This is a genomic window from Streptomyces sp. NPDC003635, from assembly GCF_053587635.1.
Genome location: NZ_JBSFOK010000031.1, coordinates 1 through 56,255, shown reverse-complemented (window position 1 = coordinate 56,255; position 56,255 = coordinate 1). Strand labels below are relative to the sequence as shown.

The 56,255-nt window shown below is 70.6% G+C and carries 54 protein-coding genes and 1 rRNA gene (1 of these 55 running past the window's edge); 17 read left to right on the top strand and 38 right to left on the bottom strand.

Annotated features, from left to right (window positions below; genetic code table 11):
* The 5 genes from ACWDRW_RS26205 to hemL all read right to left on the bottom strand — a co-directional run.
* Positions 1-11, bottom strand: partial view of a cytochrome c biogenesis CcdA family protein gene (locus ACWDRW_RS26205; RefSeq protein ID WP_451726498.1) — the start only. Its footprint begins 760 nt before the window's first position; the window shows 11 of its 771 coding nt (coding positions 1-11); its start codon is at positions 9-11; its stop codon lies beyond the left edge, outside the window.
* Position 12: 1 nt separating this feature from the next.
* Positions 13-603: a TlpA family protein disulfide reductase gene (locus ACWDRW_RS26200; RefSeq protein WP_451726497.1), complete on the bottom strand. Its 591-nt coding sequence runs from the start codon at positions 601-603 to the stop codon at positions 13-15.
* A gap of 78 nt (positions 604-681) precedes the next feature.
* Positions 682-1,932, bottom strand: coding sequence for a hypothetical protein (locus ACWDRW_RS26195; protein WP_451726496.1), 1,251 nt, complete (start codon positions 1,930-1,932; stop codon positions 682-684).
* 109 nt (positions 1,933-2,041) lie between these two features.
* Entirely contained in the window at positions 2,042-2,758 is a 717-nt protein-coding gene (locus tag ACWDRW_RS26190) for a histidine phosphatase family protein (RefSeq protein ID WP_451726495.1), read from the bottom strand.
* The gene (gene hemL / locus ACWDRW_RS26185) at positions 2,755-4,071 is read right to left on the bottom strand and encodes a glutamate-1-semialdehyde 2,1-aminomutase (protein ID WP_451726494.1); all 1,317 of its coding nucleotides are present in this window, start codon (positions 4,069-4,071) and stop codon (positions 2,755-2,757) included. The genes ACWDRW_RS26190 and hemL overlap by 4 nt, the downstream gene beginning before the upstream one ends.
* Before the next feature lie 282 nt (positions 4,072-4,353).
* On the opposite strand from hemL, the gene ACWDRW_RS26180 reads away from it, so the two are divergent.
* Positions 4,354-4,980: a hypothetical protein gene (locus tag ACWDRW_RS26180; protein WP_451726493.1), complete on the top strand. Its 627-nt coding sequence runs from the start codon at positions 4,354-4,356 to the stop codon at positions 4,978-4,980.
* Between the two features lie 97 nt (positions 4,981-5,077).
* Here ACWDRW_RS26180 and ACWDRW_RS26175 read toward each other — a convergent pair whose 3' ends face one another.
* From ACWDRW_RS26175 to ACWDRW_RS26160, 4 genes are all read right to left on the bottom strand, one after another.
* Positions 5,078-6,601: a flotillin family protein gene (locus tag ACWDRW_RS26175; RefSeq protein ID WP_451726492.1), complete on the bottom strand. Its 1,524-nt coding sequence runs from the start codon at positions 6,599-6,601 to the stop codon at positions 5,078-5,080.
* Between the two features lie 51 nt (positions 6,602-6,652).
* Entirely contained in the window at positions 6,653-7,138 is a 486-nt protein-coding gene (locus ACWDRW_RS26170; protein WP_451726491.1) for a hypothetical protein, read from the bottom strand.
* 205 nt (positions 7,139-7,343) lie between these two features.
* Entirely contained in the window at positions 7,344-7,925 is a 582-nt protein-coding gene (locus ACWDRW_RS26165; protein ID WP_451726490.1) for a sigma-70 family RNA polymerase sigma factor, read from the bottom strand.
* Positions 7,926-8,067: 142 nt separating this feature from the next.
* The gene (locus tag ACWDRW_RS26160) at positions 8,068-8,736 is read right to left on the bottom strand and encodes a hypothetical protein (RefSeq protein ID WP_451726489.1); all 669 of its coding nucleotides are present in this window, start codon (positions 8,734-8,736) and stop codon (positions 8,068-8,070) included.
* Positions 8,737-8,920: 184 nt separating this feature from the next.
* Between ACWDRW_RS26160 and ACWDRW_RS26155 the strand changes: the two genes are divergently transcribed.
* Positions 8,921-10,492 (top strand): carbohydrate-binding protein, encoded by a 1,572-nt coding sequence (locus ACWDRW_RS26155; RefSeq protein WP_451726488.1) that lies wholly within the window; start codon positions 8,921-8,923, stop codon positions 10,490-10,492.
* 42 nt (positions 10,493-10,534) lie between these two features.
* Here ACWDRW_RS26155 and ACWDRW_RS26150 read toward each other — a convergent pair whose 3' ends face one another.
* The 6 genes from ACWDRW_RS26150 to ACWDRW_RS26125 form a co-directional block, all read right to left on the bottom strand.
* Positions 10,535-11,797 carry an ArgE/DapE family deacylase gene (locus ACWDRW_RS26150; protein ID WP_451726487.1) on the bottom strand — a complete coding sequence of 421 codons (1,263 nt, stop codon included), beginning with the start codon at positions 11,795-11,797 and terminating at the stop codon, positions 10,535-10,537.
* An 11-nt stretch (positions 11,798-11,808) separates the two neighbouring features.
* On the bottom strand, positions 11,809-13,236 hold the full coding sequence (locus ACWDRW_RS26145) for an ATP-binding protein (protein WP_451726486.1): 1,428 nt from the start codon (positions 13,234-13,236) through the stop codon (positions 11,809-11,811).
* Positions 13,237-13,965 carry a response regulator transcription factor gene (locus ACWDRW_RS26140; protein ID WP_451726485.1) on the bottom strand — a complete coding sequence of 243 codons (729 nt, stop codon included), beginning with the start codon at positions 13,963-13,965 and terminating at the stop codon, positions 13,237-13,239.
* Positions 13,966-14,130: 165 nt separating this feature from the next.
* Positions 14,131-14,709, bottom strand: a complete 579-nt coding sequence (locus ACWDRW_RS26135) for an FMN reductase (protein WP_451726484.1) — start codon at positions 14,707-14,709, stop codon at positions 14,131-14,133.
* Positions 14,709-15,809 (bottom strand): LLM class flavin-dependent oxidoreductase, encoded by a 1,101-nt coding sequence (locus ACWDRW_RS26130; RefSeq protein WP_451726483.1) that lies wholly within the window; start codon positions 15,807-15,809, stop codon positions 14,709-14,711. Before ACWDRW_RS26130 ends, ACWDRW_RS26135 begins: the two co-directional genes overlap by 1 nt.
* 63 nt (positions 15,810-15,872) lie before the next feature.
* Positions 15,873-16,475, bottom strand: a complete 603-nt coding sequence (locus ACWDRW_RS26125; RefSeq protein WP_451726482.1) for a TIGR03086 family metal-binding protein — start codon at positions 16,473-16,475, stop codon at positions 15,873-15,875.
* A 62-nt stretch (positions 16,476-16,537) separates the two neighbouring features.
* Between ACWDRW_RS26125 and ACWDRW_RS26120 the strand changes: the two genes are divergently transcribed.
* Positions 16,538-17,347, top strand: a complete 810-nt coding sequence (locus tag ACWDRW_RS26120) for a DUF6597 domain-containing transcriptional factor (RefSeq protein ID WP_451726481.1) — start codon at positions 16,538-16,540, stop codon at positions 17,345-17,347.
* Between the two features lie 106 nt (positions 17,348-17,453).
* Here ACWDRW_RS26120 and ACWDRW_RS26115 read toward each other — a convergent pair whose 3' ends face one another.
* On the bottom strand, positions 17,454-18,341 hold the full coding sequence (locus ACWDRW_RS26115; RefSeq protein WP_451726480.1) for an NADP-dependent oxidoreductase: 888 nt from the start codon (positions 18,339-18,341) through the stop codon (positions 17,454-17,456).
* A gap of 127 nt (positions 18,342-18,468) precedes the next feature.
* Between ACWDRW_RS26115 and ACWDRW_RS26110 the strand changes: the two genes are divergently transcribed.
* A complete protein-coding gene (locus ACWDRW_RS26110; protein ID WP_451726479.1) occupies positions 18,469-18,906 on the top strand; it encodes a winged helix-turn-helix transcriptional regulator in 438 nt (145 codons plus the stop codon).
* 3 nt (positions 18,907-18,909) lie between these two features.
* On the opposite strand, the gene ACWDRW_RS26105 is transcribed toward ACWDRW_RS26110, so the two are convergent.
* Positions 18,910-19,380 (bottom strand): hypothetical protein, encoded by a 471-nt coding sequence (locus ACWDRW_RS26105; protein ID WP_451726478.1) that lies wholly within the window; start codon positions 19,378-19,380, stop codon positions 18,910-18,912.
* 171 nt (positions 19,381-19,551) lie between these two features.
* Between ACWDRW_RS26105 and ACWDRW_RS26100 the strand changes: the two genes are divergently transcribed.
* Complete coding sequence (locus ACWDRW_RS26100) at positions 19,552-19,887, top strand: YnfA family protein (RefSeq protein WP_451726477.1); 336 nt, start codon at positions 19,552-19,554, stop codon at positions 19,885-19,887.
* Between the two features lie 26 nt (positions 19,888-19,913).
* Here ACWDRW_RS26100 and ACWDRW_RS26095 read toward each other — a convergent pair whose 3' ends face one another.
* Positions 19,914-20,342, bottom strand: a complete 429-nt coding sequence (locus tag ACWDRW_RS26095) for an ester cyclase (protein ID WP_451726476.1) — start codon at positions 20,340-20,342, stop codon at positions 19,914-19,916.
* A gap of 324 nt (positions 20,343-20,666) precedes the next feature.
* Here ACWDRW_RS26095 and ACWDRW_RS26090 point away from each other — a divergent pair, with 324 nt between their 5' ends.
* From ACWDRW_RS26090 to ACWDRW_RS26080, 3 genes are all read left to right on the top strand, one after another.
* A complete protein-coding gene (locus tag ACWDRW_RS26090) occupies positions 20,667-21,443 on the top strand; it encodes an SDR family NAD(P)-dependent oxidoreductase (RefSeq protein WP_451726475.1) in 777 nt (258 codons plus the stop codon).
* Positions 21,444-21,527: 84 nt separating this feature from the next.
* Positions 21,528-22,793, top strand: coding sequence for a GNAT family N-acetyltransferase (locus ACWDRW_RS26085; protein ID WP_451726474.1), 1,266 nt, complete (start codon positions 21,528-21,530; stop codon positions 22,791-22,793).
* 131 nt (positions 22,794-22,924) lie between these two features.
* The gene (locus tag ACWDRW_RS26080) at positions 22,925-23,767 is read left to right on the top strand and encodes a hypothetical protein (protein WP_451726473.1); all 843 of its coding nucleotides are present in this window, start codon (positions 22,925-22,927) and stop codon (positions 23,765-23,767) included.
* 42 nt (positions 23,768-23,809) lie between these two features.
* Here the strand turns inward: ACWDRW_RS26080 and ACWDRW_RS26075 are convergent, their stop codons facing one another.
* Positions 23,810-25,003, bottom strand: a complete 1,194-nt coding sequence (locus ACWDRW_RS26075) for an RtcB family protein (protein ID WP_451726547.1) — start codon at positions 25,001-25,003, stop codon at positions 23,810-23,812.
* Positions 25,004-25,173: 170 nt separating this feature from the next.
* Here ACWDRW_RS26075 and ACWDRW_RS26070 point away from each other — a divergent pair, with 170 nt between their 5' ends.
* The 3 genes from ACWDRW_RS26070 to ACWDRW_RS26060 all read left to right on the top strand — a co-directional run bounded on the left by ACWDRW_RS26070 (position 25,174) and on the right by ACWDRW_RS26060 (position 28,355).
* Entirely contained in the window at positions 25,174-26,016 is an 843-nt protein-coding gene (locus ACWDRW_RS26070) for a DUF3558 domain-containing protein (protein ID WP_451726472.1), read from the top strand.
* A 124-nt stretch (positions 26,017-26,140) separates the two neighbouring features.
* A complete protein-coding gene (locus ACWDRW_RS26065; RefSeq protein ID WP_451726471.1) occupies positions 26,141-26,983 on the top strand; it encodes a DUF3558 family protein in 843 nt (280 codons plus the stop codon).
* A gap of 76 nt (positions 26,984-27,059) precedes the next feature.
* Complete coding sequence (locus tag ACWDRW_RS26060) at positions 27,060-28,355, top strand: DUF2637 domain-containing protein (RefSeq protein ID WP_451726470.1); 1,296 nt, start codon at positions 27,060-27,062, stop codon at positions 28,353-28,355.
* Between the two features lie 65 nt (positions 28,356-28,420).
* Here the strand turns inward: ACWDRW_RS26060 and lysS are convergent, their stop codons facing one another.
* Entirely contained in the window at positions 28,421-30,166 is a 1,746-nt protein-coding gene (gene lysS, locus ACWDRW_RS26055; RefSeq protein WP_451726469.1) for a lysine--tRNA ligase, read from the bottom strand.
* A gap of 228 nt (positions 30,167-30,394) precedes the next feature.
* Between lysS and argS the strand changes: the two genes are divergently transcribed.
* On the top strand, positions 30,395-32,152 hold the full coding sequence (gene argS, locus ACWDRW_RS26050) for an arginine--tRNA ligase (RefSeq protein ID WP_451726468.1): 1,758 nt from the start codon (positions 30,395-30,397) through the stop codon (positions 32,150-32,152).
* A gap of 70 nt (positions 32,153-32,222) precedes the next feature.
* On the opposite strand, the gene ACWDRW_RS26045 is transcribed toward argS, so the two are convergent.
* The 3 genes from ACWDRW_RS26045 to ACWDRW_RS26035 all read right to left on the bottom strand — a co-directional run bounded on the left by ACWDRW_RS26045 (position 32,223) and on the right by ACWDRW_RS26035 (position 35,848).
* On the bottom strand, positions 32,223-33,020 hold the full coding sequence (locus ACWDRW_RS26045; RefSeq protein WP_451726467.1) for an arylamine N-acetyltransferase family protein: 798 nt from the start codon (positions 33,018-33,020) through the stop codon (positions 32,223-32,225).
* A 70-nt stretch (positions 33,021-33,090) separates the two neighbouring features.
* A complete protein-coding gene (locus ACWDRW_RS26040; protein WP_451726466.1) occupies positions 33,091-34,311 on the bottom strand; it encodes an aminotransferase-like domain-containing protein in 1,221 nt (406 codons plus the stop codon).
* Positions 34,312-34,501: 190 nt separating this feature from the next.
* Complete coding sequence (locus tag ACWDRW_RS26035) at positions 34,502-35,848, bottom strand: helix-turn-helix domain-containing protein (RefSeq protein WP_451726465.1); 1,347 nt, start codon at positions 35,846-35,848, stop codon at positions 34,502-34,504.
* A gap of 182 nt (positions 35,849-36,030) precedes the next feature.
* Between ACWDRW_RS26035 and ACWDRW_RS26030 the strand changes: the two genes are divergently transcribed.
* Complete coding sequence (locus tag ACWDRW_RS26030; protein ID WP_451726464.1) at positions 36,031-36,714, top strand: DUF4232 domain-containing protein; 684 nt, start codon at positions 36,031-36,033, stop codon at positions 36,712-36,714.
* A 21-nt stretch (positions 36,715-36,735) separates the two neighbouring features.
* Here the strand turns inward: ACWDRW_RS26030 and hemB are convergent, their stop codons facing one another.
* A complete protein-coding gene (hemB, locus tag ACWDRW_RS26025) occupies positions 36,736-37,728 on the bottom strand; it encodes a porphobilinogen synthase (RefSeq protein WP_451726463.1) in 993 nt (330 codons plus the stop codon).
* 303 nt (positions 37,729-38,031) lie between these two features.
* Here hemB and ACWDRW_RS26020 point away from each other — a divergent pair, with 303 nt between their 5' ends.
* Complete coding sequence (locus tag ACWDRW_RS26020) at positions 38,032-39,417, top strand: FAD-binding oxidoreductase (RefSeq protein ID WP_451726462.1); 1,386 nt, start codon at positions 38,032-38,034, stop codon at positions 39,415-39,417.
* Between the two features lie 51 nt (positions 39,418-39,468).
* Here ACWDRW_RS26020 and ACWDRW_RS26015 read toward each other — a convergent pair whose 3' ends face one another.
* From ACWDRW_RS26015 to ACWDRW_RS25995, 5 genes are all read right to left on the bottom strand, one after another.
* Positions 39,469-41,175, bottom strand: coding sequence for a uroporphyrinogen-III synthase (locus tag ACWDRW_RS26015; protein ID WP_451726461.1), 1,707 nt, complete (start codon positions 41,173-41,175; stop codon positions 39,469-39,471).
* Positions 41,172-42,131 (bottom strand): hydroxymethylbilane synthase, encoded by a 960-nt coding sequence (gene hemC / locus ACWDRW_RS26010; RefSeq protein ID WP_451726460.1) that lies wholly within the window; start codon positions 42,129-42,131, stop codon positions 41,172-41,174. Before hemC ends, ACWDRW_RS26015 begins: the two co-directional genes overlap by 4 nt.
* Positions 42,128-43,852 (bottom strand): glutamyl-tRNA reductase, encoded by a 1,725-nt coding sequence (locus ACWDRW_RS26005; protein WP_451726459.1) that lies wholly within the window; start codon positions 43,850-43,852, stop codon positions 42,128-42,130. The genes hemC and ACWDRW_RS26005 overlap by 4 nt, the downstream gene beginning before the upstream one ends.
* Entirely contained in the window at positions 43,849-44,613 is a 765-nt protein-coding gene (locus ACWDRW_RS26000) for a redox-sensing transcriptional repressor Rex (RefSeq protein ID WP_451726458.1), read from the bottom strand. Before ACWDRW_RS26000 ends, ACWDRW_RS26005 begins: the two co-directional genes overlap by 4 nt.
* A gap of 252 nt (positions 44,614-44,865) precedes the next feature.
* Complete coding sequence (locus ACWDRW_RS25995; protein ID WP_451726457.1) at positions 44,866-45,159, bottom strand: glutaredoxin family protein; 294 nt, start codon at positions 45,157-45,159, stop codon at positions 44,866-44,868.
* 106 nt (positions 45,160-45,265) lie between these two features.
* Between ACWDRW_RS25995 and ACWDRW_RS25990 the strand changes: the two genes are divergently transcribed.
* From ACWDRW_RS25990 to ACWDRW_RS25980, 3 genes are all read left to right on the top strand, one after another.
* On the top strand, positions 45,266-46,180 hold the full coding sequence (locus ACWDRW_RS25990) for an HAD family hydrolase (RefSeq protein ID WP_451726456.1): 915 nt from the start codon (positions 45,266-45,268) through the stop codon (positions 46,178-46,180).
* A gap of 441 nt (positions 46,181-46,621) precedes the next feature.
* Positions 46,622-47,395 (top strand): ECF subfamily RNA polymerase sigma factor, BldN family, encoded by a 774-nt coding sequence (locus tag ACWDRW_RS25985; protein WP_451726455.1) that lies wholly within the window; start codon positions 46,622-46,624, stop codon positions 47,393-47,395.
* A gap of 233 nt (positions 47,396-47,628) precedes the next feature.
* Positions 47,629-48,864 (top strand): DUF5667 domain-containing protein, encoded by a 1,236-nt coding sequence (locus tag ACWDRW_RS25980; RefSeq protein ID WP_451726454.1) that lies wholly within the window; start codon positions 47,629-47,631, stop codon positions 48,862-48,864.
* A gap of 95 nt (positions 48,865-48,959) precedes the next feature.
* On the opposite strand, the gene ACWDRW_RS25975 is transcribed toward ACWDRW_RS25980, so the two are convergent.
* The 9 genes from ACWDRW_RS25975 to rrf all read right to left on the bottom strand — a co-directional run.
* Positions 48,960-50,003 (bottom strand): lysophospholipid acyltransferase family protein, encoded by a 1,044-nt coding sequence (locus tag ACWDRW_RS25975; protein WP_451726453.1) that lies wholly within the window; start codon positions 50,001-50,003, stop codon positions 48,960-48,962.
* 13 nt (positions 50,004-50,016) lie between these two features.
* Positions 50,017-51,078 carry an NAD-dependent epimerase/dehydratase family protein gene (locus tag ACWDRW_RS25970; RefSeq protein ID WP_451726452.1) on the bottom strand — a complete coding sequence of 354 codons (1,062 nt, stop codon included), beginning with the start codon at positions 51,076-51,078 and terminating at the stop codon, positions 50,017-50,019.
* Positions 51,079-51,373: 295 nt separating this feature from the next.
* On the bottom strand, positions 51,374-51,472 hold the full coding sequence (locus ACWDRW_RS25965) for a 30S ribosomal protein bS22 (protein ID WP_003948845.1): 99 nt from the start codon (positions 51,470-51,472) through the stop codon (positions 51,374-51,376).
* A 157-nt stretch (positions 51,473-51,629) separates the two neighbouring features.
* The gene (locus tag ACWDRW_RS25960; RefSeq protein ID WP_004984898.1) at positions 51,630-51,842 is read right to left on the bottom strand and encodes a helix-turn-helix domain-containing protein; all 213 of its coding nucleotides are present in this window, start codon (positions 51,840-51,842) and stop codon (positions 51,630-51,632) included.
* Positions 51,843-51,971: 129 nt separating this feature from the next.
* Positions 51,972-52,787, bottom strand: a complete 816-nt coding sequence (locus tag ACWDRW_RS25955) for a phosphatase (RefSeq protein WP_451726451.1) — start codon at positions 52,785-52,787, stop codon at positions 51,972-51,974.
* A gap of 253 nt (positions 52,788-53,040) precedes the next feature.
* Complete coding sequence (locus tag ACWDRW_RS25950) at positions 53,041-54,216, bottom strand: acetoin utilization protein AcuC (RefSeq protein ID WP_451726450.1); 1,176 nt, start codon at positions 54,214-54,216, stop codon at positions 53,041-53,043.
* Positions 54,167-55,384 carry an MFS transporter gene (locus tag ACWDRW_RS25945; protein ID WP_451726449.1) on the bottom strand — a complete coding sequence of 406 codons (1,218 nt, stop codon included), beginning with the start codon at positions 55,382-55,384 and terminating at the stop codon, positions 54,167-54,169. The genes ACWDRW_RS25950 and ACWDRW_RS25945 overlap by 50 nt, the downstream gene beginning before the upstream one ends.
* Positions 55,385-55,454: 70 nt before the next feature.
* Positions 55,455-56,099, bottom strand: coding sequence for an HAD family hydrolase (locus ACWDRW_RS25940; protein ID WP_451726448.1), 645 nt, complete (start codon positions 56,097-56,099; stop codon positions 55,455-55,457).
* Positions 56,100-56,162: 63 nt separating this feature from the next.
* Positions 56,163-56,255 (bottom strand): 5S ribosomal RNA (rrf, locus tag ACWDRW_RS25935); the annotation flags it as partial.

The window sequence follows — 56,255 nt, the reverse complement described above, 5'->3', positions numbered from 1 at the left end:
AGCGCGCTCACGTCACTTCTCCGCGAGGACCGGGGCGATCATGGAGCGCAGTTTCTCCTCGCTGAGCGCGGCAAGCGAGCGGGCCGCGATCTTCCCGTCCCGGTCAAGGACGAGCGTGGAGGGGATCGCCTGCGGGTTGAGGGTGCCCTTCTCGAAGCGGAGCATCAGCTTGCTGCTCGGGTCGTACAGGCTGGGGTAGGTGACGCCGTACTGTTCCTCGAAGGCGCGGGCGCTCCTGGCCTGGGGGTCGGCGACGTTGATGCCGACGAACTGCACGCCCTGCGGCTTGAGGTCCTTGTAGACCTTCTCGAAGTTGGGGGCCTCGGCGCGGCACGGGGCGCACCAGGAGCCCCAGACGTTCAGGACGACGACCTTGCCCTTGAAGGAGGAGACCGCGAGCTGCTTGTCGTCGATGGTCTTCCCGGACAGGTCGGGGGCCGCGTGGCGCTTGCCCTGCTCGACGGTGGAGATGCCGTCCTTGCCCATGATGAAGTTCGTGTCGCCGCCCCCGCCGGAAGTGCCTCCGGAGCCGCAGGCGGACAGCAGCAGCGTTGCGGCGACGGCACCGGCGAGGGTCAGGGGGGCGCGACTGGCGGCACTCATGTGAAAAGTTTCGCATGTCCGTTCCGGGGATCTTGCGCACCCCCCTCGCAGGCGAAAACCCGCATTTCAGGCCGCCTTTCAGAGGCTCTTCCAGCCTCCGGCGGGCGACTGTCCCACATCGAGCGTGCGCAGCTTGTCGAGCACCTCCGGAGTCTGCACGTCCAGCCAGTCCGTGAACTGCCGGAAGGAGACAAGGCGTACGTCCTCGCCCTTCTCCTTCTCCCGCGCGATGTGCTTCAGCGCCTCCTCGACGGCGTCCATGTAGATGCCGCCGTTCCACTGCTCGAAGTGGTTGCCGACGAAGAAGGGAGCGCGATTTGTCTCGTACGCCCGCTTGAAGCCTGATATGTACGCCTGGGCCGACTGCTCGCGCCAGCCCGGGTAGTTGTGGGCGGGGGCGTTCGTGGAGTTGACGGACTGGTTGGCGAGCATGTTGTAGTCCATCGACAGGACCTCGAAGCTGCGGCCGGGGAAAGGTATCTGCTGAAGCGGCAGGTCCCATATGCCCTGTTTCTTCCTGGGCCAGACCTGGCGCCCGCCGGGCGAGGAGGCGTCATAGCGCCAGCCGAGCTCACGGGCGGTGGGCAGGAGGTTGTCCTGACCGAGCAGACACGGGGTGCGGCCGCCGACGAGTTCCTTGTCGTAGTCGAAGGGCAGCGAGGGCAGATCGGTCCAGCCGGTGTGGGTGCGCCACTCCTTCACGAAGGACTTCGCCTGGTCGATCTCGCTGCGCCACTGCTGCGGGGTCCAGTTGCCGACCGAGCCCGAACCGGCGCAGAAGTGGCCGTTGAAGTGGGTGCCGATCTCATGGCCGTCGAGCCAGGCGCGGCGGACGCTCTTCAGGGTGTCCTTGATGTGCGCGTCGGTGAGGTAGCCGATGTCGGAGGCGCCGCGCAGGTTGTTCGGGGGGTCGTAGAGCCGCTTCTTGCTCTCCGGCAGCAGGTAGAGCCCGGAGAGGAAGAAGGTCATGTGCGCGCCGTGTTCCTCGGCGAGGTCGAGGAAGCGGGGGAAGAGGCCGTTGCCGACCTCGCCGGCACCGTCCCAGGAGAAGACGACGAACTGGGGCGGGGTCTGGCCCGGTTCCAGCGGGACGGGCTTCTCGGGCTGCTTCGGCTGCTTGCCGGTGTACGACGTGGAGCCGTCGCCGATGAGGCGGGCCCGCGGCTTGGCCTTGCCGGCCGCGCGGTGATCCGCGGCACCTCCGTCCGCGGAACCCCCGGAGGGGTCCGACCCGTCTGACGTCTTGAGAGCCCCGCAGCCGGCCAGCCCGACCGCGGCGGCCCCGCCGACGCCGAGCCCGAGTGCTCCCCTTCGGGTGAGAGTGCGCATGGCATCCCCGTTCGTCACGTTCTCTGGTGGTCACCCAGTCAGAGGACGGGACGAACAGGGAGGTTCCTGTGAATCACATAGGTTTCGCAACAAAAGTCACGAACTTCTGTTACGCACCAAACGCCTTGTCCTTGCCCTTCACGGGCTTGGCACCGGCCCGGAGATGCGCCGGGACCAGGTCGATCGCGGGCTCGCTGTAGCCGACGGAGACGATCTTGTCGCCCTGGTACGTGAACGACGTCAGGGACGCCAGCGTGCACTGCCGACGGCGCGGGTCGTGCCACAGACGGCGCTTCTCCACGTAGGACCGCACGATCCAGATCGGCAGCTGATGGCTGACCAGCACCGCCTCGTGCCCGCGCGCCCGGTCCTTGGCGGTGTCCAGCGCCCCCATCATCCGTACGACCTGCCCGAAGTACGGCTCGCCCCAGGACGGCCGGAAGGGGTTGACGAGGTGCTTCCAGTTGGCCGGCTTCTTCAGCGCGCCGTCGCCGACTCCGAAGGTCTTGCCCTGGAAGACGTTGTCCGCCTCGATGAGCCGCTCGTCCGTGGCGAGGTCCAGGCCGTGCGCCTTGGCGATCGGCGTCGCGGTCTCCTGCGCCCGCTCCAGCGGGGAGGAGCAGACGTAGGTCACGTCCCGGGAGGCGAGGTGCTCGGCGACCCGGTCGGCCATCCGGCGCCCGAGTTCCGAGAGGTGGTAGCCGGGCAGCCGGCCGTACAGGACGCCGTCCGGGTTGGCGACCTCGCCGTGCCGCATCACATGGACGACGGTGATGTCGGCGTCGCTGCCGGAGGTGATGCCGGGTGTGATGTCGGGGGTGCTCATGCCGTCGCCTCCGCCGCCGCGCGGGCCGCCGCCGGAAGGGCGTCGGCGATCTTCTGCACGGCCCGCTCGTCGTGGGCGGTGGAGACGAACCAGGACTCGAAGGAGGACGGCGGCAGGTAGACGCCGTTCGCCAGCAGCGAGTGGAAGAACGCGGTGAAGCGGAAGGACTCCTGCTTCTTGGCGTCCTCGTAGTCCCGCACCTCGCGGTCCGTGAAGAACACCGAGAACATGTTGGCGGCCGTCTGCAGCCGGTGCGCGACACCCTCCTTGGTGAGCGCCTCCGTGACCAGGGCCTGGATCTGCTCCGACACGGCGTTGACCTTGTCGTAGGCCGCATCGTCGAGGAGCCGGAGCTGGGCGAGGCCCGCGGCCGTCGCGATCGGGTTCCCGGAGAGGGTGCCGGCCTGGTAGACGGGCCCGGCGGGGGCGAGGTGCGCCATGACGTCGGCTCGGCCACCGAAGGCCGCGGCCGGGAAGCCGCCGCCCATGACCTTGCCGAACGTCATCAGGTCCGGGACGACCCCGTCGACACCGAACCAGCCGGCGCGGCTGGTGCGGAACCCGGTCATGACCTCGTCGGAGATGAACAGGGCGCCGTTCTTGGCGCAGGCGTCCTTCAGCCCCTGGTTGAAGCCGGGCAGGGGAGGCACGACGCCCATGTTGCCGGGCGAGGCCTCGGTGATCACACAGGCGATCTCACCCGGGTGCCGGTGGAAGGCCTCCTGCACGGCCTCCAGGTCGTTGTACGGCAGCACGATCGTGTCGCCTGCCTGGGCGCCGGTGACGCCCGGGGTGTCCGGCAGCGCGAAGGTGGCGACACCGGAGCCCGCGGCGGCGAGCAGCGAGTCGACGTGGCCGTGGTAGCAGCCGGCGAACTTGATCACCTTGGCGCGCCGGGTGAACCCGCGGGCGAGCCGGATCGCCGACATGGTGGCCTCGGTACCGCTGGAGACGAGCCGTACCTGCTCGACGGGCCCGACCCGGCGGACGATCTCCTCGGCGAGCGCGACCTCGCCCTCGCCGGGCGTGCCGAAGGAGGTGCCGCGCGAGACGGCCTCCCGCACGGCCGCGATGACCTCCGGGTGCGAGTGCCCGAGGATCATGGGCCCCCAGGAGCAGACGAGGTCGACGTACTCGCGTCCGTCGGCGTCGGTGAGGTAGGCGCCCTTTCCGGACACCATGAACCGGGGTGTTCCGCCCACGGCGCGGAAGGCGCGCACCGGGGAGTTCACGCCGCCGGGCGTGACGGCCGCCGCACGATCGAACAGAGCCTGCGACTCAGGCGCATCGTATGAATAAGGCAGTGAGCTCATGTCCTGCGACTTCTCCGACCTTCTCCGACTGCTCGGACTCCGGGTGTCAGTGACCTCCTCAGGGTAGGCCAGGGGGCGCCCGGACCTGTGGGCCCGCTCTCTCCTGACCCGAGATCCACTCCCCTCTCCCCCGCGATCTGCGAAACTGGGGCCTGGTGCAAGATCCTGCGGACAGGTGTTTCACCGCACGTTTCGGCGAGCGACCGTGGGGGAGGTCACTGACACGATGATCGGGTTGCGCGGCGGGGGCCACGGGTCCTAGAAAAGCAGTCGGGTGGAGATATGCATCGCGGTGGCGGACTGGGCGAGGGGACTGATGACCTGGGTCCTCGTCGTGCCCGGCGGGGAAGGCACCGGCGCGACGCGGAGGACCCCACCGCGGCACGGCAGGCACAGGGCGGACAGACGGACCCCGAGCGGATCGACCAGCGTGTCGACCGGCTCCGGGCGGCGAGCAGGAATGGTGGTCGGGTGGGGGTGACGTACAAGTACTTCGGCGCGCCGGACGGCGCGACCGCGGCCCGCGTCCCGATCTCGATGCGCCCCGAGGAACTCGGCGGCGACGAGCTCGGCATGAACGGCATGTTCACCAAGATCAAGCCGGAGACGATGGCCGCGATGGTGCTGACCGGCATCGAGGGCGTCCCCCTGCACAAGGTCCCGCCGCTGGAGCTGGTCGTCCTGCACCCCGATTACGCGGTCGTGAAGCTCCCCATGACGGTGGTGGACCCCCTGCGCGGCATCGGCGAGGAAGCGGTCGGCGCGGCCGCCTTCATCTGGTCCACGGTCCCGGACCGCGGCGGCCCGCGGGACGCGTTCAACGTCTACCAGCTGCTGCACGAGTGGCAGGACTTCAGCCACCGCCTGCACGAGGCGGGGCATCAGCCGTACTGCCTGGTGTGGCCCTGAGCGGATCCTCGCGCCAGTCGCGAGTCCGCGTCATGCCGTAACGCCGTGATGCGCTCCCGTCTCCTGAGGACGGCAGCGCATCACCGGTCGCGGCGGGTCAGCCGCTGATCTCGACCTTCCCGTTCAGCTCCGCCGTGGGCTCCGCCGGGGCCGTACCCCGGCGGGTGATGCCCTTCAGCAGTTCGGCGAGGTCGACGCCCGTCGTGGAGCCGAGGAGTTCCATGCCCTGGGCGACGTTGTCCGCCACCGCCCGCGGAATGCGGCCCGCGCCGTCCGTGGAGATCACCGTCAGCTTGTCCACCGCGCTCAGCGGCTCCGAGGCCTTGGCCACGACCTGCGGCAACACCTCGACGAGCATCTGGAGCACCGCCGCGTCGCCGTACTGCCCGAACGCGTCCGCCTTCTTCCGCATCGCCTCCGCCTCGGCGGCGCCCTTCGCCCCGATCGCCGACGCCTCGGCCTCGCCCTCCAGCCGTACCGCCTCCGCGATCGCCGCGCGCCGGGACCGCTCGGCCTCGCCCTGCTTCAGCCCCTCGATGGCCTCCGCCTCGGCCAGCGCGCCGCGCCGCTGCTTCTCGCCCTCACCGGTCAGCCGGGCCCGCTCGGCCTCGGCCTGGGCGTCCGCGATGCCCGCCGCCTTCTCCGCCTCGGCCTGCTTGACCCGGGCCACCCGACGGGCCTCGGCCTCCTGTTCCGCCGCGTACCGCTGGGCGTCGGCGGGCTTGCGGACCTGGGTGTCGAGCTGGCGGTCGGTCAGCGCGGCCTGCCGCTCGGCGACCTTCTCCTGCTGGGTGAGGATCTCCTGCTGGCGGGCCGCTTCGGCGAGCGGTCCCGCGGCTGCCGCCCGGGCCGCCGCCTCGTCCGTCTCCGCCTTGATCTCGGCCTGCTTCAACGCGAACGTCCGCTGCGCGACGGCGATCTCCTCCTCCGCCTTCAGCCGCGCCTGCTCGGCCGCCCGCCGGGCGACGGCCTCGGCGATGTCGGCCTCCTGCCTGGCGCGCGCGGCCTCCGGACGGCCGAGGTCCTCCAGGTAGGAGCCCTCGGTGGTGATGTCCTGGATCTGGAAGGCGTCCAGCACCAGGCCCTGCCCGGACAGGCTCGCCTCCGCCTCCTCCGCGACCTGCCCGGCGAAGGCGGCGCGGTCCCGGATGACGTCCTCCACGGACATCCGGCCCACGATGGCGCGCAGCGCGCCCGACAGCACCTCCTGGGTGAAGCCGACGATGCCGTCCTGCTGCATCAGGAACCGCTGGGCCGCCGCCCGGATCGAGTCCTCCGTGCCGCCGACCTTGACGATCGCGACGCCGTCCAGATTGGCCTTCACCCCGCGCAGGGTGACCGCGCCACGCACCGCTACCGGGATGTGCCGGGAGGACAGGTCGAGCGTGAACTTCTGCTGGACGAAGGGCACGACGAACACTCCGCCGCCGACCACGACCTTCTGGCCGCTGTTGTCGGTGAAGACCCGCCCGGTCTCCGGATCGGTGGACTTCTTGCCGCGCCGGCCCGTGACGATGAACGCCTCGCTCGGCCCGGCCACCTTGTAGCGGGTGACGACGACGAGCGCCAGCAGGACGAGGAGTACGACGACTCCTATGACGGCGAAGACGACAGAACTCATGGCCGTGCCCCCGAATCACGTAAGAAAGGAGAGAAAGAGAAAAGAGGTACGTCAGTGGTCCACCGGGCGGACCACGACGGACGTCGCGGACGGTGCCGCCTCGACCCACACCTCGGTACCGCGGGCCACCGGCCGCGCGCTGCGGGCGGCGAACTTCACGCGCTGGCCCGCGAGCCGCAACAGCACCTCGCCGTAACCGTCCACGGGGATGTCCGTCACCACACTGCCGGACGAGCCCACCAGATCGTCCCCGTTCGGGGTGGCGGTGGTCTGATCACGCATCAGGACCCGACTGAAGTGGTACGTCAGCCAGGCCGTCCCCGCTCCGCACACGGCACCCGCAGTGATGGCGACCGCGGGACCGGCGCCGATGGCACCGGCGGCGATGGCCCCGCCGAAGCCGGTCATCGCCAGGAACCCGGCGACGACCGGCAACGACGTCCATCCGTCCAGGGCACCCTCCAGTACCCCGTCGAAGCCCAGCGACAGGGCGAGCAGCGCGACCCCCGTGATGCCCAGTCCGAGAAACCAGACCATCGCGCCGTCCCCCGCTCACCCGTCGCCGACCTCCGACTTGATGGGATCGTGACACGTGGGCGGGGAGCCTTGCATTGCCGGAACCCGGCAATCTTTACGCGGTTTTAATGCCGGGCCGTTTCCCCACCGGCGGGCCGCGATCGCCGACCTGCTCGCCGCTTCCCGGCTGCCGGGCCCTGCCCCAACTGCCGCCGTCGCTCTGCGACTACGCGGCCCGCAGCGGGCGTTCCTCGGTCTCGTCCAGCAGATCCAGCAGCGTCGCCCGGGCCCGCGCCACGCGCGAACGCACAGTGCCGACCGGGCAGTCGCTCACCTCCGCCGCCTCGGCGTACGGCAGCCCGAGCAATTGCGTGAGCACGAACGCCTCGCGGCGCTCGTCGGGCAGCGAGGCGAGCAGATCGAGCAGGACGACACCGTCGTCGAAGCCGGGTACGCCCCGCGGTTGCGCGTTCTCCACGGCCAGTTGCCAGTCCGCCACATCCGCCGGGCGCGGGCGCGCGGAGGCGTACCGGTAGCTGTCGATCACCGCGCGGCGGGCGATGGCCAGCAGCCAGGAGCGGGCCGAGGAGCGGCCCTCGAACCGGTGCAGGCTGCCGAGCGCACGCAGGAAGGTGTCCTGGGCGAGGTCGTCCACAGCCTGGGGATCGGCGCACAGATGCGCCACATAGCGCAGCACGTCACGGTGCAGAGCGCGCACGAAGTGTTCCACGGCGGCGGGGTCTCCGGCTTGGGCCGCCAGCGCCCAGGCCGTGGTCGAGTCGTCGAGAGCGGCGGCTTTCACCGACACAGCGGTTTTCCGCGTGACAGGAGCGATCACCTGATGTCCTTCGGGTCGTCCGGAATCCGGACCGCGGACGTGCGGGCACGCTCCGCGCCCCGGTGAGTGAAGGGGGGAGTCACGGCCGTACGGCCGTCAGCGCCGGCTGTCGTCAGGCGACAGCGCGCCCCACTGGCGGACCCCGAGAGGTGATCGCGTGGACGAGGAGAAGGCTCGGCGCCCGGTCCGAGCGGCGGTCACGCGGATGGAGGCGGGGCCGGTCCGGCGGTACGGGTAGGGCGAGCAGGAGGCGGAGCGGCGCCGCCAGCCATCCGGCCACCGCCCGAAGGATGCGGAACGCGGCCTTCTCGCCGTACGCCAGCCACAGACCGCACAGCAGGGCGGCGAGCAGGTGGGCGGCGAACATGCCGACGGAGGACGACGAGCCGACCGCAGAGACGCCCATGTCCGTGCCGCCCATGCCATCCATGGCATCCACGCCGCTCATGCCCCTTGCGTGGGGCATGTGATGCATCCCCATGGCGTCCATGCTGTGCATGTGCGCCGAGCCCACATCCGCCGTCGGCGCCGACTGAGCGCGCGAGAACGCCGAGTGCAGCCCCGTCTGGGCGGCCACCACGACGGTCACGATCAGCGGCAGCCCGCGTTCACGTCCCGCGAGGCACCAGCCGACGGCTCCGGTGGCGGCCACGCCCGCCGCCAGCGCCCACGCGGGGACCTGGCCGCCGGACATCAGGACGTGGCCCAGGGCGGCGAGCAGCACGCAGACGGCCGCGAACACCGCGGCCCGTATCGTGCGAGTACACCACCCTGCTGTCATGGCGCCTCATCCTCGCATCCGGGCATCGACCCTCAGGTACGGCTTCCACCTGTCACGAGTTCAATGTTCATATCTGTGAATAGAAATCAAGTACGCGGATATTGACGCGCACACAACACTCCTCACAAGCTTCCCGGAGAAAGCGCTTACCGCCAAGGCCCCCTTCTCCCTCGGAGGCACCCCGATGCACCTGAGACCCGCACTCGCCTGCGCCGGCCTTTTGACCGGCGCGCTCGTCGCACTGTCCGGCAACCCAGCGCAGGCCGCGACCACCCGGTACGAGGCCGAGACCTCGCCCGCCGTCTGCGCCGGCACCATCGACTCCGACTGGGCCGGGTTCTCCGGCACCGGTTTCTGCAACGGCACCAACGCCACCAGCGGCTACGCCCAGTTCACGGTCAACGCGGCCACCGCGGGCACGGCCACCCTGAACCTGCGTTTCGCCAACGGCACCACCACCGCCCGCCCCGCGAGCCTGATCGTCAACGGCGCCACCACGCAGACCCCGTCCTTCGAGGGCACCGGCGCATGGTCGACCTGGGTCACCAAGACGCTGACCGTGCCGCTCAACGCGGGCAGCAACACCATCCGGCTCACCCCGACCACCACGAGCGGCCTGCCCAACCTCGACCACGCCGACGTCGTCACCGCCGACACGCCTCCGCCCACCGGCACCGCGCTCTACGTCGCCCCGAACGGCACCGACAGCGCCGCCGGCACCCAGTCCGCGCCGACCACCCTGACCTCGGCGATCAGCCGGATCTCCGCGGGCGGCACGATCTACCTGCGCGGAGGGACGTACAACCAGGCCTCCACGGTCACCATTCCGGCGGGCAACAACGGCACCTCCAGCGCCCGCACCACGCTCGCCGCCTACCCGGGCGAGACACCGGTGCTCAACTTCGCGGCGCAGAGCGAGAGTTCGTCGAACCGCGGACTGCAGCTCAACGGCTCGTACTGGCACGTCAAGGGGCTGATCGTCGAACGGGCCGGGGACAGCGGCATCTTCGTCGGCGGCAGCAACAACGTCATCGAGCGCACGGTGACCCGGTTCAACCGCGACACCGGACTTCAGCTCGGCCGGATGACGTCCACGACGCCGACCGCGCAGTGGCCGTCCAACAACCTGATCCTGAGCGCGGAGTCGCACGACAACGCCGACTCCGACGGCGAGGACGCCGACGGCTTCGCCGCGAAGCTCACCACGGGAACCGGCAACGTCTTCCGGTACGCCGTCGCGCACCACAACATCGACGACGGCTGGGACCTGTACACCTACGCCGACGAGGACCCCATCGGCCCGGTGACCGTCGAGGACTCCCTGTCCTTCGACAACGGCACCCTCAGTGACGGCTCCCAGGCCGGCAACGGCGACCGCAACGGCTACAAGCTGGGCGGCGAGGACGTGCCGATCAATCACGTCGTACGGCGCAGCTTCGCCGTCGGCAACGGCAAGCACGGGTTCACGTACAACAGCAACCCGGGCTCGATGACGATCTCGGACAACGTCAGCGTCGACAACACCGAGCGCAACTTCAACTTCGACGCGGGCACCTCGGTGTTCCGGAACAACACCTCCTGCCGGAGCGGCAGCGGCACGAACGACCGGATCATCGGGAACTCCGACAGCTCCAACCAGTTCTGGTCCGGCACGAACGGCTCCCGCTGCTCCTCCTACGACGGCGCCCTCGGCTGGTCCTTCGCCTCGGACGGCCGCCTGGTGGTGACGTTCGGCGGCTCGGTGGTCACGCCGTAGACCGGGGTTCGGCGCCCTTGGACCGCCCAAGGGCGCCGACGCTCACCGAGTCCCCGCGGTCCGCAGGATCACCGGCACCAACGTCCGTGCCGCGTCGACGACTTCGCGCACCGAGACCCGCTCCCGGGCGCTGTGGGCGAAGTGGATGTCGCCGGGCCCGTACTGCAGCGTGGGTATCCCGGCACCGGCGTAGAGCCGCAGATCACTGCCGTACGTCGCCCCCCGCACCCCCGGCTTCCCGTCGCCGACGGCGTCGGCCCGGGCCTCCCGCACCACGTCCACCAGCGGATGTCCCTCGGGCAGCGCCCCGCTCGCGAACTGCCCGCCCGGCCAGGTCACCGTCGCCGGATGCTCCCGCAGCCACGGGTCGCCGGCGCACGCCTCGGCCACGCAGTCCTCGAACTCGGCCCGCGCGGCGGCCGGTTCCTCCCCCAGCCGTACGCCCAGCCGTCCCTCGGCCACCAGCAGGTCGGGCACGCTGCTCGCCCAGTCACCGGCGCGCAGGGTGCCGACGGACAGGCCGTACGGGATCGGGTGCTCGGCCATCAGCGGCACCGGGTTCCTGTTGCGCTCGGCCTCCAGGCGGGCCAGCGCCCGGTGCAGCGGCAGATAGGCGTCGATCGCGCTCACGCCCTCCTCGCGTGAGCTGCCGTGCGCGGACTTGCCCGGCACCGCGATCCGGAAGGTCAGCGCGCCGGCGTTGGCGGTGATGACACTTCCGCCGGTCGGTTCGGCGATGACGCAGGCGTCCCCGCGGTAGCCGCGCCGCAGGGTGCCGAAGGCGCCGAGCCCGCCGTCCTCCTCCCCGACCACGAAGTGCACGGCGACCCGCCCGCGCAGCCGGACCCCGGCCGCGCGTATCGCCGCCAGGGCTGCGAGGTGCGCGACGAGTCCGGCCTTCATGTCGCAGGCCCCGCGCCCGTGCACGACGTCGCCGGTGACGCGCGGGACGAAGGGGTCGCCGTCCCAGGCGGCGAGGTCTCCGGGGGGTACGACGTCGACGTGGCCCTGGAGGACGAGGGTCGGGCCGTCCTCGCCTCCCGCCGTGCCGACCAGGCCCCAGGCCTCGTCGCGGGCGGCTTCGGAGCCGGGGAAACCGGGGTCGGCGCGCAGGGCGCCGAGATCCATGGACCACAGGTCGACGTCCAGGCCGAGGAGTTCGAGACGCCGGGCGAGATGGTGCTGGATCTCGGACTCGGCGGGGCTGCCGGTCACGGAGGGGATGGCGATGAGTTCGAGGAGCGTGCGGGCGACATCAGCTTCGTCGATGGAGGCAACGGAAGCGGCCTCTTGTGGACTCAACATATCGCCGGAGCCTAATGGCGGGCCTCGGACCCCACCCCCACCGTGAACCCGATGACCGCCCCACCGCCCGGCCGCCGCGCGGCGAACGTCGCACCCCCGTGAGCCAGCGCGACCTCCCGCACGATCGACAGCCCCAGCCCGGAACCGGGCAACGACCGAGCATCCGCAGCCCGATAGAAGCGATCGAACACATGCAGAAGATCATCGTCAGTGATCCCGGGCCCCCGATCCAGCACCTCCACCCGGACCGTGCCGTGCACGGCCGGCCCCGCCACCTTGATCTCGATGGGAGCCGTACCGCCCCGGTCGAACTTCGCCGCGTTCTCCACCAGGTTGGACACGGCCCGCTGCAGCATCCCCGGCCGCCCGTCGGTCGTCGTGTCCCCGCTGGCTCGTACGACGATCCGCCGCCCGGTGCGCCGCTGGGCGAGACCCGCCACGTCCTCCGCGATCTCCGCGAGATCCACCCGCTGCGGCGGCTCGCTGTCGGACTGCCCGGCCGCCAGATCCACCAGCTCATTGACCAGATCGGTCAGTTCGAGCGCCTCCTGCGCGAGATCGGCGACCAGCTCGTCCCGGGTCTGCGGAGGGAACTCGTCGATACGCCGCAGCAGCGAGATGTTCGTCCTGAGAGACGTCAGCGGCGTCCGCAGCTCGTGCCCCGCGTCCTGCACGAGCCGCCGCTGGTCCTCCTCGGACTGGGCGAGCCGGCCCAGCATGCGGTCGAAGGCACGGCCGAGACGGCCGACCTCGTCGTAGCCGGTGACGGGCACCTGCACCCCGAGGCGCCGCGTCCGCGCGACGTCCTCAGCGGCCGAGGTGAGGACGATCAGCCGCCGGGTGATCCGCCGGGCCAGCCACCAGCCGAAGAGCCCGGCGCCCACCACGACCGCGGACATCAGGACCAACGTCCGCTGCTGCAGCGCCCGCAGCAGGTCCTCGGTGTCGCTGAACTCCTGAGCGATCTGCACCGCGCCCCGCCCCCCGCCGAGCGAGACCGTGGCGATCCGGTACACGTCGTTGCCGACGTCGACGTCCGCGTGCACGACCGTGCGCCCGGAGAGCCGCTGGGCGGCTATCCGCCGGTCGGCGTCGGTGACGGGAAGGCCGGGCCGGCCGGGGTCGTAGACGGACCCGTCCGGCCCCAGCACTTGCACGTCCGTCCGCGCGGGGCGCACCAGATCGTGCCCGGGCGCGGTGGAGGAGAAGTCCTCGGGGTCCATCGTCCGGGCGCCGACCTCGTCCCGCACGTCCTGCACGACCTCGTCGAACACGGTCTGCTGGTCCACCCGCACCAGCCGGGCGGCGGCGCTGTAGGACAGGATGCCGACGAGCACGGTGACCGCGGCCGTGACGGCGGCGAAGGAGACCGCGAAGGTGGTCCGCAGGGAGTCCAGGCGCGGACGCCGGTCGCGCAGCAGCCGCCCGACGCGGCCCACTCAGTCCTCCCGGAGCACGTAACCCACACCGCGCACCGTGTGGATCAGCGGCGGGGCCCCGGGCTCGTCGAGCTTGCGCCGCAGATAGCCGACGTAGACGGCGAGGTTCTTGGATCCGGGGCCGAAGTCGTAGCCCCAGATGCGGTCGTAGATGGTGGCGTGGTCGAGCACGATCCCGGCGTTGCGCACCAGCAGTTCCAGCAGCTCGAACTCGGTCCGGGTCAGCTCCAGCTCCCGCGTCCCGCGCCAGGCCCGGCGGGCCTGCGGGTCCATCCGCAGCCCGGCCACCTCCAGGGCCCGCTCGGGCGCCGGCTCGGGAGCCTGCTTCGGTACGTCGACGGCGGCGCCGCCCGTCTCGCCCTGGCCGGTGCGGCGGAGCAGGGCGCGCAGCCGGGCGAAGACCTCCTCGACGTCGAAGGGCTTGACGACATAGTCGTCGGCGCCCGCGTCCAGGCCCGCGATGCGGTCCTGGGTCTCCACGAGCGCCGTCAGCATCAGGATGGGGGTCCGGTCGCCCTCGGCGCGCAGTACCCGGCAGACCTGGAGGCCGTCGATGCCGGGCATCATCACGTCGAGGACGAGCACGTCCGGCGGCGAGGTGTGGGCCTGTGCCAGCGCCTCCACGCCGTCGGCGACCGCGGTGACCCGATAGCCCTCCAGGGTCAGGGCACGCTCCAGGGCATGCCGGATGGCGCGGTCGTCTTCGGCGAGGAGAACGGTTTGGGGCACGTCGCCAGTGTGCCAACACCTCCGGCGGTCAAGCCGTGACGAGCGTTTCACCGGTGCGCCTTTTTACCTGCCTCTCACCGTCACGCGCACCGACCGGGGGCTCTGCGCTCGAGCCCCCGGTCGGTCCGAACGGCCGCGTCCGCAATCGCCGGACGGGCTGCGGGGTCACGCCCGCAGCGCCGCCAGCTGTTCCTCGAAGGGCACGAAGCGCTCCTCCTCGGCCTTCTTCGGCGCGAGACCCGTCATCAGCCCCGCCAGTTCCCCGGCCGCCCGCTCGACACGCGCGTCCAGGCCCTCGGCGCCCCAGTCCTCCGAGGCGGCGTACACCCCGGTGGGGACGACCACGGCGTGCAGGTAGGCGAAGAGCGGGCGCAGGGCGTGCTCCAGGACCAGCGAGTGCCGGGCGGTGCCGCCGGTCGCGGCGATCAGCACCGGCTTGCCCGCCAGCGCGTCCTGCTCCAGCACGTCGAAGAACGACTTGAACAGTCCGCTGTACGACGCCGAGAACACCGGCGTGACCACGATCAGCCCGTCCGCCTCCGTGACCGCCTGCTGCGCGGCGGCCAGCTTCCGGCCGGGGAAGCCGTTGGTGAAGTTGTGGGCGATCTCCACGGCGAGGTCGCGCAGCTCCACGACCTCGACCTCGGCCGGGGTCCGCCGGTTCACCGCGGCGGCCAGCCGGTCGCCGAGCAGCCGGGTGGAGGACGGGACGCTGAGCCCCGCCGAGACGACGACGAGCTTCATCAGACGGTCACCTCCTGGGCGGTGCTGTTGTCCTGAGCGGTCTTGAGGGAGGCGTGGGTGGGGGCGTCGGGGACGTCCGCCGGGCGGTTCTTGGCGAACTCCTCGCGCAGGACCGGCACGACCTCCTCGCCGAGCAGGTCGAGTTGCTCCAGCACGGTCTTCAGCGGCAGCCCCGCGTGGTCCATCAGGAACAGCTGGCGCTGGTAGTCACCGGCGTACTCGCGGAAGGACAGGGTCTTCTCGATCACCTGCTGCGGCGAGCCGACGGTCAGCGGGGTCTGCTCGGTGAAGTCCTCCAGGGACGGGCCGTGGCCGTAGACCGGGGCGTTGTCGAAGTACGGGCGGAACTCGCGCACGGCGTCCTGGGAGTTGCGGCGCATGAACACCTGCCCGCCCAGACCCACGATCGCCTGCTCCGCGGTCCCGTGCCCGTAGTGGGCGTACCGCTCCCGGTACAGCTCGACCATCCGCTTGGTGTGGTCGGCCGGCCAGAAGATGTTGTTGTGGAAGAACCCGTCGCCGTAGTACGCGGCCTGCTCGGCGATCTCCGGCGAGCGGATGGAGCCGTGCCAGACGAACGGCGGTACGCCGTCCAGCGGGCGGGGCGTGGACGTGAATCCCTGGAGCGGCGTGCGGAACTTGCCCTCCCAGTTCACGACGTCCTCGCGCCACAGACGGTGCAGCAGGGCGTAGTTCTCGACGGCGAGGTTGATGCCCTGCCGGATGTCCTGGCCGAACCAGGGGTAGACCGGGCCGGTGTTGCCGCGGCCCATCATCAGGTCCACCCGGCCGTCGGCCAGGTGCTGGAGCATCGCGAAGTCCTCGGCGATCTTCACCGGGTCGTTGGTGGTGATCAGCGTGGTGGAGGTGGACAGGACCAGCCTCTCCGTGCGCGCCGCGATCCAGCCGAGCATGGTGGTCGGCGACGACGGCACGAACGGCGGGTTGTGGTGCTCACCGGTCGCGAAGACGTCCAGGCCGACCTCCTCGGCCTTCAGCGCGATGGCGACCATGGCCTTGATGCGCTCCCGCTCGGTCGGCGTCCGGCCCGTGGTGGGGTCCGGCGTGACGTCGCCGACGCTGAAGATCCCGAACTGCATGGTCGCTCACCCTCCAGGTTGTTGACCGTTCAACTATACCCGGAAACGGCGACCTGTCGCTCCCTATTCCCGAGCCCAGTGCGGGTCGCGTCCGGTCTGCGCGAGCAGCCGCTCGAAGGCCGGGGCGTCCTCGGCCACGGGCACGGGGTCCCCGAAGACGCCGGTGGCCTTGGCGGTGGGCGCCAGCTCGGCGACGGTGGCGCTGAGCTGGCGTACGACCGCCGCCATCTCCCCGGGGTCGCCGAAGGGGTACTCCTGGCCCGTGGCCCGCGCGAGATCCCACGGGTGCACGGTCAGATCCAGCAGCGCCATGCACCCGACGAGCCGGGCGGGCATCTGCCAGGCACCTGCGGAGCCCTCCTCGGCACCGGGCGCGGACCAGGCCGCCACCAGCCGGTCCGCCTCGCCGCAGAACCGTTCCCGCCAGCCGGGGTCGGTGCCGACGCGGTCGGGCGTGGCGGAGAAGTCGCTCTGCCCCTTGGCGGCGAGCTTCTGGAACTCCACGACGACCTGGAACAGGTGGTTGGCCAGGGCTTTCACGTCGTACTCGGAACAGGGGGTGGGGGCGTCGAGGGCGTGGTCGGGAATGCCCCGCACGACGGCGACGGCCCGCTCACGGGCGAGAGCGAGGAGATCGCCGACCGGCATGGTGGTTTCGGTGTCCATACCCCCGACGTTAGGGATGTCCGGGCTGCGCTTCTTGAAGAAACGCGACGTACGATCCGGGCATGGAGGCTCCCCGCCAGGACACGCGCGGGATCGTGGACCCGTCCGGTCTGCTGACCCGCGTGCGCTTCCGCCGCCATCTGCCGGCGGAGCCGCTGCGCCGTTACGTCGAGTGGTACTGGCTGATCGACTGGGACCTGGGCGAGCCGTACGTCTCCCACGTGGTCCCGCACCCGTCGGTCAACCTGACCTTCCAGTGGGACGAGGACGAGGGTTCGCCGTACGGCGAGCTGACGGGCGTGCCGAAGGGGCTGTACGCCCGGAAGCTGACCGGGCGGGGCCGGGTGTGCGGGGCGAAGTTCCGCCCCGGCGGCTTCAGGCCCTACGCCTCCGCGTTCCCGGCATCCCACTGGACGGGCCGCACGCTGAGGGCGGAGGAGGTGTTCCCGGAGGCGACGGGGGACACGGCGACCTCGGTCACGACGCCCGACTCCGACGAGGCCCGCGTCCAGGCGCTGGACGCCTTCCTCACCGCCCTCCCCCACGCCCCCGACCCCCAGGCGGACCTGGCGGCCCGCATCGTGAACCGCATCCGCACGGACCGCACGGTGAGCCGAGTGGCGGAACTGGCGAGCGAGGAGTCCTTGTCGACCCGCTCGCTGCAACGCCTGTTCGCGACGTACGTGGGCGTGACCCCGAAGTGGACGATCCTCCGCTACCGCCTCCACGAGGCCCTGGCCCAGGCGGACACCCCCAACTGGTCCGCCCTGGCCGCCACCCTCGGCTACGCCGACCAGTCCCACCTGGTCAGAGCCTTCACCCAAACCCTGGGTATGTCCCCGACGGCGTACGCCCAGGCGGTGGGCGCCTAGACCGCACAGGCGAGCGAAACCCACCCTCGCCCCAGCGCCAGCCCCAACGCACCCGTACCCGTACCCGCACCCAAAGCCGCTCCCGCACCCCCGGCCGCCCCACAGCTCACGGCACCAGCACCACTCGACCCCGCAGTCCCCCCTCCCCCAGCCGCACATGCGCCTTCACCGCATCGTCCAGGGCGTACGTCGAGTCCACCCGAAGCGTCAGCACCCCGTCCTCCACCAGCCGGACCAGTTCCCCCAGCCGCGCCCCGTCCGCACTCACCTCGACCGCCCCGACCCGAACCCCTCGCACAGCCTCGGGCTCGGCCTGCGGGATCACCCCGACGTACGCACCCCCGTCCCGCACCCACTCCAACGCCGCCGCCCCCAGCACCGCCGCGTCGAGCACGGCATCGAAACCACGCGCCCGCCCCTCAGTCACGAACTCGGAAGCCCCCAAGGACCGTACGAGCTCCTCGTCCTTCTCCCGAGCCATCCCGGTCACCGATATCCCACGCTGCCCGGCGAGTTGGACGGCGTACCCACCCACCGCCCCCGCGGCCCCCGTCACCAGCAGCGAATCCCCCGCCGCCACCCCCAGCTGATCCAGCGCCTGCGCGGCGGTCAACGCGTTCAGCGGCAGCGTCGCCGCCGCGACGGCGTCCACCCCCACCGGCGCCAACGCCACCGCGTCCGCCGGCACCACGACGTACTCCGCATGCGTCCCCAGCGGATTCGCCATGCCGTAGTCGAGCGCCACCACCTGGTCACCCACGCTCCACGAGCTCGCCACGCCCACCGCGTCCACGGTCCCGGCCACGTCCCACCCGAGGCCGATCGTCTTCCCCGCGCCCCCGAAGACACCCGCCCGCACCCCGGCGTCCACCGGGTTCAGCCCCGCCGCCGACACCTTGATCCGCACCTGCCGAGCCCCCGGCTCGGGCACCGCGCTCTCCACCACCCGCACGACCTCGGGCCCACCGAACTCCGTCACCACAGCAGCACGCACGACCGACCACTCCCTGTGTCACAGTCCCGCCGCGGAACCTCTCCGCGGCTGACCGCAACCCTAGGAAGAGCTACTATCCAGGAGGAAGTAGTTACCTGAAGGTGCGTACATACCCCAGAGGTGAGCCATGGCGACCATGACGGCAGCACAGCGGCGCGAGCAGGCCCGTGTGGAGTACGACGCGTTCATCAAGGGCTGCCCCACCAACCAGCTCCTGGACCGCCTCAGCGACAAGTGGGTCAGCCTGATCGTCGCCGCCCTCTCCGGCGGCCCGATGCGCTACAGCGACCTGGGCCGCAAGATCGCCGGCGTGAGCCCCAAGATGCTCACCCAGACCCTGCGCACGCTGGAACGCGACGGCATCCTCACCCGCAGCGTCACCCCGTCCGTCCCGGTCCGCGTCGACTACGAACTCACCCCGCTCGGCCGCAGCCTGGCCGTGCTGCTGATGGCGGTGAAGGACTGGGCGGAGGCGAACATCGACCAGGTGCACACGGCCCGCGAGCGCTACGACAGCGAGAACCAGGAAACCGGCGCCGCGCAGGAGCAGGCCGCACAGAGGTAGGCCTCAGAAGTAGTACGCGTCCCCCGTGTCCAGGATCAGCACGCGCTGCCGGTCGTTGCCCGGGTTACGGTCCACCGCCCCACCGCTCCACACCGTGTCGATCTCCAGCCGCACCTCCGTCGGCGCTCCCCGCAGCCCCACCCGCAGCGCGATCCGCTCTCCCACCTCGTCCGCCGACAGCGCCCCCACCCGGCACAGCACCGCCCGCGCGCCGGCCCGCGCGCAGTCGTCGGGGAGTTGCTGCAGGTCCGCGAGCGGCCGCGACCAGCGCAGCCGTACCGTCGCGTCCGGGACGGACGACGGTCCGTGGTTGCGGGGGGTGAACCGCAACTCGACCTGCCCCGAGTCCAGTGCCGCGGCCCCGTGATAGGCGAGGTCGGCCTCCGGCCCCTGCCCGGCGACGGCACCCGACCCGCCCGCCGTCACCGCCAGCACCGCCGCGATCCCCGCGCCGAGCATCCGCCCACACCGCATACCGCCCACTGCCACCACTCCCGTGATCCGTCCCCGAGGTCGTTGACGTCGTACGGATGTATCCCACGGGGAGCGGAAGCCAGGCGCCGTCCATCAGGTGACGCCCTTGGGTGGGCGGGCCGCGGGGCGGCGGCCGAGGGGCGGCGGGCGGGCGTATGCCAAGCTTCCGGCATGCCCGTCCTGCGCTCCGCCGCCCTGTTCGCCGTCGCCGCGCTGTTCGAGATCGGCGGCGCCTGGCTGGTCTGGCAGGGCGTTCGGGAGCACCGCGGCTGGGTCTGGATCGGCGGCGGCGTCCTCGCCCTCGGCGCCTACGGTTTCGTCGCCACCCTCCAGCCGGACGCCAACTTCGGCCGGATCCTCGCCGCGTACGGCGGAGTCTTCGTCGCCGGCTCCCTCGCCTGGGGCATGGTCGCGGACGGCTTCCGGCCCGACCGCTGGGACGTCACGGGCGCGCTGATCTGCCTCGCGGGGATGGCCGTGATCATGTACCCGCCGCGAGGCAGCTGACCTCAGCCGAGACAGGGACAGGGGGTTCAGCCCTCCGGCATCAGCCCCAGCTGCTCCATGAACTCCATCTCGTCGAAGTACAGCCGGTAGTCGACGATGTGGCCGCTGTCGTCGACGGTCGCGAAGTCCACTCCGCGGATCCTGATCTCCTTCTGCGTGGCGGGCAGGGTCTCCCCGTTGGGCAACTGGATCGGCCCCGTGTTCCGCCCGGTGTAGAACCCCTCGTCGATGGCCGTGTCGCCGACCTCGTACGCGTGCACCGACTCATAGGAGGCGTCCGGAATCGCCTCGGTCATCTGCCGCCAGTACGCGACGATGTCGTCCCGTCCGTGGAGCTCACCGCCGTCGGGGGTGACGGCGACCGCGTCCCGCGCGTACAGCTCGGAGAGGGTCTTGGTGTCCGCCGTGGTGACCGCCTCGGTCAGCCGGTCCATGACCTCGCGCGCCTGTCCCATGGTCCACCTCCGTTACAGGAGAATCACCCACCTCATTTTCCCACCGAAGCCCCCACCCCACCGCTCACGGCCCCACCCCACCGCTCATGGCCCCGCCCCCGCGAACCCGCCCCATCCCCCTCAGGCCCCACCCCGCCAACCCTCCCCCCCCCCGCTCACGGACGAGACCCTCAACCCGCATCCCCGCTCACGGACGAGACCCTCAACCCGCCACCCCCGCTCACGTACCGAGACCCCCACCCCGCCCCCCGCCCCACCCGCCTATCCTGGCCGGACAGCCTTCCGACCGAGCCTTTTGGCCAAGCCGTCCCAAGGAGCAGCCCCATGGCACCCGCCGCCCCCTCCGCCGCCTCCCGCATCGCCGTCGTCACCGGTGCGAGCAGCGGAATCGGCGCCGCCACCGCACGGCAGCTCGCCGCGGCCGGTTACCGGGTCGTCCTGACCGCCCGCCGCAAGGACCGCATCGAGGCGCTGGCCGAGGAGATCGGCGCGGCCGGGCACTCGGCCGCTGCGTACCAGCTGGACGTGACCGACCGCGCGGCCGTGGACGAGTTCGCCACGGCCTTCCAGACGATCGGCGTCCTGGTCAACAACGCGGGCGGCGCCCTCGGTGCCGACCCGGTGGCCACCGGCGACCCGGCCGACTGGCGCACGATGTACGAGACCAACGTCATCGGCACCCTCCACCTCACCCAGGCCCTGCTGCCGAAGCTGGAGGCGAGCGGCGACGGCACGGTGGTCGTCGTCTCCTCCACGGCCGCCCACGGGACGTACGAGGGCGGCGGGGGCTACGTCGCCGCCAAGCACGGCGCCCACGTCCTCGCGGAGACCCTCCGCCTGGAGATCGTCGGCCGCCCGGTCCGCGTCATCGAGGTCGCGCCCGGCATGGTGAAGACCGACGAGTTCGCGCTCACCCGCTTCGGCGGCGACAGGGACCGCGCCGAGAAGGTCTACGCGGGCGTGGCCGAGCCCCTCACCGCCGACGACGTCGCCGACACCATCACCTGGGCCGTGACCCGCCCGAGCCACGTCAACATCGACCTGCTGGTCGTCCGCCCCCGCGCCCAGGCCTCCAACACGAAGGTGCACCGGGACCTGTGAGTCCCGCGCAGCGCATCGTGGCGTTCGTCATGATCTACGCGGTACCGCGGACGCCGCGGCGGAATGCGACGTAGAACGACGGTTGTGGACAGACACATTCGCTTCGACGCCCTGCACAACTTCCGCGACCTGGGCGGCTACCGGACGGCTGACGGCCGCCGCGTCCGCCCCGGCCGCCTCTACCGCGCCGACTCCCTCGGCAAGCTGGCCGAGGGCACCGAGGACTGGTCCCGCTTCCTCGCCCTGGGCGTCCGCACGGTGATCGACCTGCGCTACCCCTGGGAGATCGAGTCCCGAGGACGGGTCCCGGACCACGCGTCGCTCACGTACCACAACCTCAGCATCGAGCACCGCCCCTACAACCAGGCGGCGTTGACCCCGGACATCGAGGCGGGCCCCTATCTGGCGGAGCGCTTCATGGAGGTGGCGGAGGACGGCACCGAGGAGATCCGCCAGGCCCTCGAACTGATCGCGAAATCGGCGGAGTCGGACGAACCCCTGGTCTTCCACTGCGCCTCGGGCAAGGACCGCACGGGCGAACTGGCGGCCCTGGTCCTGTCGTTGCTCGGTGTCGACGAGCGGACGATCATCGAGGACTTCAGCCTGACGGAGCTGGCGACACCGGCCCTGCTGGCGGACTGGCGAGCACGCAACGCCGGCCGCGACCCGCTCTGGCCGGACTTCGCCCGGGCCCCGGAATCGGTCATGCGCCTGTTCCTGGCGGCCCTGAAGGAGCGCTACGGCTCGGTCGATGGCTATGTGACGACGGCCCTGTCCCTGGACGCGAAGGCCCTGGCCCACACCCTGCGCACCGCCCTCCTGGAACAACCGCCCACCACCTGGCCGGCGTTGACCTACCGCACGGCGACGGAGGCGGACGCCCCCGACCTGGTCCGGCTCCGCGACTCGGCGGCGCTGTGGCAACTGGCCCGGGGAATCGACCAGTGGGCACCGGGCGAGAAGGACGAGGCCCACTTCCGGACTCGCATCCGGGAGGGCGAGGTCTGGCTGGCGTACGCGGGTGACCACCTGACCGGCGCCTGCGAACTGTGGTGGACCGACCCGGCGGCCTGGGGCCCCCGCCCACCGGACGCGGGCTACATCCACCGCCTGATGACCACCCCCCACACGGCCCCACCCGGCACGGGTCGCGCACTGCTGGCCCAGGCGGAATCCCGCATCACCGCGAAGGGCCGCCCCTACGCCCGCCTGGACTGCCTCTCCTCCAACCCCCGCCTCCGCGCCTACTACGAGTCCGCGGGCTACCAGGTGGTCGGCGAACAACGAGCCAAGACGGACGGCACGGGAAGCCCGTACGCGGTGACTTTGCTGGAGAAGCGACTCGCGTAACTCGCAGGAGTGAACGTCATCGATCACCCGAACGGCGGCTGAACCGGCGATCTAGGCTCGCGGCCACAACATCAAATCGACGGCCCCCGGCCGGGTTGCCGCCCAGCCGAGGGCCTGACCAGCAAGGAAGGATGAGCTTCCTGATGGCTGACTGCGAGCCTATCGCCCGCCAATTCATGGATCTCAGGGTCCCTGAGTACGCGTACATGTTCGGCTTCTTGCAGGCGGACGGGCACCTTTCCCAACAGTCGCGACAGCGAGGGCGGCTGACCGTGGAGATCAGCGCGCGGGACATCGATCTCCTACGCAAGTTCCAGGAGCTGACGCCGTACAACAGCAGCATCAGCGAGCGCACCCGGTCCACGAACTTCACCGAGACACACAACTCGGTGGTCTGGAGCCTGTGTTCGCTCGAAGCGAGGACCAAACTCAACGAGCTTGGCCTGCCCTACGGCCGCAAGTCGAAGACAATCGCTCCACCTCGCGTCGAGTTCTCGCGCCGCGACTACGTCCGAGGAGTCATCGACGCCGACGGTTCGGTGGGGTTCACCAAGCCAGGAATGCCCTTCATCTCCCTGACCACTGCAAGCACGGCGATCGGCGCCTATCTGTGCCTCTGCGCACGGGAGATCACTGGCACTGAGCGCAACATCAAACGCAACGTACGCGACGGCATCTACAACATCTGTTACTGGAAGGAGCAGGCACAGGCGTTGGCCGCCCACCTGTACTACCCCGGCTGCCTGTCCCTGCAACGAAAGCAGACGGCAGCCGACTCGCTCGCGACGTGGGTGCGCCCCGCAGGTATGAAGGTCATGAGTCACCGTCGCTGGAGTGTCTGGGAAGACCGAGTGCTGCTGGCGCGCAACAACGCCGCATCGGCGGCCCAGGCGCTCGACAGGACCGTCCAGAGCTGCAGTCTCCGCCTCTGGCGCCTCCGCACCGGCCAAGTGCCCATGCCCAGCGATCAGTGAGCAAGGGAGCGAGGACCCCGGTTCCGCCGGGGTCCTCGTGCGTCAGCCCTTCACACAGATGAACTGCTTCAGCTTCGCCACGACCTCGACGAGATCGCGCTGCTGCTCCATCACCTGATCGATGTTCTTGTAAGCACCCGGAATCTCGTCGAGCACGCCGGAGTCCTTACGACACTCCACTCCCCGCGTCTGCTCCTCCAGGTCCCTCACCGTGAAGCGCCGCTTCGCCGCGTTCCGGCTCATACGCCGACCAGCCCCGTGCGAGGCGGAGTTGAATGCCTTCTCGTTGCCGAGCCCTTTCACGATGTACGAGCTGGTACCCATCGAGCCGGGGATGATCCCGTACTCACCGGAGCCGGCGCGAATCGCTCCCTTGCGCGTGACCAGCAGGTCCATGCCCTCGTACTGCTCCTCCGCCACATAGTTGTGGTGACAGGAGATCTCGCTCTCGAAGGTCGGCTTGGCCTTCTTGAACTCCTTGCGGATCACTTCCTTCAGCAGCGCCATCATGATCGCTCGGTTGTACTTGGCGTACTCCTGGGCCCAGTACAGATCGTTCCTGTACGCGGCCATCTGTGGCGTGTCCGATACGAACACCGCAAGGTCACGGTCCACAAGGCCCTGGTTGTGTGGGAGCTTCTGAGCGACACCGATGTGGTACTCAGCCAACTCCTTGCCGATGTTCCGGGACCCGGAGTGGAGCATGAGCCAGACCGTATTGGACTGATCGAGACAGACTTCCAGCATGTGGTTGCCGCTTCCGAGCGTCCCCATCTGCTTGGTCGCCCGCTCCTCGCGGAACTTCACCGCGTCCGCCACCCCGTCGAACCGCCCCCAGAAGTCGTCCCACCCGGCGGTGCCGAAGCCGTGCAGTCGTCCCGGGTCGACGGGACTGTCGTGCATCCCGCGCCCCACCGGAATCGCCTGCTCGATCTTCGAGCGCAGTCGGGACAGATCCCCCGGCAGGTCGTTTGCCGTGAGGGACGTCCTCACCGCCGACATCCCGCAGCCGATGTCGACCCCGACCGCCGCCGGGCACACAGCGCCCTGCATCGCGATGACGGACCCGACCGTCGCGCCCTTGCCGTAATGGACGTCCGGCATGACCGCCAGGCCCTTGATCCACGGCAGGGTCGCCACGTTCCGCAGCTGCTGGAGCGCCACGTCCTCCACCGTCGCGGGGTCGGTCCACATCCGGATCGGAACCTTCGCGCCCGGCATTTCCACGTACGACATATCTTCCTCATTCCCCCGGAAAGCCACACAAGTCTCAAATCGCAAAACCGGCGCCAAGGTCAACGAAAGGGACAACGGACCGGCGTTCACGGCAGTGCGTGCGATAGACATTGTCTCCAGGGGCCGCCCCCACCCCGCAATCGATTAAGCCGCAGCGAGAGGAGCCGACCGTGCAGCGGAAGGCGTACGTACCCGGCGCCGCCGCGCTCCTCGCGGCGCTGCTGGCCGGCTGCACCGGCAGTTCCTCGGACGGCGGCACGACGGACGGCTCCAACCCCGGCGACTCCGGTACGGCGACGGCGGCGGCCGAGCCCGGCCGCTACCGCACCCTCCCGGAACCCTGTGGCGTGGTCGACCCCGACACCCTCGACGCCCTGCTCCCCGGCATCCCGCAGATCGCCGACGAGGAGCAGCGCGAGAAGGCCTACGAGGGCACCGCGACCCTCACCTACGACACCGACCGCAAGGTGGGCTGCCGCTGGAAGGTGGAGTCGGCCGACGCCACCGACCATCTCTTCGTCGACTTCGAGCGCGTGGTGTCGTACGACAACGCCGTCAGCGACGACAGCCAGGCCGAACAGGTCTTCGCGAGCCAGGTGGCGGCGGCCGACCTGCCCGAACCGACCGTCACCCAGACCGAGTCCCCGGCGACCGAGTCCCCCGAGACCGGCTCCGGCAGCCCCACCACCACCCCCGGCGACTCCGCGTCCGCCTCCGTGAGCCCCTCGGGCTCCGCCTCCACTTCCTCCTCGCCCTCCGCCACCCCCACCGACCTCCAGCCCCGCGTACTCGAGGACTTGGGCGACGAGGCCTTCCTGGACGACGTGTTGAGCAGCGCCGGTTCGACGGCCCAGCAGCGCACGGTGACTGTGGCGTTCCGCACGTCCAACGTCATCGTGACCATCCAGTACGAGGAGCAGCCGGCCACCGTCGGCATCACCCCCGACAGCCAGGAAATGCAGGACAGGGCCCGGAATCTGGCGGCCGAGCTGGCGGAGTCGCTGGGCGGCTGAGGCCCGTGGAGGGCCGTTTGTGAAGACGGCGAAACAGAAACACACGGCTTGCTCACCGCGTACCGTGGCCCCTCGGACCCGATCCGACCGCAGGAGCACGAACAGCGCGATGAGTGAAGGAACCATGCAGCGACCAGCACAGCGAGAGCAGTTCGACCAGCGAGCGAAGCGCCTGAGCCGCGTCTTTCTCGGCGCGGCCGCCGTCCCCGTGATGCTGATCGCCGCAGGCTGCTCCTCCGATTCCGGCTCCGACGACACCGCCAAGGGCGCGAGCGCCGGCGCCTCGGCCTCCGCGAGCCCGTCGCCGACCGTGCAGGCGGCCGCGTACGACACCCTGCCCGAGGCCTGTGACGTGCTGGCGAAGGACACGTTGGGTGATCTGGTGCCGAAGGCGGGCAAGTCCGGCAAGGAGGGCACGTCCAACGACACCTCCACGCGGGCGAGCTGCTCCTGGAGCAGCCTGGACAACAACGGCGTGGACGGCTCCCAGTTCCGCTGGCTGAACGTCTCCCTGCTGCGCTTCGAGTCCGACGTCACGCGTGGCGCGGGCGACGAGCTGGCGCAGGAGTACTACGCCAAGCAGGTCAAGGACGTCCAGGCGGTGGACGGCGCGAAGAACGTGAAGTCGGAGCCGGTCTCCGGGACGGGCGACGAGGCGACGGCCGTGCGCTACGACCTGAAGAAGAAGGAAGGCTCCTTCAAGCAGCAGACGATCGTGGCCCGGGTCGAGAACGTCGTGGTCACCGTCGACTACAACGGCGCGGGTCTCGCCGGCGAGAAGACGCCGAGCGCGGACACCCTGACCAAGCTGGCGCAGAAGGCCGCAAAGGAGGCGGTGGCGGCGGTGACGAAGGCCAACGGAACGGGCGAAAGCACCGCGAGTGCCGACCCGTCCAAGCCGTCCTCCGGGTCGTCCTCGAAGACCTCGTCCAAGCCGTCCTCCAAGTCCTCGTCGAAGACGACCTGACCTACCGGCGACACGTTCGCCGCACTGATGTGCCACCCTGTTGCGCGCAACAACACGCAAGGGGAGGGGAGTACGAGTGGCCGGGCCACCGCAACTGACCCGGACACACCGCGTTCTCATCGGCGTGGTCGTGTTCGGCGCAGTGATCATCGCCGGTATCGGCTTCGCCGGTTCGTACGCGGCAGTCCGTGAGCTGGCCCTCAAGAAGGGCTTCGGGGACTTCAGTTACGTCTTCCCGATCGGCATCGACGCGGGCATCTGCGTCCTGCTGGCCCTGGACCTGCTCCTGACCTGGATCAGAATCCCCTTCCCCCTGCTGCGCCAGACGGCATGGCTGCTGACGGCGGCGACCATCGCCTTCAACGGCGCGGCGGCCTGGCCGGACCCGCTGGGTGTCGGCATGCACGCGGTGATCCCGGTCCTGTTCGTGGTGGCGGTGGAAGCCGCCCGCCACGCGATCGGCCGCATCGCGGACATCACGGCGGACAAGCACATGGAGGGCGTCCGCCTCACCCGCTGGCTGCTGAGCCCGGTGCCGACGTTCCTGCTGTGGCGGCGGATGAAGCTGTGGGAGCTTCGCTCCTACGAGCAGGTCATCAAGCTGGAGCAGGAACGCCTGGTCTACCAGGCCCGGCTTCGCTCCCGCTACGGCCGGTCCTGGCGCCGCAAGGCCCCGGTGGAGTCCCTGATGCCGCTGCGCCTGGCCAAGTACGGCGTCCCCCTGGCGGAAACAGCCCCAGCGGGCTTGGCGGCGGCCGGCATCGAACCGGCCCTGATCCCGCCGGCTCCGGAACCCCAACCCCGGCTGGCCGCGGGCGGTCGTGCCGCGGGGGCGGCGCCCGTCCCCATGAGAGGCGCACCGCAGAGCGAGCAGCGCCCGGAACTGGTCGGCAACCAGAACACCGCGCAACAGCACCCGGAACCCGAACCGGACCAGAGCCCTTGGTTCGAAGCCCCTCAGCAGATCGAGTACCACGGCGGCTACGACCCCACCTTCGACCCCAACTACCAGCAGTGGGTCGCGGAACAGCAGCAGGCCGAGCAGTACGAGGACCAGTACCAGCAGGAGCCCCCGCTCGCGGAACCCTCCCCGGAGGAGACCGGCAGCTTCCCCATCCCCGTCGCCCCCGGCCGCACCCGCGAGCTGGGCGAAGGCGGCGGCACGCTTCCGGCCGAACCGGACGAGGACGCGTACTACCAGGTCTTCCGTGAGTCGATAAAGAGCGGCAACGGCGCCCCCACCCCCCGCGGCTTCATGGCCGACGTGGAGGCGACGTACGGCAAGTCCCTGCCCGAGGCCGAGGCCAAGCGCATGGTGAACCGCTTCTCCAACCGGCTCAACGCGGAACTCACGGACGAGCACATCGCGTAGCACCGCGAGCAGAACGACACGAAGGGGCCCTCCGTCAAAGGAGGGCCCCTTCGTCGTCGTAGCGGCTACGCCCCGAGCAGGTTACGGACCCGCCCCTGGCCCACGGCCAGCAGCAGCGTGGGCAGCCGGGGACCGGTGTCCCGGCCGACCAGCAGGTGGTACAGCAGGGCGAAGAACGTCCGCTGGGCCGTCTTGATCTCCGGCGGCAGCTCCTTGGGCGTGGCGTCCGCCGAGAACCCGGCCTGCACCTTGGGCACGCCGTAGACGAGATGCGTCAGCCCGTCCAGGGACCAGTGCGACTCGAGGCCGTCGAGCAGCAGCCGCAGCGACTGCTGGGACGCCTCGTCGAGGGACTTCAGCAGTTCCGCGTCGGGCTCGGACCGCACGATCGTCCGCTGGTCGGCGGGGACGTGCGTGTTGATCCAGGCCTCGGCCTTGTCGTACCGCGGACGGGCCTCGTCCAGCGAGCCGAGCGGGTCGGCGGGGTCGAGCTCGGAGAGGATCCGCAGCGCCTGGTCCTCGTGCCCGGCGGTGATGTCGGCGACGGACGCGAGCGTCCGGTACGGCATCGGGCGCGGCGTGCGCGGCAGCTCCCCGCCCGCCGTACGCACCGCGCGGGAGTGCGCGGCGGCGTCCGCCGGGAGCACCGACCCGTCGGCCACCTTGGCGTCCAGCTTGTCCCACTCGTCGTAGAGCCGCTGGATCTCCTGGTCGAAGGCGATCTTGAAGGACTGGTTGGGCCGGCGCCGGGCGTACAGCCAGCGCAGCAGCTGCGGCTCCATGATCTGGAGCGCGTCCGCCGGGGTGGGCACCCCGCCGCGCGAGGAGGACATCTTCGCCATGCCGGAGATGCCGACGAAGGCGTACATCGGGCCGATCGGCTGCTTGCCGCCGAAGATCCCGACGATCTGCCCGCCGACCTGGAACGACGACCCGGGCGAGGAGTGGTCGACGCCGGACGGCTCGAAGACGACGCCCTCGTAGGCCCAGCGCATGGGCCAGTCGACCTTCCAGACCAGCTTGCCGCGGTTGAACTCGTTCAGCCGGACGGTCTCGGCGAAGCCGCACACGGTGCAGGTGTACGACAGCTCGGTGGTCTCGTCCTCGTAGGAGGTGACCGTGGTCAGGTCCTTCTCGCAGTTGCCGCAGTACGGCTTGTACGGGAAGTACCCGGCCGAGCCGGAGCTGCCGTCGTCCTCGGCGGCGGCTCCCGATCCCTCGGCGGCCTCCAGCTCGGCCTCGTCGACCGGCTTCTGCGACTGCTTCTTCCCGGGGGACTTCTTGGTCCGGTACTGGTCGAGGATCGCGTCGATGTCGCCGCGGTGCTTCATGGCGTGCAGGATCTGCTCGCGGTAGACACCGGAGGTGTACTGCGCGGTCTGGCTGATCCCGTCGAACTCCACGCCCAGCTCGGCCAGCGACTCGACCATGGCGGCCTTGAAGTGCTCGGCCCAGTTCGGGTACGCCGAGCCCTTCGGCGCCGGCACCGAGGTGAGCGGCTTGCCGATGTGCTCTTCCCAGGCCTTCTCGTCCACCCCGGCGATGCCCTTGGGCACCTTGCGGTAGCGGTCGTAGTCGTCCCAGGAGATCAGGTGCCGGACCTCGTGCCCGCGCCGCCGGATCTCGTCGGCGACGAGGTGGGGCGTCATGACCTCGCGGAGATTGCCCAGGTGGATGGGCCCGGAGGGGGAGAGTCCGGAGGCGACGACGACCGGTTTGCCCGGGGCCCGACGCTCCGACTCCTCGATGACCTCATCCGCGAAACGGGAGACCCAGTCGGTGGTCTCGGTGCTCTGAGCCACGATCGGCACGTCCTTCTTTCTCCAGGGCAGCCAGTACGGTCAAAAGGGCTGCGCCCCAAGTCTAGGCGGCGCAGCCGCCTTCTCAGGGGCGCGGGGAACTGCGCGACAAGCCCTCACGGCGCCGCACCCGGCACAGCACAGCACACCACCCGAGCTCCTCGCCCGCGAAATTCGCTTTACCCCCCATGGGATACTGGCTGCGTCTATCCATCCCACGAGGAGAACGGCTCCCACCAAATGGCCTCGGTCACGTCGCTCACCGATCTCGTCAACCAGCGCCTCGCGTCCGCCCTGTCTGCCGCCCTGCCGGAGACCGACGCGGACCCGCTGCTTCGACGTAGCGACCGGGCCGACTTCCAGGCCAACGGCATCCTCGCGCTCGCCAAGAAGGCGAAGGCGAACCCGCGGGAGCTGGCGACGCAGGTCGTGGGCAACATCGTCACCGGTGATGTGATCAAGGACGTCGAGGTCTCCGGGCCCGGCTTCCTGAACATCACCGTCAGCGACGCGGCTCTCACGGAGACCCTCGCCGCGCGCGCCGCCGACGACCGGCTCGGCGTGCCGCTGAAGGAGACCCCGGGCGTCACGGTCATCGACTACGCCCAGCCGAACGTGGCGAAGGAGATGCACGTCGGCCACCTCCGTTCGGCGGTGATCGGCGACGCCCTGCGCGGCATGCTCGACTTCACCGGCGAGAAGACGATCGGCCGGCACCACATCGGCGACTGGGGCACCCAGTTCGGCATGCTCATCCAGTACCTGATGGAGCACCCGGGCGAGCTGGCCCCGCCGTCGGAGGTCGACGGCGCCGAGGCGATGAGCAACCTGAACCGCGTCTACAAGGCCTCGCGTGCGGTCTTCGACTCGGACGACGAGTTCAAGGAGCGGGCCCGGAAGCGGGTCGTCGCCCTCCAGTCCGGCGACAAGGAGACGCTCGACCTGTGGCAGCAGTTCGTGGACGAGTCGAAGGTCTACTTCTACTCGGTCTTCGAGAAGCTGGACATGGAGATCCGGGACGACGAGATCGTCGGTGAGTCGGCGTACAACGACGGCATGCCGGAGACCGCCCGCCTCCTGGAGGAGATGGGCGTCGCGGTCCGCTCCGAGGGCGCGCTCGTGGTGTTCTTCGACGAGATCCGCGGCAAGGACGACCAGCCGGTCCCGCTGATCGTGCAGAAGGCGGACGGCGGCTTCGGCTACGCGGCCTCGGACCTGACCGCGATCCGCAACCGCGTGGTCGACCTGGACGCCACGACCCTGCTCTACGTCGTGGACGTACGGCAGTCCCTGCACTTCAGGATGGTCTTCGAGACCGCCCGCCGGGCCGGCTGGCTGAGCGACGAGGTCACCGCGCACAACATGGGCTACGGCACCGTGCTCGGCGCGGACGGCAAGCCGTTCAAGACGCGTGCGGGCGAGACGGTCCGGCTGGAGGACCTGCTCGACGAGGCCGTCGAGCGGGCCACCGCGGTCGTCCGGGAGAAGGCCGAGAAGGTGGGCCTCTCCGAGGAGGAGATCGTCGAGAACGGCCGGTACGTCGGCATCGGCGCCGTGAAGTACGCGGACCTGTCGACCTCGGCGAGCCGGGACTACAAGTTCGACCTGGACCAGATGGTCTCGCTCAACGGCGACACCAGCGTGTACCTCCAGTACGCGTACGCCCGGATCAAGTCGATCCTGCGCAAGGCCGACGGCAGCGAGCCGAAGGCCCGCCCGGAGCTGGAACTGGCCCCGGCCGAGCGGGCCCTGGGTCTGCACCTGGACTCGTTCGGCGCGACGGTCTTCGAGGCCTCGGCGGAGTACGCGCCGCACAAGGTGGCCGCGTACCTGTACCAGCTGGCCTCGCTGTTCACGACGTTCTACGACCAGTGCCCGGTCCTGAAGGCCGACACCGCCGAGCAGACGGAGAACCGGCTGTTCCTGTGCGACCTGACGGCCCGCACCCTCCACCAGGGCATGGCCCTGCTGGGCATCCGGACCCCCGAGCGGCTCTAGACGCCGGCATGCCACCGCGGCCCGTCCTCTCCCCCGGGGGAGGACGGGCCGCGGTGCGTCCGGGCACCTGTCAGCACACGATGCCGAACTCCTCCTCCAGCAGCCGCTCGACCTCGTCCTCGGCGATCTTGCGCTCGGTGACCGTGCCGTCCGCGAGCGTCTCGGTGAGCAGGTCGCCGTGGAGGAGGACATGGCGGTCGGCGGTCACGCGCTGGACATAGCGGCTCTGGGTGAACGGCGAGCGCGGGCTCGTCCCGACGTGCCAGTTGAACACCTCGTAGTCGGGCGCCTCGCAGGGGTCCAGCGTGAAGGCGTACTGCCGCACCCACTCCCGCCCGTCGTGCGCCTCCAGCACCCACAGCTCCAGCGGCCCGTCGTGCGGCGCGTGGACCAACCGGTGCCGGCGGCCCGCCCCGGCGAACTCGACGCCGGTGGTCAGCGGCACCGGTTCCAGCAGCGCGCCGATCGCCCCGAAGCCCACGTCGGCGAGGTACGGCTGCGGGTCGCCGGGAGCGTGCACGACCAGGGTCATGTGGGTGCGCGGGCGGCTCTCCGGCCGGTCCGCGCCGAGCACGACGCGCGCGGCCAGGCCGGTCACCCGGAAGCCGAGGGCCTCCAGGGCGTGCCGGAAGAGGGTGTTGTGCTCGTAGCAGTAGCCCCCACGGCGGCCGTGGATCAGTTTGGCCAGCAGATCGCCGAGGGCCAGCGACGGCGCCCGGCCGCCGACCGGGTCCAGGTTCTCGAAGGGAATGGCCCGGGAATGCGCGAGGTGGACACCGGCCAGGGTGGCCGGATCGGCCCTGCGCTCCCCCTCCCAACCGATCCGGTTGAGATACGCGTCGAGGTCGAACTCCACTGTGTCGGACATGCCGTCACCCTAAGCAGCCCCCTGCACCGCGTCGGCGGTCCACAGCCGCAACCGACCAGGGACTTACGACCTAGGCCTCCTGGAGGAGCAGCCCTCGTCCCAGCCTCCGCAGCCCCTCCCCGATCCGCTCGGGCGTCTCCGTCACGAAGCACAGCCGCAGGGTCGAGCGGTCGGGCTCACCGGCGTGGAAGGGCGCGCCGGGCACGTAGGCGACGTCCTTGCGGACGACCTCCGGCAACAGCGCGCCCGTGTCGTACGACTCCGGCAGCCGGGCCCACAGGAACATGCCGCCCTCGGGGCGGTTCCAGGTCGAGCCGGGCGGGAGAGCCTCCGCCAGGCCCGCCAGCATGGCATCGCGCCGCTCGCCATAGACGCTCGCCACTCGGGCCACGTGCGCGTCCAGGTCCCGGTCGGCCAGGTAGCGGGCGGCGGCGAGTTGGTTGACGGTCGGGGTGTGCAGGTCGGCGGCCTGCTTGGCGACGGCGCAGGCGCGGCGCAGCGCGGCCGGGGCGCGCAGCCAACCGAGCCGCAGGCCCGGCGCCATCACCTTGGAGAAGGAGCCGAGCAGCACGGTCCGGTCCTCGGCGCCCGGGCAGGCGGCGATCCACGGCACCCGCTCGCCCTCGAAGCGCAGCTCGCCGTACGGGTCGTCCTCGACGATCCACAGCCCGTGCCGGGCGGCGACGGCGGCCACGGCCGTACGGCGGGCGGTGGGCATGGTGCGGCCGGTGGGGTTCTGGAAGGTGGGGACGGTGTAGAGGAGCTTGGGCCGCTCGCGCAGCACCAGTTCCTCCAGCGCGGCGGGGTCGACGCCGTCCCCGTCGCCCGGCACGGCCACGACCCGGGCGCCGGTGAACCCGAAGGCCTGGAGCGCCGCGAGGTAGCAGGGGTTCTCGACCAGCACGGTGTCCCCGGGCTCCAGCAGCGCGGTGGCGAGCAGGGACAGCGCCTGCTGGGAGCCGGTGGTGACGAGGACGTCGTCGGCGTCGGTGGGCAGCCCTCGCTCCGACATCCGTGCGGCGAGCGCGGCCCGCAGCACCGGCTCGCCCTCGGTCGTGGAGTACTGCAGCGCCCGCGCGGGCGTCTCCGCGAGCACTGCCCGGAAGGCGTCGGCGATGCCCTCGGTGTCGAACAGCTCCGGCGCCGGGAGCCCGCCCGCGAAGTTGATCACCTCGGGCCGCGCGGTGACCGCCAGGATGTCCCGTACCGGCGACCCGCCGATCGACCGGGCCCGCGAGGCGAGCGGGGGGACGGGCGCGGGGCGGGACGGCGCGGGCTCGACGACGGTCACGTGGCGGCTCCTCGGTGGCGTAACGGCTCCTGCCCGCACCCTAGGGAACTAAGTGGCGCCTACAAGCAGCTTTCCGCGATACGGACTCCCCCGGTCCGTACCGGCCGTGCCGCCCCCAACCCGAGGGCCCCCTCATCCGTGCAGGCCGGCGCCGGTCGCCCGCGGCCCACGTCCCCCGCCGGACGCGGCACTAGCCGCCCTCCCCGATCGAGGCGATCCACTTCTCGCCGCCGAGCGGGAACTCGTACGCGGGACGGCCGTTGTTGCCGCTCGTGCGGAACGGCTCGCCGCCGTCGTCGACGACGAGCTTGCCGCTGCGGCCACCGCTGGACCAGGCCAGCTCCAGGTACCAGCGCACGTCGTACGCCGAGGCGTCGGCCGTGATCTTCAGAACCTCCGGGTCGGACTCGCTCACCTTCAGCGGGAAGTCCCGCTGCCCGGCGGCGGCCGCCACGATCGGCCGGGCCCCGTCCAGGGCCACGGTGAAGGGGCGGGTGGGCACGCCACCGCCGCAGCCGACGCCCATCACGTAGTCGTTCCAGGCGAGGGGCCGGTCCTTGCTGACCACGTGCACGGTCAGGCTGTCGAGCACCACGGTCTCCTCGCCGGTGCCCTGCACGGTCAGCGTCACGAGCTGCTCCCCCGCCGACACGGCCCCCACCGCGTCGACCCAGGCGGGCGCGTCCTGCTGGAAGGGCGGCGGGGGGACCTTGGCCGCCTGCTGTTCGATCAGATAGTGCTGGGAGCAGGGGTGTTCCCAGGCGTACGGCCGGGTCGTGACGGTCAGCGGCGGCCCCGCGTCGGCCTCCGGGGCGGCGGCGCCACCAGTCGTGCGGCTCGCGGAGGGGGAGGCGGGCGGGGTGCTCTTCGCCTCCGGCGAGGGGGACTTGGAGGGCGGGGCCGAAGTCCGCGGGGCGTCGCTGGACGCGGCGGCCCCGACGGGACGGCGCCGAGCGTCGTCGCCCTGCCGCTCGTCCCCGGAGAGGGGGTTCGTGGCGAGGGCTACCGAGGCGAGAACGGCGGCGACGGCGACCGCGCCCGCGGCTCCGGCGAGGACGACGCTACGGCGACGGAGGCGGCGGCGCGGGGACGGTACGGTGGGCTCGGCGAGCGCGGCAGGGCCGGGGGCGGCGTCGGGGAGTTCGGGAGGCTCGGGGAGTTCGGCTGCCGGAGCTTCCTCGGCCGGAGCTTCCTCGGCAGTAGTTTCCTCGACCGGCGCTACCTCGACCGGCGCTTCCTCCGCCATCACCCGCGCCGAAGTGCCCTCCCCCGCCACGCCCTTCCGCTTCCTCATCGCGTCGGCCAGCACCCACCGCCGATGCAGCTCCACCAGTTCCTCCGGGGAGGCCTTGCAGAGGCGGGCGAGCCGTTCGACGGGCGCGTAGTCGGTGGGTACGGCGTCCCCGTTGCAGTACCGGTGCAGGGTCGACGTACTCATGTGCAGCCGTTTGGCGAGCACCCCGTAGCTGTGTCCGGACCGGTCCTTCAACTCCCGCAGTAACGCGGCGAACCCATCCCCGGCAGTGCCGTACGACACCGTTCCTCCATCCCCCGTCATCCCGTTCCCCCGTTCCAGGGGAGGGGTGTTCTCGCACGTCAGACGTGCCACTGGCATTCCAGTGTCCCGTATCCCCCGCCGACCGCTGCGGCCGGGACAAACGATCGCACAAGCTCTCCTCATCCACAGCGAACCCGTATCCACGGACAAGGACTTCAGCCATGCGCACCTTCCGCCACGCCCGTCTCGCCGCCGCCGCGGGCGCCGCCCTCGTCACCTTCGCTCTGACCGCCTGCGACGACGGCACGGGCACAGAGGACGAGGGCGCGTCGAAGCCGACGGCATCGGCATCGGCACCCACGACGGATCCCGCGAAGACGGAGCAGCCGGCCGAGCCGGACCAGCCGGCCGAAGCGGACCAGCCGACCTCCACCCAACAGCCCGACGCGTCCGTTCCGTCGGGCGACTCCGGCTCCGCTCAGCCGGTGACCTGCAACGGCGCCAACACGAAGGTCACCGCCCAGCCGGTGTCCCGCCCCCTGAACCACATGCTGCTGACGGTGACCAACACCGGCTCGAAGCCCTGCTCGCTGTACTACTACCCGGTGCTCCGCTTCGACGAGATGCAGTGGGTGCCGCAGGCGATGCCGGAGACCAAGCCGCAGGCGGTGCCGACCCTGGACCCGGGTGACTCCGGCTACGCGGGCGTCCTGCTCAGCGCGGCGGACGGCAGCGGAGAGGGCGGCATGACCGGCGAGAAGCTGACGGTCGCGTTCCAGGGCCGGACCCCGAACAGTTCGGGCGGCGCCTCCGCGACCCCGGCGCTTCCGGCGAAGGGCCTGTACTACGACAGCGCGCTGTCGGTGACGTACTGGCAGCAGGAAGCGCAGGACGCGTTGAACTGAGGTCGGCGGCCGGGAGCCGAACTACCGCAGCTTCTGGGCCACTTCGGTGGCCCAGTAGGTGAGGATGTTCCGGGCGCCGGCCCGCTTGATCCCCGTGAGGGTCTCCAGAATGGCCCGGTCACGGTCGATCCAGCCCTTCTCGGCGGCGGCCTCGATCATCGAGTACTCGCCGGAGATCTGGTAGGCGGCGACGGGAACGTCGACGGCGTCCGCGACCCGGGCGAGGATGTCGAGATAGGGCCCGGCAGGCTTCACCATCACCATGTCGGCCCCCTCCTCCAGGTCGAGGGCCAACTCGCGCAGGGACTCCCGGGCGTTGGCGGGGTCCTGCTGATAGGTCTTGCGGTCCCCCTGGAGGGAGGAACCGACGGCCTCGCGGAAGGGCCCGTAGAAGGCGGAGGCGTACTTGGCGGTGTACGCGAGGATGGCGACGTCCTCGCGGCCGATCTGGTCGAGTGCGTCCCGGACGACACCGATCTGCCCGTCCATCATTCCGCTGGGCCCGACGACATGGGCACCGGCGTCGGCCTGGACCTGAGCCATCTCGGCGTACCGCTCGAGGGTGGCGTCATTGTCGACGCGCCCCTGATCGTCGAGCACTCCGCAGTGCCCGTGGTCGGTGGTCTCGTCGAGACAGAGATCCGACATGACGAGCAGCTCGTCGCCGACCTCGGCGCGAACGTCCCGGAGGGCGACCTGCAGAATCCCGTCGGGATCCGTCCCCGGGGTTCCCAGGGCGTCCTTCTTGGACTCCTCCGGCACGCCGAAGAGCATGATCCCGGATACCCCGGCGGCGACGGCCTCGGCGGCGGCCTTCTTCAGAGTGTCCCGGGTGTGCTGCACAACGCCGGGCATGGAGGCGATGGGCACGGGCTCGGCAACCCCCTCCCGCACGAAGGCGGGAAGAATCAGATCGGCCGGATGCAACCGCGTCTCGGCAACCATCCGCCGCATGACAGCGGACCCCCGCAACCGCCGCGGCCGGGCCCCAGGAAATGATCCATACGTCGACATACCACTACGCTACGCCCGCCCCACCACCCCCGATGCCGACGCGATGTCGGCCACATCCCCTCAGCCGCGGAAGTCAACGAGCTGCGGGCACCCGCCGGCGCGGGCGAGCGCAAACCCACCCCCACCCCAGCCACCACGGACCCAGAACAAGCCCCCGCGCCCCGTCGACCTGCACACCCCACCCCCACAAGCCATCCTGGAAGAACAGCAGACCCGACAAAACCAGGGCCCGACGGCCAGGCACTCCGAAACACCGCACCCGACCGCCGCCGTCCCTCCGCACGCCGCCGCCGGAGGACCCCCATGACCGCCCCCCACCCCACCCCCGACCTCTTCGCCCTCTCAGAGATCCAGGGCCCGGTCCTACGCCCGGGCGACCCCGGCTACGCCGAAGAAGTCACCGGCTTCAACCTCGCCGCCCTCCACACCCCGGACGTGGTCGTCGGCGCCACCAGCCCGCACGACGTCGTCACCGCCCTCCGCTGGGCCTCGGCCACCCACACCCCCGTCGCGGTACAAGCCACCGGCCACGGCGCCAACTTCCCGATCGACCACGGCCTCCTCATCAGCACCACCCGGATGACAGACGTGACGATCAGCCCCGAGGCCCGCACCGCCACCATCGCCGCCGGCGCGAAATGGCGCCACGTCCTCGAAGCCGCCGCCCCCCACGGCCTCGCCGCCCTCACCGGCTCCTCCACGGACGCGGGCGTCATCGGCTACACCCTCGGCGGTGGTCTCCCCGTCCTCGGCCGCACCTACGGCTACGCGGCCGACCTGGTCCGTTCCTTCCAGGTGGTCCTCCCGGACGGCACCCTGCACGAAGCGGACGCCGCCCAGGAACCGGACCTGTTCTGGGCCCTGCGCGGCGGCAAGGGAAACGTCGGCGTCGTCACCTCCCTCACCTGCGACCTCCTGCCGCTCCCCACCCTCCTCGGCGGCGGCCTCTACTGCCGGGGCGAGGACGCGGAACCCCTGCTCACGGCCTGGGCGGAGTGGACCCGGCAGGTACCGGAGGAGATGTGCACGGCCTTCACCCTCCTCCGCCTCCCCCCGATCCCCCAGATCCCCGAACCCCTGCGAGGCGGTTTCTGGGCCCGGATCGCCGTGGCCTGGACAGGCGCCCCGGAGGCAGGCGAGGAGCTCCTCGCGCCACTGCGCGCCGCCGCACCCGTGGTCGTCGACATGGTCGAGGTCATGCCGTACACGGCGATGGACCGCATCTACCTGGAACCCCAGGACCCGCTGCCCGCCCGCGAGTCCTGCAGCCTGCTGCGCGAGCTGCCCCCGGAGGCGATCGGCGCGTTCCTCGCCCAGGCGGGCCCGGAGGCACCGGACTACCCCCTCACCATGACCGGCCTGCGCCACATGGGCGGCGCCCTGTCCCGCCCGGCGCGCGCGGAGGACGCGATCTGCGCGAGGGACGCCGACTTCCTCCTGGAGGCGGTGGGAGTTCTGGCGGCCCCGCCCGAGGCGGAGGCGATAGAGCGCGCGACCACGTCCCTGCACGCGGCGATGGCCCCCTACGGCACCGGCTACACGATGGTCAACATCCACGGCACCCCGGGCAACCCCGACGACCGGGCCCGCGCCTGGACCCCGGAGACGTACACCCGCCTGCGCCGCGCCAAGAAGACGTACGACCCGGAGAACCTGCTCCGCTACGGCCACACCGTCACGCCCGCGTAGACGACGAAGGGCCGACCGAGCTTCCTCGGTCGGCCCCTGCGAACCGTCACATCACGTCGTCGTCCGGCGTCTGCGCGCCCCCGGCCGCCGCTCGCTCGGCCGAGTCACCGGGTCCCCGGCCTCCACGGCGGCGGCCCGCCGCTTCGCGCCGAAGTCCGCCAGCGCCTCCGCCAGCTTGTGCACGGACGGCTCGGGAGCCATCACGTCCACCCGCAGCCCGTGCTCCTCGGCGGTCTTCGCCGTGGCCGGACCGATACAGGCGATCACGGTCACGTTGTGCGGCTTGCCGGCGATGCCCACCAGGTTCCGCACGGTCGAGGACGAGGTGAAGAGCACGGCGTCGAAGCCACCGCCCTTGATCGCCTCCCGGGTCTCCGCCGGCGGCGGCGACGCCCGCACGGTCCGGTACGCCGTGACGTCGTCGACCTCCCAGCCCAGCTCGATGAGCCCGGCCACCAGCGTCTCCGTGGCGATGTCCGCCCGCGGCAGGAACACCCGGTCGATCGGGTCGAAGACGGGGTCGTACGGCGGCCAGTCCTCCAGCAGACCCGCGGCGGACTGCTCCCCGGAAGGCACCAGATCCGGCTTCACACCGAACGCGATCAGGGCCTTCGCCGTCTGCTCGCCCACCGCCGCGACCTTGATCCCGGCGAAGGCACGGGCGTCGAGCCCGTACTCCTCGAACTTCTCCCGCACGGCCTTGACGGCGTTCACGGAAGTGAAGGCGATCCACTCGTAGCGGCCCGTCACCAGGCCCTTGACCGCCCGCTCCATCTGCTGCGGCGTCCGCGGCGGCTCGACGGCGATCGTCGGCACCTCGTGCGGCACGGCCCCGTACGACCGCAGCTGGTCGGAGAGCGAGGCCGCCTGCTCCTTCGTACGCGGTACGAGCACCCGCCACCCGAAGAGTGGCTTGGACTCGAACCACGACAGCTGGTCGCGCTGGGCGGCGGCGGAACGCTCACCGACCACGGCTATCACCGGCCGCCCGCCCTCGGGCGAGGGCAGCACCTTCGCCTGCTTCAGCGTCTGCGCGATCGTGCCCAGCGTCGCGGTCCAGGTCCGCTGCCGGGTCGTCGTACCGGCGACCGTGACGGTCAGGGGGGTGTCCGGCTTCCGGCCGGCGGCCACCAGCTCGCCCGCCGCCGCGGCGACGGAGTCGAGGCTCGTCGACACGACCACCGTCCCGTCGGAGGCGCCCACCTCCGTCCAACACCGGTCCGACGCCGTGCGCGCGTCCACGAACCGCACGTCCGCGCCCTGCGCGTCGCGCAGCGGCACACCGGCGTACGCGGGCACGCCGACCGCGGCCGCGACACCGGGGACCACCTCGAAAGGCACCCCGGCGGCGGCGCACGCCAGCATCTCCTCGGCGGCGTACGCGTCGAGCCCGGGGTCCCCGGGCACCGCACGCACGACCCGCCTGCCGCCCCGCGCGGCCTCCATGACAAGATGTGCCGCATCCCGCACAGCGGGTGCCCCAGCGGTCGTTGACGTGCCGTCAACAACCGCTAGCTGAGGCGTGCCTGTGCCCGGAACCGGGTCCGACGAAGGATCCGGATCCGTGTTCACGACGGACACGCCCGACCTGGCGTGCACCCGGACGACGTCGAGCACCTCGTGCTCGGCGACGAGTACGTCCGCGTTCGCCAGCGCCTCCACGGCGCGCAGAGTCAGCAGTCCCGGATCCCCGGGTCCGGCACCCAGGAAGGTGACGTGCCCGTGTTCAAGGCCGGTGGTAAGGGCGGTGGGGCTCACTGTGCTCGCTCCCCCATCAGACCGGCCGCGCCCTGGGCAAGCATCTCGGCAGCGAGTTCGCGACCGAGCGCCAGCGCATGGTCGTGCGTCTCGGGCACGGGACCGGTGGTGGACAGCTGCACCGTGCGCGTGCCGTCGGTCGTGCCGACGACGCCACGCAGGCGCATTTCCTTGACAATCTGCCCGTCGGCCAACAGGTCGGCCAGCGCGCCCACAGGGGCGGAGCAGCCGGCCTCCAGGGCGGCGAGCAGTGACCGCTCGGCGGTGACGGCGACCCGCGTGAACGGGTCGTCGAGCTCGCCGAGCGCGGCGATCAGCTCCGCGTTGTCCGCGGTGCACTCGATCGCCAGGGCCCCCTGGCCGGGGGCGGGCAAAACGGTGTCGACCGAGAGGAAGTCGGTCACTTCGTCGATCCGGCCGATGCGGTTCAGGCCCGCCGCGGCCAGCACGACGGCATCGAGCTCGCCGTTGCGGACGTATCCGATCCGCGTGTCGACGTTCCCGCGAATGGGGACGGTCTCGATGTCCAGCCCATGGCCGCGGGCGTACGCGTTGAGCTGCGCCATCCTGCGCGGCGAACCGGTGCCGATGCGCGCCCCGCGCGGCAGGTCGGTGAACTTCAGCGCGTCCCGCGCGACGATCACGTCCCGCGGGTCCTCGCGCACCGGGATGGCTGCCAGCGCCAGCTCGTCGGGCTGCCCGGTCGGCAGGTCCTTCAGCGAGTGCACGGCGAAGTCGACCTCGCCCTTGAGCAGCGCCTCGCGCAGCGCGGTGACGAAGACGCCGGTGCCGCCGATCTGGGCGAGCGACTCACGGGAGACATCGCCGTACGTGGTGATCTCGACGAGCTCGACGGGCCGTCCGGTCACCTGGCTCACGGCGTCCGCCACCTGCCCGGACTGGGCCATGGCGAGCTTGCTCCGCCGGGTCCCGAGCCTCAGTGCCTTGTCTTTCATGCCGGCCCTCGGTCTTTCTCGGTGCTGTCCTCGGCCCGGGAGACGGCGGCAACCGTCTCGGGGTCGAGGTCGAACAGGGTCCGCAGCGCGTCCGCGTACCCGGCACCGCCGGGTTCGGCCGCGAGCTGCTTGACCCGTACGGTCGGCGCGTGCAGGAGCTTGTCCACGACGCGCTTCACGGTCTGGGTGATCTCACTGCGGTGCTTGTCGTCGAGGCCCGGCAGCCGCCCTTCCAACCGGGCGATCTCCCCGGCGACGACATCGGCGGCCATGGTCCGCAGGGCGATCACGGTCGGCGTGATGTGCGCGGCCCGCAGCGCGGCCCCGAAGGCGGCGACCTCGTCGGAGACGATACGACGCACCAGATCGACGTCGGCCGCCATCGGAGCGTCCGCCGAAGCCTCGGCCAACGACTCGATGTCCACCAGCCGCACCCCGGCCAGCCGGTGCACGGCGGCGTCGATGTCACGGGGCATGGCGAGATCGAGGAAGTACAGGACGGGCTCGGGCCGCGCCACCTCGACGGGCTCGGGCCGACGGCGCTCGGGGATCCGGCCGATGGTCGCGACGGTGGCGGCGAGCGCGGTGATCAGTTCGGCATCGGCCTCGGGCGCACGACGGGCGGACTCGCGACGGTCGATCGTGCCGTTGTCCACCCAGGCGGCGTGCTGCTCGAGGGTGGCGGCGTCCATCCCGGCCACGGCGGCTTCACCCATGACGGAGAACCCGGTCTGGACGGCGGACAGATCGAGGGGGCAGTTCTCGTCGTCACCCGCAGGGCCTACGGGCAGTCGTGTCGCCTGGGCGGCCCCCGCGGCCGCGGCGGACGGCGCCTCGTCCGCGCCCGGCCGCGCGTCCGACGCCGGGCCGGCCCCGACCGAAGGCATCCGCCCGTCCACGGCCGCGGCAACAGCCTCGGCGGTCAGCACGAGCCCGGTCGCCCCCGTGCAGGACACCGCGACATCGGCACGTGTCAGTTCGCCCGCCACCGAATCCATCGGCACCGCGCGAGCCAGCCCCGCCGACCCCTCGTTCAGGATCTCCGCCAGCCGCTCGGCCCGCTCAGCCGTACGGTTCGCGATCACGACCTCGGCCACCCCGGCCCGCGCCAGCGTCGCCGCGGCCAGCGACGACATCGACCCGGCCCCGATGACCAGCGCCCGCTTCCCACGCGCCCAGTCCTGCACAGCCGTACCACCGGAGAGCTGCTCCAGCCCGAAGGTGACCAGCGACTGACCGGCCCGGTCGATACCGGTCTCGGAGTGCGCCCGCTTACCGACCCGCAGCGCCTGCTGGAACAGATCGTTCAGCAGCCGCCCGGCCGTGTGCAGATCCTGCGCCCGCGCCAGCGAGTCCTTGATCTGGCCGAGGATCTGCCCCTCGCCCACGACCATCGAGTCAAGCCCGCAGGCCACCGAGAAGAGATGGTGGACGGCCCGGTCCTCGTAGTGCACGTACAGATAAGGGGTGAGCTCGTCCAGGCCGAGGCCACTGTGCTGAGCGAGCAGCGTCGACAGCTCGGCGACACCCGCGTGGAACTTGTCCACGTCGGCGTACAGCTCGATCCGGTTGCAGGTCGCGAGCACCGCGGCCTCGGTCGCCGGCTCCGCGGCGACCGTGTCCTGCAACAGCTTCACCTGGGCGTCCGCGCTCAGCGCCGCCCGCTCCAGCACGCTGACCGGGGCGCTGCGGTGGCTCAGTCCCACGACGAGGAGACTCATGCCGGCATCACGGCGGGTACGTCCCCGTCGGGCCCCTTGTCGCCGGACTCGCCGCGCACGGCGGCGACCGGAGCGGTGCCGTCGTTCGCCGCGGCCTCCTCCCCGGCCTTGCGCTGCTCGTGGAAGGCGAGGATCTGCAGCTCGATGGAGAGGTCGACCTTGCGCACGTCGACACCGTCGGGGACGGTCAGCACGGTCGGCGCGAAGTTCAGAATGGAGGTCACCCCGGCGGCCACGAGCCGGTCGCAGACCGGCTGGGCGGCACCGGCGGGAGTGGCGATGACGCCGATCGACACGCCGTTGTCCTGGATGATCTTCTCCAGGTCGTCGGAGTGCTGGACGGGAATCCCGGCGACCGGCTTGCCGGCCATGGCCGGGTCGGCGTCGATCAGCGCCGCGACCCGGAAGCCACGCGAGGCGAACCCGCCGTAGTTGGCCAGCGCCGCGCCGAGGTTACCGATACCTACGATCACAACCGGCCAGTCCTGGGTCAGCCCCAGTTCGCGGGAGATCTGGTAGACGAGATACTCGACGTCGTAGCCCACTCCGCGCGTCCCGTAGGAGCCCAGGTAGGAGAAGTCCTTGCGCAGCTTGGCGGAGTTGACGCCCGCCGCGGCCGCGAGCTCCTCGGAGGAGACCGTGGGTACCGAGCGCTCCGACAGTGCGGTCAGCGCGCGAAGGTACAGCGGAAGCCTGGCGACGGTGGCCTCGGGAATCCCTCGGCTACGGGTCGCCGGTCGGTGAGTTCGGCCAGTTGCCACGGTGCTCCTGCGGGTAGAGCGGGGCTGCAGGCGGTCACACGTCCCCAGACCGCCCCGTCGAATGCAGGCTATGTCTTTGTGAACGCGTGCACAAAGATGGTGTCCGATTTGCCCGGCCAACGTGACCGGGGTCACGCGCCGTCGCCTCATGGCCCACACGGGGGTCAAAACCGAACACTCTCCTCAACGATCCCCACCCCCGAGACCAGGTCGCCGACGATCCTAAGTCAGTTTGCGAGCAAGTTGGACTGGTCAGTCAGTGCCCGAGAGGGCGGCGCGGAGGCGGTTCTCGTTCACCCGCCAGAAGGTGTGCTGTTCACCGTCGACGAGTACGACGGGGATCTGTTCCCAGTACTGGTCGTGGAGTTGGGGATCCTGGGTGATGTCCTTCTGTTCCCAGGGGACCCCCAAGTCACCGCAGACCTTCTCGATGACGATCTGTGCGTCATCACACAGATGGCAGCCGGGCTTGCGGATGAGGGTGACGAGCCGGTCCTCGGGCACCTTGGCCGGCTTGCGGCGAAAGATGGGACTCATGTCAGCCATTCTCGCGCGTGACCGCGCGCGTGTTTAACGGCGCGGTCGCGCAGAGTTCACAGCCTCCCAACCTCTCGACTCCGGAAGCTCCGAACAGAATGGCTATGCTCACGCCATGGCCGCTCTCGGATGGCTCACTCCCCGTAGGCGCTCCGCCACGGCGCGAAGCGTGTTGGCAGGCGAGGCCTCGGCGGAGGCCGCGCGCAAATCGGTGCCGGAGTCCCTGCCCGCGCAGGAACCGGAGTTCCCGGTCCTCGGCGACGACAGGGCAGCCGCCTTCTTCGACCTCGACAACACCGTGATGCAGGGCGCCGCGCTCTTCCACTTCGGCCGGGGCCTGTACAAGCGGAAGTTCTTCGAGACACGCGATCTGGCGCGGTTCGCCTGGCAGCAGGCGTGGTTCCGGCTGGCCGGGGTCGAGGATCCCGAGCACATGCAGGAGGCGCGGGACTCGGCGCTGTCGATCGTGAAGGGCCACCGGGTCTCCGAGCTGATGTCGATCGGCGAGGAGATCTACGACGAGTACATGGCGGAGCGGATCTGGCCGGGGACGCGGGCGCTGGCGCAGGCACACCTGGACGCGGGCCAGAAGGTGTGGCTGGTGACGGCGGCGCCCGTGGAGATCGCGCAGGTGATCGCGCGACGACTGGGCCTCACGGGCGCGCTGGGCACGGTGGCCGAATCCGTGGACGGCGTCTACACCGGCAAGCTGGTGGGCGAGCCGCTGCACGGCCCGGCGAAGGCGGAGGCGGTGCGCGCGCTGGCGACGGCGGAGGGCCTGGACCTCTCCCGCTGCGCCGCGTACAGCGACAGCCACAACGACATCCCGATGCTGTCCCTGGTGGGCCACCCCTACGCGATCAACCCGGACACGAAGCTCCGCAAGCACGCGCGCGACCTGGACTGGCGCCTGCGCGACTACCGCACGGGCCGCAAGGCCGCCAAGGTCGGCATCCCCGCGGCTGCGGGCGTGGGCGCGGTGGCCGGCGGCACAGCGGCGGCCATCGCCATCTCCCGCCGCCGCCGCTGACACCTGCGGCGCGTCCACCGGTTCGGCGGGGAGGCGTGCCGGTGATGCCCACGCGGCCGCGAGGCAGTCGTGCCGACGACCGCGGCAGGCGCAACACCGCCCACCTCTGATCACCCACAGGCCGCACCACCCGAACCCGGCCAATCCCCACGCCCTGCCCCGGCAACCCCCTGTCCAGTCACCTTGGCTGCACACGGCCACAACAGACCCCGGACCCGGCCGAAACTCGATCCCTTTTGATCAACAAGTGATCACTGTGAGGCACTCAGTCGACCCTCAATCGGTAACAGAAGCGACGTAATCGATGATTTGAGCAACTGGGTGTAGCAGCGCCTGTACGAAGCGTTATTCTCCTCAGACGCAATCCGGTACCCCTCCGTCGCTACGACGGGTGAACGGTCCCGTACTGCACGTGATGGAAGCTCTGCCTCTGGGAGTCCCGTGTACCCACACGTCGGGGTTGACGCCTCGGGCCTGGCTACGCTGCGCGCAACGGTCCAAGACCTGTTGCGCGGCTTCGTCCCCACCGCGTACGCCGTCCCCACCCTCGCCGTAGCCGCCGCCCCCGTCGGCCCGTGCTACGCACTCGCCGACGGCAGCGCCGCCGTCGGCAGACGGGGGCGCTCGGCCGGCGCCACGACCGCCCGGCGCCCGGCCGCGGACAGCGACAGCGCCCGCATGATGGATCTCGTCGAACGCGCGCAGGCCGGCGAGGCCGACGCCTTCGGGCGGCTCTACGACCAGTACAGCGACACCGTGTACCGGTACATCTACTACCGGGTGGGAGGGAAGGCCACCGCCGAGGACCTCACCAGTGAGACCTTTCTGCGGGCGCTGCGGCGCATCGGGACCTTCACCTGGCAAGGACGCGACTTCGGCGCCTGGCTGGTCACCATCGCCCGCAACCTCGTCGCGGACCACTTCAAGTCCAGCCGGTTCCGCCTGGAGGTCACGACCGGCGAGATGCTCGACGCCAACGAGGTCGAGCGGTCGCCCGAGGACTCGGTGCTGGAGTCGCTCTCCAACGCGGCCCTGCTGGACGCCGTACGACGGCTCAATCCTCAGCAGCAGGAGTGCGTCACGCTCCGGTTCCTGCAGGGGCTCTCCGTCGCCGAGACCGCGCGCGTCATGGGGAAGAACGAGGGTGCGATCAAGACCCTCCAGTACCGGGCCGTGCGTACGCTCGCCCGGCTCCTCCCGGACGACGTCCGTTGATCACACACGCTCAGTAGCCTCCAACTCGCTGTCGGTGAAAGTCCGTTGACTCCCCGATCCGATCATCCGCCGTCCGTAACCCAAGTGCCGCGACGCTCGTTGTGCGGGATGCAGGCTCCCTGTGGTCACTACCCGGCCGCCTCCGATCACTCGATCGTGTGGATGCGGTCAGGGTGTGCAACCCTCAGGACCCCCTGGGGAGTCGACCGTCATGACGAGAGGAGGTGCCGCCAGTGATCGCGAACGTATCGGCGCACCGGCGGGCGAACGCCTTCGCCCAGGCCCTGGAGGAGCAGTCCGACCAGGGCACGGCGGCCGAGCAGTCCGAAGGACCGGCACCGGCCCCGGCGCTCGCGGAACAGACCGAGCAGGGCCGCCTGTTGGCCCTCGCGTCCGGTCTCGGCGGGCTGCCCAAGCCAGCACTGGATCCCGAGGTCAAGGTCGTCCAGCGGGCCCAGCTCGTGGCCGCGATGGAGGCCATGCTGCTGGAGGGCGCAGGAGGAGGAGCGGACACTTCGGTACCGGAGCAGCGCTCCCACCGGGCCCGCGGCGCACACCGGGCGAGCCCGCTCGGCAAACTGCGTCCGCGCTCCCGGCTCACCAAGGGCCTGGCCGCGGGCGGCCTCAGCGTCGGCGTGGCCGCCGGTGCCTTCGGCGGAGTCGCCGCCGCCAGCGGTGACGCCCTGCCCGGTGACTCGCTCTACGGCCTCAAGCGCGGTATCGAGGACTTCAAGCGCGGTCTGGCCGACGACGACATCGAGCGCGGCCAGGTCTTCCTCGACCAGGCCTCCACCCGGCTGAGCGAGGCCCGCCGGCTGATGGAGCGCGACCGCGCCGGCCAGCTCGACCACGAGTCCCTGGGCGAGATCCGCCGCGCCCTGTCCGGCATGCACCACGACGCCTCCGAGGGCCACCGGCTGCTCTCCGCGGCGTACGAGGCCGATCCGGACTCGCTCGGCCCCATCCAGGCGCTGTCCACCTTCTCGCGGTCGCACCGGGACGCCTGGGGCGCCCTGCGCGACCGCCTTCCCGTCCAGCTGGGCGACGTCGGTGAGCAGGTGTCGTCGGTCTTCGACGCCATAGACGAAGATGTCGCCCCGCTGGAGTCCCTGCTGCCCCAGCCACCGGCCCAGGGCGGCGGCGACGGCAGGCGGCAGGGCGGTTCGGGTACGGCGTCCACCGGCGCGTCGCCCGGTACGGACCGCTCGACCCCGAGCAGCGGCAACAGCGCCCCCGGCGGCCGCCATTCGAGCAGCGGCAGCCCCAGCACATCCGCGGGCGGCTCCACCAGCGAGGACGACGGCCTGCTCGGCGGCTCCACCGGCGGCCTGCTCGACCCGCCGCAGGACACCGACGGCACCACACCCTCGACCAGCGACACTCCGGTTCCTGAGCCGGATGTGACGCTCCCGCCGCTCCTCCCGGGTCTGCTTCCCGGGCTCGGCATCGAGGCCGAGGACGCGGACTAGGCGGCACGGAAACGGGGGCGCCCCTCCTGATCTTCAGGAGGGGCGCCCCCGTTTCCGTATAAACGTTTCTTCTACCCGAAGAGGCGGCTGGCGTCCTAGAAGAAGACCGACCTGCGCTGCACCAGCAGCTTGTAGAGGGTGTGCTGGATCTGTTCCCTGACTTGGTCGGTCAGGTTGAACATCAGCATGGGATCCTCGGCGGCCTCCAGGGGATAGCGGTCCGTGGGGATCGGCTCGCCGAACTGGATCGTCCACTTGGTCGGCAGCGGGATCGCACCCAGCGGGCCGAGCCACGGGAAGGTCGGAGTGAGCGGGAAGTACGGGAAGCCGAGGACCCGGGCGAGCGTCTTGGCGTTGCCGATCATCGGGTAGATCTCCTCCGCGCCCACGATCGAGCACGGGATGATCGGCACGCCCTGCCGCAGCGCGGTCGACACGAACCCGCCGCGGCCGAAGCGCTGGAGCTTGTAGCGCTCGCTGAAGGGCTTGCCGATGCCCTTGAAGCCCTCCGGCATCACCCCGACCAACTCGCCCTGGCCGAGCAGCCGCTCGGCGTCCTCCGCGCACGCCAGGGTGTGACCGAGCTTGCGGGCCAGTTCGTTGACCACCGGCAGCATGAAGACCAGGTCCGCCGCCAGCAGCCGCAGATGACGGCCGGCCGGGTGGTTGTCGTGCACCGCGACCTGCATCATCAGGCCGTCCAGCGGCAGCGTGCCGGAGTGGTTGGCGACGATCAGCGCGCCGCCCTCGGACGGGATGTTCTCCACGCCCTTCACCTCGACCCGGAAGTACTTCTCGTACACCGGCCGCAGCAACGACATCAGGACCTGGTCGGTCAGCTCCTCGTCGTAGCCGAAATCGTCGACCTCGTAGTCCCCGGTGAGGCGGCGGCGCAGGAAGGACAGCCCGCCGGCGATACGCCGTTCCAGTCCGCCGCCGTCCCGCGGCTCCGGCTTCTCGTCAGTCACAGGGACATCATCCTGCGAGATCGCCGCCCCGGGCAGGGGCTTGACCTCGCGTACCACCGCGGGCTCCGCGCCCTGGCGTCGGCTCCCCGCGCTCCGGCGCCGCGGCGGCCGGGGTACGGCACCCCCGCGGGACCGGTCGTCGTCGAACGGAATGACCTTGGCATCCGCCATCGTGATGCGCTCCTCAGTTGGCGCTCTGCGTCGGGGGTTGGCCGCTGCCCGGGAGGGACAGCGCGGCGATCCGGTCGACGGCCCCCTGGAGGGCCTCCGGCGGGAGCAGTCCGGGTCCGCGGCTGTGCGCGAAGTCCGCGAAGGTCTCCGCGGTCGTGTATTTCGGCTGGAATCCGAGCGTCTCACGCATCTGGTCCGTCGCCACGACCCGGCCGTGGGTCAGCAACCGGATCTGCTCGGGCGAGAAGTCCGTCATACCCAGCGTGCGCACCAGCGATCCCGCCCAGGTGACGGCGGGCAGCAACAGGGGCACGGTGGGCCGGCCGAGCCGTCGCGAACACTGCGACAGCAGCAGGACCCCGTCGCCGGCGATGTTGAAGGTGCCGCTGTTGAGGGTGCCCCGCTCCGGCTCGTGCGAGGCGATCCGCAGCACCTCGATCACGTCGTCCTCGTGCACGAACTGCAGCCGCGGGTCGTAGCCGAAGACCGTCGGCAGTACGGGCAGCGAGAAGTACGCGGCGAGCGGCGTCTCCGCGGTCGGCCCCAGGATGTTGGCGAACCGCAGCACACACACCGCCACATCCGGCCGCCGCCGGGCGAAGCCGCGCACATAGCCCTCGACCTCGACGGTGTCCTTGGCGAAGCCACCGCTGGGCAGGGACTTCGGCGGAGTGGTCTCGGTGAAGACGGCGGGATCCCGCGGCGCCGAGCCGTAGACGTTCGTACTGGACTTGACCACCAGCCGCTTCACCGTCGGGGACTTCTGACACGCCCCGAGCAGCTGCATGGTGCCGATGACGTTGGTCTCCTTGACCGTCGTCCGACTGCCGCTGCCCAGCGCCATGCCCGTCACGTCCATGTGTACGACGGTGTCCGCGGCCGTCTCGGCCAGGACCCGCGCTATGGTCGGCTGCCGGATGTCGGCCTGGATGAAGTCAGCCCCGCCCAGGTGATGCTCGGGGGGCACCGCGTCCACGGCGACCACCCGGTCCACCTGTGGGTCACGCTGAATCCGTCGTACGAACCGGCCCCCCAGTTGACGGGCCACTCCGGTCACGAGCACGACCTTGCCCAAGATCAGCGCCTTCCTTCCAGGACTCGTCCAGACCTGATGTACCGCTGCTCGTTACCCTGCCGGGTTCCCCGTGTGCGGCCAACTTAGCGGGTCGATGTTGCGCTGTGATGACCACCCAATGCACCAAGTGACGACATCCCCGGACGTACGAACAGACCAAGCCATTCGGGTGTCCAGGCATACGCACGGAATCCGGCCCGCCGCACAACCGGCCTCGCGAAACGCGCGCGGCCCCCCACCTGAACCGGTGGGGGGCCACACACACGCTCTCGCGGCTCGCGTCGCGCGAAGTGTCTTACTTCTTGTTGCGACGCTGAACGCGCGTGCGCTTGAGCAGCTTGCGGTGCTTCTTCTTGGCCATCCGCTTGCGCCGCTTCTTGATAACAGAGCCCACGACTACCCTCGCTCACTTCTCATCACTCGGTGTTTGGGCGCCATGGGCCCACACGACCTACGAGGGGCTAGCCTACCCGCCCGAGCGCTGAGGTCGTAATCGAGGTGAACGAGGGGGGTCCACCGATGCCCTGAGGACCCCCTCGCCCGTGTCGCCATCAGGCGGTTTCCACCCCCACATAGCTCTCGCGGAGGTACTCGTGTACCGCTTGCTCGGGGACGCGGAAGGACCGCCCCACCCGGATCGCGGGCAGATGACCGCTGTGCACCAGCCGGTACACGGTCATCTTCGACACTCGCATCACCGAGGCGACTTCCGCCACGGTAAGGAACTGAACCTCGTTCAGAGGCCTCTCGCCAGCTGCAGCCATGACACACCTGAACCTTCCGCACTCGACGGCCACCGGCTTCCCCTTCCGGTGACTCTTCGTCGTTGCGTGCTCACTCCCCAATGTAGGGGCGGGTGATGCGAGTGGGGAAGAGGTGCAGCCATCGGCGACCTACTGTGACAGACACGCTCGATTGAGTACGTAGCGGGTAAGCGGCCGGTAGTAATCAGACCGCACAGCGTCATCAAGTGGAACGACGACGGACACGACCCCCTCGGCCTCCCCCACAAAGAGCGCGGGGTCATCCGTATCCGCGAGCCCAATGGCCTCAAACCCCAGCTGACCTGCCCCGCAGACCCAACCGTGGTCCCCGATCACCAGCTCCGGCAACGGCCCGCCGGCCTCGGCGGCTGCGGCGAGCGCGGTACGAACCGGGAGGGGTGAATGGGAGTGTGCGCCGGGCTCACCACCGGAGCTCGGGCGGTCCGGTTCTCGCACCAGCGCGACTCCTCGTACGTAATCAAGGTTGTAGGTGCGTAGGCCGAACTGGGTCGTTATGTCGACACAGCGACCCTGCGCCGGTGTGAGTACGGCACATCCCGCCGCCGAGAGAGCGTCCGCGAGGGCGGCGTAGAAACCGAGCAGCCGGTGCGGATGCCCGGTGCCGAGCAGCACGGGACCGCTACGCCGGGCGACGGCTCGGATCCGCGCGGAGAAAGCATCAAGACCGGCGACGGTCCGCTCAGGATCGATCACATCATGCCCGTCGACGCGCGACGGATCACCGGAAACCCCGCACCTGTCGGCCATGAGGGCCACCAACTCGGCCTGTCCCCAGCCCGCTTGCGGATCGATCCCGATCAACACCCGCGGATCCCGGGCGGCGAACAACCGATAACTCCGCAGACTCGCCTCCCGCGAGGTGGCCACGACCCCAGCAAGCCGAGCGGCGACAAGATGAGCCCGCAGAGCCTCATTGGACAGCACGAGTCGATGCTGGCGGACGGTCCCACCGCGAGCCGCCGGAACGAAGGAACTCCGCACGGTTGGCGTAACGCCCCACCAGCCAGGCGCGCACCCAGCAACACGAACCCCACGGGCGGCTCTCTCAGCCCGGGGGGCGGGTTTGGGACCTAAGGCCGCCCCTCAGCCCACAGGACGCCTCCAAGCCCGCGGAGCGGGTTCAGCCCGCAGGGCGGCTCTCACAGCCCACAGGGCGGGTTCAGCGCGGAGACCGGCTCTACGCCAACAACCCCCGCAACGGAAACACCGCCCGCCGAGCCGCCAGCACCGCCTGGTCCAACCGATCCGCAGGGTCGTACCCGGCCTCCCAGGCCGCCCACCCCACAGGCCACCGCCCGTCAGTCATCCGCATGGGCGCCAACTGCCGCGTACGCGCGAACACTTCCTGCCGCCACCCCTCAGGGATCACCGCCTCAGGATCGATCTCCCGACCCGCAGCGATCCCCACCAGATGCGTCCAGGACCGCGGCACCACTTCCACCACCGCGTACCCCCCACCCCCGAGCGCCACCCACCGCCCCTCAGCGAAGTCATGGGCCAGCTCATGACAGGCGACCTGCACAGCCCGCTGCGCGTCCAACGACACGGCCAAGTGCGCCAGGGGATCCTCGAAATGCGTGTCGGCCCCATGCTGAGTCACCAACACCTGCGGCCGAAACTCAGCCAGCAACTCCGGCACCACAGCGTGAAACGCCCGCAACCACCCGGCGTCCCCCGTCCCCGCCGGCAACGCCACATTCACCGCCGACCCCTCCGCGTCCCCCGCCGCGCCGGTCTCCTCCGGCCACCCGGTCTGCGGAAACAACGTCCGAGGATGCTCGTGCAAGGAGATCGTCAGAACCCGCGGATCCTCCCAGAACGCGGCCTGCACCCCATCCCCGTGATGCACATCCACGTCCACGTACGCGACCCGCTCCGCGCCGAGCTCCAGCAACCGCGCAATCGCGAGCGACGCGTCGTTGTAGATGCAGAACCCCGACGCGCTCCCGGGCATCGCATGATGCAGTCCACCCGCGAAGTTCACCGCATGCAGCGCCTCCCCCCGCCAAACAGCCTCCGCGGCCCCCACGGACTGCCCCGCGATCAGCGCGGACACCTCGTGCATCCCGGCAAAGGCGGGATCATCGAGCGTCCCCAGCCCGTACGACCCCTCCGCGCCCGCCGGATCGGCGGACGCCGCCTTCACGGCCGAGATGTAGTCCTGCCGGTGCACGAGCCGCAACGTCGACTCCCCCGCGGCCTTCGCCGCGACGACCTCCACGTCCCGGTCCAGCCCGAAGGCCTCCACCAGTCGACGCGTCAGGGCGAGCCGGACCGGATCCATCGGATGGTCCGGGCCGAAGTCATAGCCCGTTACTGCCTCGTCCCACATCAGCTGTGCGCGGCCGCTCATGCCCGCCACCGTATCGGTCCGGTTGAGCGTCGAACGAGCGGGCGTACACAAGCGTCACCAGCACCAACACCATGGGCACAAGCATCGCCCCGCGGTAACTCCAGGCATCGCCCAGCGCCCCCACCAAGGGCGAACCGATCAAAAAGCCCACATAGTTGAACACATTCAACCGGGCGACAGCCGCATCCGAAGCCCCCGGGAACAACCGCCCAGCCGCCGCGAAGGTCTGCGGCACCAGCACGCACAACCCCAGCCCGACCAAGGTGAACCCCAGCATCCCCACCCAGGCCCCAGGCGCCCCGGCCACCACCGCGAACCCACCGGCGGCCACCACAGCCCCCCACCGCACGACGGCCACAGCCCCGAACCGCCGCACCCCGTAGTCCCCGATGGCCCGCCCCAACAGGGTCGTCACCATGTAGACGTTGTACGGCACGGTCGCCAGCGCCTCACTGCTTCCCAGCACGTCGTCGAGGTACTTCGCACTCCAGTTGGAGACGGTGGAGTCCCCGATATAGGCGAAGGTCATCACCAGGCACAGCGGCAACAGCAGCTTGAACCCCAGCCCTCCGACAGGGCCCCCACTCACCGCGTCCCGTACCGGCTCAGGCTCCCCGTCGACGTACCACCGACTCCCCACGAACACGGCCGGCAACAGCACGACGACGACAGGCAGATACGACACGAACAGCGCGAAGTCCCACCGCGCCCCCGCCCAGGCCAGCGAGGCCCCGAGAATCCCGCCCAAGCTGTACGCGGCGTGAAAACTGAGCATGATGCTGCGCCCGTACGACCGCTGCAGACTCACCCCGAGCATGTTCATCGAGGCGTCCAACGCCCCCACGGCCAGCCCGAACATCCCGAGCGCCACCGCCAGCTCGACCATCCGGTCCCCCGCCGCCACCCCGAGCAGCGCCAGGAGCACGACCGGCTGGGACCAGCGCAGCACCCGACTCGGCGGCACCCGCTTGACCAGCCGCTCGGTCGCCACACTCCCGACACCGGCCAGGATCGGCACGGCCGCGAGGAAGGCGGGCAGCAGCGCGTCGGAGACCCCGTACCGGTCCTGAATGGCCGGTATTCGGGTCACCAGCAGCGCGAACGCGACGCCCTGAGCGAAGAAGCCGAACGCCAACGAGGCCCTGCCGCGCCGCAGCACATCAGTCATGGCGGCGAGCGTAGGGCCCCGGCGTACTCGTGGGTAGATCCGGCCAAAGATGAATTTCCTTCAGCTTCGCTCAGACCAGCAGATCGAGCAACTCACTCATGTCGGAGAAGAGTTGGTCGGCCCCACCGAGCTTGGCGGCTGGTGTCATGGCGGTGAACCCCAGCACATCCATCCCAGCCGCCCGAGCCGCCTGCACCCCCAGCGGACTGTCCTCGATCACCACGCACCGCGCCGGCTCAACCCCCATCCGCGCGGCCGCGTGCAGGAACAGATCCGGCGCAGGCTTCCCTCGCCCCACATCCTCCGAACTGAAGATCCGGGCGTCCTCGAACCACCGGTCCAGCCCGGTCTTCCGATGCCCCACCCGTATCCGCTCATGGCTCCCGGAGGAGGCCACACAGTACGGCACCCCGTCCGCGGCCAGCTTCTCCAGCACCTCACCAGCCCCCGCCACGGCCTCCAGCTCCCGCTCGAAGGCCGCGAACACCCGCCCGTGGAAGACGTCATCGAACTCCTGGGGCAGCCGCTGCCCCGTCCGCTCCAGAACCAGCTCATGGATCCGGTGCATGGCGGACCCCATGTAGTCCCGGATGGACTCCTCGTACGACGTCGGATGCCCGAGTTCGGTCAGATAGCCGGCCAGCAGCCTGTTGGAAATGGGCTCACTGTCGACAAGCACGCCGTCGTTGTCGAAGATTATGAGTTCATAGCGCATGACAATGAGCCTAAACGCAGAAAACCCCCGTGCCGGATGGCACGGGGGTTTTCTCTAAAATTTGTTCGGCGGCGTCCTACTCTCCCACAGGGTCCCCCCTGCAGTACCATCGGCGCTGTAAGGCTTAGCTTCCGGGTTCGGAATGTAACCGGGCGT

Bases quoted from the DNA above. Each gene is read 5' to 3' on its own strand.
- ACWDRW_RS26005 (WP_451726459.1), bottom strand. From the start codon at position 43,852: ATGAGTCTCCTCGTCGTGGGACTGAGCCACCGCAGCGCCCCGGTCAGC.
- ACWDRW_RS25995 (WP_451726457.1), bottom strand. From the start codon at position 45,159: ATGGCTGACATGAGTCCCATCTTTCGCCGCAAGCCGGCCAAGGTGCCC.
- ACWDRW_RS26170 (WP_451726491.1), bottom strand. From the start codon at position 7,138: ATGGTCTGGTTTCTCGGACTGGGCATCACGGGGGTCGCGCTGCTCGCC.
- hemC (WP_451726460.1), bottom strand. From the start codon at position 42,131: ATGAAAGACAAGGCACTGAGGCTCGGGACCCGGCGGAGCAAGCTCGCC.
- ACWDRW_RS26160 (WP_451726489.1), bottom strand. From the start codon at position 8,736: ATGACAGCAGGGTGGTGTACTCGCACGATACGGGCCGCGGTGTTCGCG.
- ACWDRW_RS26075 (WP_451726547.1), bottom strand. From the start codon at position 25,003: ATGTCGTACGTGGAAATGCCGGGCGCGAAGGTTCCGATCCGGATGTGG.
- ACWDRW_RS26065 (WP_451726471.1), top strand. From the start codon at position 26,141: ATGCAGCGACCAGCACAGCGAGAGCAGTTCGACCAGCGAGCGAAGCGC.
- ACWDRW_RS26095 (WP_451726476.1), bottom strand. From the start codon at position 20,342: ATGGGACAGGCGCGCGAGGTCATGGACCGGCTGACCGAGGCGGTCACC.
- ACWDRW_RS26175 (WP_451726492.1), bottom strand. From the start codon at position 6,601: ATGAGTTCTGTCGTCTTCGCCGTCATAGGAGTCGTCGTACTCCTCGTC.
- ACWDRW_RS25960 (WP_004984898.1), bottom strand. From the start codon at position 51,842: ATGGCTGCAGCTGGCGAGAGGCCTCTGAACGAGGTTCAGTTCCTTACC.
- ACWDRW_RS26195 (WP_451726496.1), bottom strand. From the start codon at position 1,932: ATGCGCACTCTCACCCGAAGGGGAGCACTCGGGCTCGGCGTCGGCGGG.
- ACWDRW_RS25940 (WP_451726448.1), bottom strand. From the start codon at position 56,099: ATGCGCTATGAACTCATAATCTTCGACAACGACGGCGTGCTTGTCGAC.
- ACWDRW_RS26020 (WP_451726462.1), top strand. From the start codon at position 38,032: ATGACCGCCCCCCACCCCACCCCCGACCTCTTCGCCCTCTCAGAGATC.
- ACWDRW_RS26120 (WP_451726481.1), top strand. From the start codon at position 16,538: ATGGAGGCTCCCCGCCAGGACACGCGCGGGATCGTGGACCCGTCCGGT.
- ACWDRW_RS26135 (WP_451726484.1), bottom strand. From the start codon at position 14,709: ATGAAGCTCGTCGTCGTCTCGGCGGGGCTCAGCGTCCCGTCCTCCACC.
- ACWDRW_RS26190 (WP_451726495.1), bottom strand. From the start codon at position 2,758: ATGAGCACCCCCGACATCACACCCGGCATCACCTCCGGCAGCGACGCC.
- ACWDRW_RS25990 (WP_451726456.1), top strand. From the start codon at position 45,266: ATGGCCGCTCTCGGATGGCTCACTCCCCGTAGGCGCTCCGCCACGGCG.
- ACWDRW_RS26030 (WP_451726464.1), top strand. From the start codon at position 36,031: ATGCGCACCTTCCGCCACGCCCGTCTCGCCGCCGCCGCGGGCGCCGCC.
- ACWDRW_RS25945 (WP_451726449.1), bottom strand. From the start codon at position 55,384: ATGACTGATGTGCTGCGGCGCGGCAGGGCCTCGTTGGCGTTCGGCTTC.
- ACWDRW_RS26045 (WP_451726467.1), bottom strand. From the start codon at position 33,020: ATGTCCGACACAGTGGAGTTCGACCTCGACGCGTATCTCAACCGGATC.
- ACWDRW_RS26125 (WP_451726482.1), bottom strand. From the start codon at position 16,475: ATGGACACCGAAACCACCATGCCGGTCGGCGATCTCCTCGCTCTCGCC.
- ACWDRW_RS26105 (WP_451726478.1), bottom strand. From the start codon at position 19,380: ATGCGGTGTGGGCGGATGCTCGGCGCGGGGATCGCGGCGGTGCTGGCG.
- ACWDRW_RS26180 (WP_451726493.1), top strand. From the start codon at position 4,354: ATGCATCGCGGTGGCGGACTGGGCGAGGGGACTGATGACCTGGGTCCT.
- hemL (WP_451726494.1), bottom strand. From the start codon at position 4,071: ATGAGCTCACTGCCTTATTCATACGATGCGCCTGAGTCGCAGGCTCTG.
- ACWDRW_RS26150 (WP_451726487.1), bottom strand. From the start codon at position 11,797: ATGTTGAGTCCACAAGAGGCCGCTTCCGTTGCCTCCATCGACGAAGCT.
- ACWDRW_RS26090 (WP_451726475.1), top strand. From the start codon at position 20,667: ATGGCACCCGCCGCCCCCTCCGCCGCCTCCCGCATCGCCGTCGTCACC.
- ACWDRW_RS26130 (WP_451726483.1), bottom strand. From the start codon at position 15,809: ATGCAGTTCGGGATCTTCAGCGTCGGCGACGTCACGCCGGACCCCACC.
- argS (WP_451726468.1), top strand. From the start codon at position 30,395: ATGGCCTCGGTCACGTCGCTCACCGATCTCGTCAACCAGCGCCTCGCG.
- ACWDRW_RS25950 (WP_451726450.1), bottom strand. From the start codon at position 54,216: ATGAGCGGCCGCGCACAGCTGATGTGGGACGAGGCAGTAACGGGCTAT.
- ACWDRW_RS26110 (WP_451726479.1), top strand. From the start codon at position 18,469: ATGGCGACCATGACGGCAGCACAGCGGCGCGAGCAGGCCCGTGTGGAG.
- ACWDRW_RS26100 (WP_451726477.1), top strand. From the start codon at position 19,552: ATGCCCGTCCTGCGCTCCGCCGCCCTGTTCGCCGTCGCCGCGCTGTTC.
- ACWDRW_RS26155 (WP_451726488.1), top strand. From the start codon at position 8,921: ATGCACCTGAGACCCGCACTCGCCTGCGCCGGCCTTTTGACCGGCGCG.
- ACWDRW_RS25975 (WP_451726453.1), bottom strand. From the start codon at position 50,003: ATGGCGGATGCCAAGGTCATTCCGTTCGACGACGACCGGTCCCGCGGG.
- ACWDRW_RS26080 (WP_451726473.1), top strand. From the start codon at position 22,925: ATGAGCTTCCTGATGGCTGACTGCGAGCCTATCGCCCGCCAATTCATG.
- ACWDRW_RS26200 (WP_451726497.1), bottom strand. From the start codon at position 603: ATGAGTGCCGCCAGTCGCGCCCCCCTGACCCTCGCCGGTGCCGTCGCC.
- hemB (WP_451726463.1), bottom strand. From the start codon at position 37,728: ATGTCGACGTATGGATCATTTCCTGGGGCCCGGCCGCGGCGGTTGCGG.